Origin of the sequence: Bradyrhizobium sp. CCGE-LA001 (assembly GCF_000296215.2) — a bacterium.
GTDB lineage: Bacteria > Pseudomonadota > Alphaproteobacteria > Rhizobiales > Xanthobacteraceae > Bradyrhizobium.
In genome coordinates this window covers 3,409,700-3,464,590 of sequence record NZ_CP013949.1, presented here as the reverse complement: position 1 = coordinate 3,464,590, position 54,891 = coordinate 3,409,700, and the positions used below count along the sequence as shown (strand labels likewise).

General features: G+C 63.9%; 56 protein-coding genes (2 of these 56 only partly in view). 22 read left to right on the top strand and 34 right to left on the bottom strand.

What is annotated here, in order from left to right; translation table 11 throughout:
• The 7 genes from BCCGELA001_RS15865 to BCCGELA001_RS15835 all read right to left on the bottom strand — a co-directional run.
• A protein-coding gene (locus BCCGELA001_RS15865; RefSeq protein ID WP_060735753.1) for a polyamine ABC transporter substrate-binding protein crosses the window boundary here: on the bottom strand, positions 1–198 show its beginning. Its footprint begins 930 nt before the window's first position; the window shows 198 of its 1,128 coding nt (coding positions 1–198); it begins with the start codon at positions 196–198; its stop codon lies off the left edge, out of view.
• 7 nt (positions 199–205) lie between these two features.
• Positions 206–1,384 (bottom strand): aminotransferase, encoded by a 1,179-nt coding sequence (locus BCCGELA001_RS15860; RefSeq protein WP_060735752.1) that lies wholly within the window; start codon positions 1,382–1,384, stop codon positions 206–208.
• A gap of 8 nt (positions 1,385–1,392) precedes the next feature.
• A complete protein-coding gene (locus tag BCCGELA001_RS15855; protein ID WP_060737677.1) occupies positions 1,393–1,719 on the bottom strand; it encodes a rhodanese-like domain-containing protein in 327 nt (108 codons plus the stop codon).
• Positions 1,720–2,027: 308 nt separating this feature from the next.
• Positions 2,028–3,956 (bottom strand): potassium transporter Kup, encoded by a 1,929-nt coding sequence (locus BCCGELA001_RS15850; protein WP_060735751.1) that lies wholly within the window; start codon positions 3,954–3,956, stop codon positions 2,028–2,030.
• A gap of 139 nt (positions 3,957–4,095) precedes the next feature.
• Positions 4,096–5,997 carry a potassium transporter Kup gene (locus tag BCCGELA001_RS15845; RefSeq protein ID WP_060737676.1) on the bottom strand — a complete coding sequence of 634 codons (1,902 nt, stop codon included), beginning with the start codon at positions 5,995–5,997 and terminating at the stop codon, positions 4,096–4,098.
• A gap of 173 nt (positions 5,998–6,170) precedes the next feature.
• A complete protein-coding gene (locus BCCGELA001_RS15840; RefSeq protein WP_008552764.1) occupies positions 6,171–6,998 on the bottom strand; it encodes an OmpA/MotB family protein in 828 nt (275 codons plus the stop codon).
• A 33-nt stretch (positions 6,999–7,031) separates the two neighbouring features.
• On the bottom strand, positions 7,032–7,805 hold the full coding sequence (locus BCCGELA001_RS15835; RefSeq protein ID WP_008552766.1) for a motility protein A: 774 nt from the start codon (positions 7,803–7,805) through the stop codon (positions 7,032–7,034).
• 312 nt (positions 7,806–8,117) lie between these two features.
• On the opposite strand from BCCGELA001_RS15835, the gene BCCGELA001_RS15830 reads away from it, so the two are divergent.
• The gene (locus BCCGELA001_RS15830) at positions 8,118–8,405 is read left to right on the top strand and encodes a hypothetical protein (RefSeq protein ID WP_008552768.1); all 288 of its coding nucleotides are present in this window, start codon (positions 8,118–8,120) and stop codon (positions 8,403–8,405) included.
• Positions 8,406–8,422: 17 nt separating this feature from the next.
• Here the strand turns inward: BCCGELA001_RS15830 and BCCGELA001_RS15825 are convergent, their stop codons facing one another.
• From BCCGELA001_RS15825 to BCCGELA001_RS15810, 4 genes are all read right to left on the bottom strand, one after another.
• Positions 8,423–9,142: an RraA family protein gene (locus BCCGELA001_RS15825; RefSeq protein ID WP_060737675.1), complete on the bottom strand. Its 720-nt coding sequence runs from the start codon at positions 9,140–9,142 to the stop codon at positions 8,423–8,425.
• Positions 9,143–9,256: 114 nt separating this feature from the next.
• A complete protein-coding gene (locus BCCGELA001_RS15820; protein WP_060735750.1) occupies positions 9,257–10,138 on the bottom strand; it encodes a CDP-alcohol phosphatidyltransferase family protein in 882 nt (293 codons plus the stop codon).
• 86 nt (positions 10,139–10,224) lie between these two features.
• On the bottom strand, positions 10,225–10,923 hold the full coding sequence (locus BCCGELA001_RS15815; RefSeq protein WP_060735749.1) for a phosphatidylserine decarboxylase: 699 nt from the start codon (positions 10,921–10,923) through the stop codon (positions 10,225–10,227).
• Positions 10,924–11,005: 82 nt separating this feature from the next.
• Positions 11,006–12,964, bottom strand: a complete 1,959-nt coding sequence (locus BCCGELA001_RS15810; RefSeq protein WP_060735748.1) for an ABCB family ABC transporter ATP-binding protein/permease — start codon at positions 12,962–12,964, stop codon at positions 11,006–11,008.
• Positions 12,965–13,166: 202 nt separating this feature from the next.
• Between BCCGELA001_RS15810 and BCCGELA001_RS15805 the strand changes: the two genes are divergently transcribed.
• Positions 13,167–13,772: a TIGR00730 family Rossman fold protein gene (locus tag BCCGELA001_RS15805; RefSeq protein WP_060735747.1), complete on the top strand. Its 606-nt coding sequence runs from the start codon at positions 13,167–13,169 to the stop codon at positions 13,770–13,772.
• A gap of 3 nt (positions 13,773–13,775) precedes the next feature.
• Here BCCGELA001_RS15805 and BCCGELA001_RS15800 read toward each other — a convergent pair whose 3' ends face one another.
• The 4 genes from BCCGELA001_RS15800 to cysS all read right to left on the bottom strand — a co-directional run bounded on the left by BCCGELA001_RS15800 (position 13,776) and on the right by cysS (position 17,874).
• Complete coding sequence (locus tag BCCGELA001_RS15800) at positions 13,776–14,153, bottom strand: VOC family protein (protein ID WP_008552800.1); 378 nt, start codon at positions 14,151–14,153, stop codon at positions 13,776–13,778.
• 136 nt (positions 14,154–14,289) lie between these two features.
• On the bottom strand, positions 14,290–15,888 hold the full coding sequence (gene cimA / locus BCCGELA001_RS15795; RefSeq protein ID WP_060735746.1) for a citramalate synthase: 1,599 nt from the start codon (positions 15,886–15,888) through the stop codon (positions 14,290–14,292).
• Positions 15,885–16,376 carry a GNAT family N-acetyltransferase gene (locus tag BCCGELA001_RS15790; protein WP_060737674.1) on the bottom strand — a complete coding sequence of 164 codons (492 nt, stop codon included), beginning with the start codon at positions 16,374–16,376 and terminating at the stop codon, positions 15,885–15,887. Before BCCGELA001_RS15790 ends, cimA begins: the two co-directional genes overlap by 4 nt.
• A 115-nt stretch (positions 16,377–16,491) precedes the next feature.
• A complete protein-coding gene (gene cysS, locus BCCGELA001_RS15785) occupies positions 16,492–17,874 on the bottom strand; it encodes a cysteine--tRNA ligase (RefSeq protein ID WP_060735745.1) in 1,383 nt (460 codons plus the stop codon).
• 287 nt (positions 17,875–18,161) lie between these two features.
• Here cysS and BCCGELA001_RS15780 point away from each other — a divergent pair, with 287 nt between their 5' ends.
• Together BCCGELA001_RS15780 and BCCGELA001_RS15775 are read left to right on the top strand one after the other, a co-directional pair.
• Positions 18,162–18,467 (top strand): hypothetical protein, encoded by a 306-nt coding sequence (locus tag BCCGELA001_RS15780; RefSeq protein WP_060735744.1) that lies wholly within the window; start codon positions 18,162–18,164, stop codon positions 18,465–18,467.
• Between the two features lie 130 nt (positions 18,468–18,597).
• Positions 18,598–19,779 carry a DUF2865 domain-containing protein gene (locus BCCGELA001_RS15775; RefSeq protein ID WP_060735743.1) on the top strand — a complete coding sequence of 394 codons (1,182 nt, stop codon included), beginning with the start codon at positions 18,598–18,600 and terminating at the stop codon, positions 19,777–19,779.
• Positions 19,780–19,836: 57 nt separating this feature from the next.
• Here the strand turns inward: BCCGELA001_RS15775 and BCCGELA001_RS15770 are convergent, their stop codons facing one another.
• Positions 19,837–20,745, bottom strand: coding sequence for a DUF2189 domain-containing protein (locus BCCGELA001_RS15770; protein WP_060735742.1), 909 nt, complete (start codon positions 20,743–20,745; stop codon positions 19,837–19,839).
• Between the two features lie 551 nt (positions 20,746–21,296).
• On the opposite strand from BCCGELA001_RS15770, the gene BCCGELA001_RS15765 reads away from it, so the two are divergent.
• The 5 genes from BCCGELA001_RS15765 to BCCGELA001_RS15745 all read left to right on the top strand — a co-directional run bounded on the left by BCCGELA001_RS15765 (position 21,297) and on the right by BCCGELA001_RS15745 (position 25,826).
• Positions 21,297–22,130: a cytochrome c oxidase subunit II gene (locus BCCGELA001_RS15765; RefSeq protein ID WP_060735741.1), complete on the top strand. Its 834-nt coding sequence runs from the start codon at positions 21,297–21,299 to the stop codon at positions 22,128–22,130.
• 77 nt (positions 22,131–22,207) lie between these two features.
• Positions 22,208–23,986 carry a cbb3-type cytochrome c oxidase subunit I gene (locus tag BCCGELA001_RS15760; protein WP_008552826.1) on the top strand — a complete coding sequence of 593 codons (1,779 nt, stop codon included), beginning with the start codon at positions 22,208–22,210 and terminating at the stop codon, positions 23,984–23,986.
• Complete coding sequence (locus tag BCCGELA001_RS15755) at positions 23,983–24,687, top strand: cytochrome c oxidase subunit 3 (RefSeq protein ID WP_008552828.1); 705 nt, start codon at positions 23,983–23,985, stop codon at positions 24,685–24,687. Before BCCGELA001_RS15760 ends, BCCGELA001_RS15755 begins: the two co-directional genes overlap by 4 nt.
• A gap of 14 nt (positions 24,688–24,701) precedes the next feature.
• The gene (locus BCCGELA001_RS15750; RefSeq protein ID WP_008552830.1) at positions 24,702–25,424 is read left to right on the top strand and encodes a heme-copper oxidase subunit III family protein; all 723 of its coding nucleotides are present in this window, start codon (positions 24,702–24,704) and stop codon (positions 25,422–25,424) included.
• 9 nt (positions 25,425–25,433) lie between these two features.
• Positions 25,434–25,826 carry a cytochrome C oxidase subunit IV family protein gene (locus BCCGELA001_RS15745; RefSeq protein ID WP_008552831.1) on the top strand — a complete coding sequence of 131 codons (393 nt, stop codon included), beginning with the start codon at positions 25,434–25,436 and terminating at the stop codon, positions 25,824–25,826.
• 26 nt (positions 25,827–25,852) lie between these two features.
• On the opposite strand, the gene BCCGELA001_RS15740 is transcribed toward BCCGELA001_RS15745, so the two are convergent.
• Genes BCCGELA001_RS15740 through BCCGELA001_RS15730 form a run of 3 tightly spaced genes read right to left on the bottom strand, consistent with a single transcriptional unit; the run spans position 25,853 to position 29,377 of the window.
• Complete coding sequence (locus tag BCCGELA001_RS15740; RefSeq protein ID WP_060735740.1) at positions 25,853–27,610, bottom strand: NAD+ synthase; 1,758 nt, start codon at positions 27,608–27,610, stop codon at positions 25,853–25,855.
• Positions 27,611–27,630: 20 nt separating this feature from the next.
• Positions 27,631–27,984, bottom strand: coding sequence for a diacylglycerol kinase (locus BCCGELA001_RS15735; protein WP_008552842.1), 354 nt, complete (start codon positions 27,982–27,984; stop codon positions 27,631–27,633).
• Positions 27,985–27,988: 4 nt separating this feature from the next.
• Positions 27,989–29,377, bottom strand: coding sequence for a class II 3-deoxy-7-phosphoheptulonate synthase (locus BCCGELA001_RS15730; RefSeq protein WP_060735739.1), 1,389 nt, complete (start codon positions 29,375–29,377; stop codon positions 27,989–27,991).
• Between the two features lie 180 nt (positions 29,378–29,557).
• Between BCCGELA001_RS15730 and BCCGELA001_RS15725 the strand changes: the two genes are divergently transcribed.
• Entirely contained in the window at positions 29,558–30,454 is an 897-nt protein-coding gene (locus BCCGELA001_RS15725; protein ID WP_008552847.1) for an alpha/beta hydrolase family protein, read from the top strand.
• Between the two features lie 7 nt (positions 30,455–30,461).
• On the opposite strand, the gene BCCGELA001_RS15720 is transcribed toward BCCGELA001_RS15725, so the two are convergent.
• Together BCCGELA001_RS15720 and BCCGELA001_RS15715 are read right to left on the bottom strand one after the other, a co-directional pair.
• The gene (locus tag BCCGELA001_RS15720; protein ID WP_060737673.1) at positions 30,462–30,725 is read right to left on the bottom strand and encodes a hypothetical protein; all 264 of its coding nucleotides are present in this window, start codon (positions 30,723–30,725) and stop codon (positions 30,462–30,464) included.
• 182 nt (positions 30,726–30,907) lie between these two features.
• A complete protein-coding gene (locus BCCGELA001_RS15715; RefSeq protein ID WP_060737672.1) occupies positions 30,908–32,392 on the bottom strand; it encodes an aldehyde dehydrogenase family protein in 1,485 nt (494 codons plus the stop codon).
• Between the two features lie 114 nt (positions 32,393–32,506).
• Here BCCGELA001_RS15715 and BCCGELA001_RS15710 point away from each other — a divergent pair, with 114 nt between their 5' ends.
• Positions 32,507–33,589 (top strand): substrate-binding domain-containing protein, encoded by a 1,083-nt coding sequence (locus BCCGELA001_RS15710; RefSeq protein WP_060735738.1) that lies wholly within the window; start codon positions 32,507–32,509, stop codon positions 33,587–33,589.
• A 60-nt stretch (positions 33,590–33,649) separates the two neighbouring features.
• Here the strand turns inward: BCCGELA001_RS15710 and BCCGELA001_RS15705 are convergent, their stop codons facing one another.
• From BCCGELA001_RS15705 to BCCGELA001_RS15690, 4 genes are read right to left on the bottom strand one after another with little or no spacing between them, the layout of a single operon-like run.
• Positions 33,650–34,240, bottom strand: coding sequence for a TIGR00645 family protein (locus BCCGELA001_RS15705; protein ID WP_008552864.1), 591 nt, complete (start codon positions 34,238–34,240; stop codon positions 33,650–33,652).
• A gap of 27 nt (positions 34,241–34,267) precedes the next feature.
• Positions 34,268–34,909: a TerC family protein gene (locus tag BCCGELA001_RS15700; protein WP_008552866.1), complete on the bottom strand. Its 642-nt coding sequence runs from the start codon at positions 34,907–34,909 to the stop codon at positions 34,268–34,270.
• On the bottom strand, positions 34,906–35,268 hold the full coding sequence (locus BCCGELA001_RS15695) for a hypothetical protein (RefSeq protein WP_060735737.1): 363 nt from the start codon (positions 35,266–35,268) through the stop codon (positions 34,906–34,908). The genes BCCGELA001_RS15700 and BCCGELA001_RS15695 overlap by 4 nt, the downstream gene beginning before the upstream one ends.
• A gap of 2 nt (positions 35,269–35,270) precedes the next feature.
• Entirely contained in the window at positions 35,271–35,738 is a 468-nt protein-coding gene (locus BCCGELA001_RS15690) for a TerB family tellurite resistance protein (RefSeq protein WP_008552869.1), read from the bottom strand.
• A gap of 476 nt (positions 35,739–36,214) precedes the next feature.
• On the opposite strand from BCCGELA001_RS15690, the gene BCCGELA001_RS15685 reads away from it, so the two are divergent.
• From BCCGELA001_RS15685 to BCCGELA001_RS35975, 3 genes are read left to right on the top strand one after another with little or no spacing between them, the layout of a single operon-like run.
• On the top strand, positions 36,215–37,042 hold the full coding sequence (locus tag BCCGELA001_RS15685; protein ID WP_060737671.1) for a class II glutamine amidotransferase: 828 nt from the start codon (positions 36,215–36,217) through the stop codon (positions 37,040–37,042).
• A gap of 19 nt (positions 37,043–37,061) precedes the next feature.
• A complete protein-coding gene (locus tag BCCGELA001_RS15680; RefSeq protein WP_060735736.1) occupies positions 37,062–38,288 on the top strand; it encodes a carboxylate-amine ligase in 1,227 nt (408 codons plus the stop codon).
• 60 nt (positions 38,289–38,348) lie between these two features.
• Entirely contained in the window at positions 38,349–38,534 is a 186-nt protein-coding gene (locus tag BCCGELA001_RS35975) for a hypothetical protein (protein WP_008552885.1), read from the top strand.
• Positions 38,535–38,553: 19 nt separating this feature from the next.
• Here BCCGELA001_RS35975 and BCCGELA001_RS15675 read toward each other — a convergent pair whose 3' ends face one another.
• Positions 38,554–38,862: a hypothetical protein gene (locus tag BCCGELA001_RS15675; RefSeq protein ID WP_060737670.1), complete on the bottom strand. Its 309-nt coding sequence runs from the start codon at positions 38,860–38,862 to the stop codon at positions 38,554–38,556.
• A gap of 374 nt (positions 38,863–39,236) precedes the next feature.
• Here BCCGELA001_RS15675 and BCCGELA001_RS15670 point away from each other — a divergent pair, with 374 nt between their 5' ends.
• Entirely contained in the window at positions 39,237–40,376 is a 1,140-nt protein-coding gene (locus tag BCCGELA001_RS15670; RefSeq protein WP_060735735.1) for a hypothetical protein, read from the top strand.
• Between the two features lie 9 nt (positions 40,377–40,385).
• Here the strand turns inward: BCCGELA001_RS15670 and gor are convergent, their stop codons facing one another.
• Genes gor through rpiA form a run of 3 tightly spaced genes read right to left on the bottom strand, consistent with a single transcriptional unit; the run spans position 40,386 to position 43,091 of the window.
• Positions 40,386–41,774 carry a glutathione-disulfide reductase gene (gene gor, locus BCCGELA001_RS15665; RefSeq protein WP_008552898.1) on the bottom strand — a complete coding sequence of 463 codons (1,389 nt, stop codon included), beginning with the start codon at positions 41,772–41,774 and terminating at the stop codon, positions 40,386–40,388.
• A gap of 46 nt (positions 41,775–41,820) precedes the next feature.
• Positions 41,821–42,363 carry a DUF2059 domain-containing protein gene (locus BCCGELA001_RS15660; RefSeq protein WP_008552900.1) on the bottom strand — a complete coding sequence of 181 codons (543 nt, stop codon included), beginning with the start codon at positions 42,361–42,363 and terminating at the stop codon, positions 41,821–41,823.
• The gene (rpiA, locus tag BCCGELA001_RS15655) at positions 42,360–43,091 is read right to left on the bottom strand and encodes a ribose-5-phosphate isomerase RpiA (RefSeq protein ID WP_060735734.1); all 732 of its coding nucleotides are present in this window, start codon (positions 43,089–43,091) and stop codon (positions 42,360–42,362) included. The genes BCCGELA001_RS15660 and rpiA overlap by 4 nt, the downstream gene beginning before the upstream one ends.
• A 170-nt stretch (positions 43,092–43,261) precedes the next feature.
• Here rpiA and BCCGELA001_RS15650 point away from each other — a divergent pair, with 170 nt between their 5' ends.
• The 6 genes from BCCGELA001_RS15650 to BCCGELA001_RS15625 all read left to right on the top strand — a co-directional run bounded on the left by BCCGELA001_RS15650 (position 43,262) and on the right by BCCGELA001_RS15625 (position 50,142).
• A complete protein-coding gene (locus BCCGELA001_RS15650) occupies positions 43,262–43,954 on the top strand; it encodes an HAD-IA family hydrolase (protein WP_008552903.1) in 693 nt (230 codons plus the stop codon).
• 401 nt (positions 43,955–44,355) lie between these two features.
• The gene (moaA, locus tag BCCGELA001_RS15645) at positions 44,356–45,390 is read left to right on the top strand and encodes a GTP 3',8-cyclase MoaA (protein ID WP_060735733.1); all 1,035 of its coding nucleotides are present in this window, start codon (positions 44,356–44,358) and stop codon (positions 45,388–45,390) included.
• Positions 45,391–45,572: 182 nt separating this feature from the next.
• Positions 45,573–46,154 (top strand): TRAP transporter small permease subunit, encoded by a 582-nt coding sequence (locus BCCGELA001_RS15640; protein ID WP_060735732.1) that lies wholly within the window; start codon positions 45,573–45,575, stop codon positions 46,152–46,154.
• A gap of 27 nt (positions 46,155–46,181) precedes the next feature.
• Positions 46,182–47,837, top strand: coding sequence for a TRAP transporter large permease (locus BCCGELA001_RS15635; RefSeq protein ID WP_060735731.1), 1,656 nt, complete (start codon positions 46,182–46,184; stop codon positions 47,835–47,837).
• A gap of 167 nt (positions 47,838–48,004) precedes the next feature.
• Positions 48,005–48,544, top strand: coding sequence for a TRAP transporter small permease subunit (locus BCCGELA001_RS15630; protein WP_060735730.1), 540 nt, complete (start codon positions 48,005–48,007; stop codon positions 48,542–48,544).
• Positions 48,541–50,142, top strand: coding sequence for a TRAP transporter large permease (locus BCCGELA001_RS15625; RefSeq protein WP_060735729.1), 1,602 nt, complete (start codon positions 48,541–48,543; stop codon positions 50,140–50,142). Before BCCGELA001_RS15630 ends, BCCGELA001_RS15625 begins: the two co-directional genes overlap by 4 nt.
• Before the next feature lie 46 nt (positions 50,143–50,188).
• Here BCCGELA001_RS15625 and BCCGELA001_RS15620 read toward each other — a convergent pair whose 3' ends face one another.
• A complete protein-coding gene (locus BCCGELA001_RS15620; RefSeq protein ID WP_060735728.1) occupies positions 50,189–51,535 on the bottom strand; it encodes a sensor histidine kinase in 1,347 nt (448 codons plus the stop codon).
• Between the two features lies 1 nt (position 51,536).
• Entirely contained in the window at positions 51,537–52,211 is a 675-nt protein-coding gene (locus tag BCCGELA001_RS15615; protein ID WP_008552941.1) for a response regulator transcription factor, read from the bottom strand.
• A gap of 351 nt (positions 52,212–52,562) precedes the next feature.
• On the opposite strand from BCCGELA001_RS15615, the gene BCCGELA001_RS15610 reads away from it, so the two are divergent.
• Positions 52,563–52,799: a hypothetical protein gene (locus BCCGELA001_RS15610; RefSeq protein WP_060735727.1), complete on the top strand. Its 237-nt coding sequence runs from the start codon at positions 52,563–52,565 to the stop codon at positions 52,797–52,799.
• A gap of 55 nt (positions 52,800–52,854) precedes the next feature.
• On the opposite strand, the gene BCCGELA001_RS15605 is transcribed toward BCCGELA001_RS15610, so the two are convergent.
• The 3 genes from BCCGELA001_RS15605 to BCCGELA001_RS15595 all read right to left on the bottom strand — a co-directional run.
• Positions 52,855–53,286, bottom strand: a complete 432-nt coding sequence (locus BCCGELA001_RS15605) for a DUF2721 domain-containing protein (protein WP_008552946.1) — start codon at positions 53,284–53,286, stop codon at positions 52,855–52,857.
• Between the two features lie 27 nt (positions 53,287–53,313).
• Entirely contained in the window at positions 53,314–54,312 is a 999-nt protein-coding gene (locus BCCGELA001_RS15600) for a SphA family protein (protein ID WP_083543510.1), read from the bottom strand.
• 184 nt (positions 54,313–54,496) lie between these two features.
• On the bottom strand, positions 54,497–54,891 hold the 3' end of the coding sequence (locus BCCGELA001_RS15595) for an HlyD family secretion protein (RefSeq protein WP_008552950.1). The gene runs 715 nt beyond the window's last position; 395 of the gene's 1,110 nt are visible here — the last part of the coding sequence; the start codon falls outside the window, past its right edge — the gene reads right to left on this strand; it ends in the stop codon at positions 54,497–54,499.

The window sequence follows — 54,891 nt, the reverse complement described above, 5'->3', positions numbered from 1 at the left end:
GTCGTAGACGACCTTGATGCTGGTCTCCTTGGTGAAGGCCTCGAGGACCTCAGGCGCCACGTAGTTGGACCAGTTGTAGAAGTTGACGACCCGCTCCTGGGCACCGGCGGGCGGCGAAAGCAATGTCAGCGCTGCTGCGATCGCAAAACCAAGGCAAAGCCAGGAAAAGCAACGCCTCAATCGGCCGACATTCGTCATCTCAAATCTACCTCTTGCGCCCGCGCACTGCGTCCGACAGCCGCTCGAGGGCGGTGTCGAGAGTCTCGTCCTTCTTGGCAAAGCAGAAGCGCACCACCGAGGTCACGGGATCCTGCTCGTAAAAGGCGGACACCGGGATCGCCGCGACCTTGTACTCTTTCACGATCCGCCAGCAGAACTCGGTGTCGCTCTCGTTCAGCCCGAGCGGCGACAGGTCGACGGTGAGGAAGTAGGTGCCCTGCGACTTCAGGACGGGGAAGCCGAGGCTTTCGAGGCCCTTGGTGAGGCGGTCCCTGCTCCGAGTCAGGTCCTTGCGCATCGACAGGAAGTAATCGTCGGACTTGCCGAGGCCGTAGGCGACGGCGGCCTGCAAGTTCGGCGCCGTGGTGAAGGTCAGGAACTGGTGCACCTTGGCGGCGACGCGCAGGAGCGGCGGCGCGGCGCAGACGAAGCCGATCTTCCAGCCCGTCAGCGAGAAGATCTTGCCGGCCGAGCCGACCTTGATGGTGCGCTCGCGCATGCCGGGGATGGTAATCAGCGGGATGTGCTTATGCTCATCGAAGGTGACGTGCTCCCAGACCTCGTCGCAGATTGCGATGACGTCGAACTCCTGGCAGTAGCGCGCGAGCAGTTCGAGGTCCTCGCGCGGATAGACCACCGCGGAGGGATTCAGAGGATTGTTGAAGAGCACCGCTTTGGTCTTTGAATTGAACACGCTTTTCAGCATGTCCTCATTCAGCCGCCAGTGCGGCGGCTCGAGCCGGACGAGGCGCGGAATGCCGCCGGCCTGGCGGATGATCGGGAGGTAGGAATCATAGACGGGTTGGAAGCAGACCACTTCGTCGCCCGGCTGCACCACCGCGAGGATCGCCGAGGTCAGCGCCTCGGTACCGCCGGAGGTCACCATCACCTCGCTCATCGGATCGAGCTTGAGACCGTGCCAATGGCCGTAATGGGTCGCGATCGCCTGGCGCAGCTCCGGCAGGCCCATCATGGATGGGTACTGATTGTAGCCGTTCAGCGAGGCGTCGGCCGCGGCGCGGCGGATGTCTTCCGGGCCGGGATCGTCAGGGAAGCCCTGGCCGAGATTGATGGCGGCGTTGTCGCGCGCGGCCTGCGACATCGCCTCGAAGATGGTGACGGGAAGGTCGGCGAAGACCTTGTTCAGAGACGAGCTTTTGGACATCGGGCCGATCAGCCACCGACCTTGCTCGGAAGGCCCGCCGCCTTCCAGCCGAGCATGCCACCCGCGAGGTGCTTGTCGTAGGGCAAGCCGGCCGCCTGTGCCGCGAGCGAGGCGGTCACGGAACGCTTGCCCGAGCGGCAGGCGAACACGATCTCCTTGCCGCCGGGATCCGGGATCGCCTTGGGATTGAAGGTCGAGAGCGGCACCACGACGCCGTAGGGATAGGCCTCGGCCTCGACCTCGTTCGGCTCGCGCACGTCGACCAAGAGATAGCGGCCTTCGGCGACCCCCTTGGAGACCTCGTCCGGGGTCAGATCCTGTACCTGGTTTGCCACTTCATCCTCCACGTCGCGCCTGTGGGCCTGGGCGATCCCGGCCGGCGCGCAACCTCGCCTCTCGGGACGCGAAAATCAAGCGCTACAAAGGCTTGAGCCGCACGGCGCAAGTTAAAGCTAAATCGCAGCGAGTTGAAGCGCGGCTTTCAAGATGCCTGAAGCTCCTGCTTCACATCTCACCACCCCGCTCGGTGTCATTCCCCGCGCAGGCGGGGAATCCAGTACGCCGCGGCCTGTCGATTCAACCCGCAACTGTCTCGGAGTACTGGATCGCCCGCCTTCGCGGGCGATGACAGCGGTGAAGCTAGCTAGATCGTCACCTGCGTTCCGACCTCGACCACACGGCCGGACGGGATCTGGAAATAGTCGGTGGCGTCGTTGGCCGAGCGGCTCAGCGAGATGAACAGCCGGTCCTGCCAGCGCGGCATGCCGGAATGCACCGCGGGCTTCAGCGCCCGCCGCGACAGGAAGAACGAGGTCGACATGATGTCGAACTGCCAGCCGAGCTTGCGCGCGATCGCCAGCGCCTTCGGCACATTGGGCGATTCCATGAAGCCGAACTTCAGCGTGACCTTGGAGAAGGTCGGCGAGATCTGCTCCAGCCTGACCCGCTCGGCCGGATCGATCCGCGGGGTCTGCGCCGTCTCGATGGTGAGAATGACGTTCTTCTCGTGCAGAACCTTGTAGTGTTTCAGACTATGCATCAGCGCGGTCGGCGCACTGAGCGGGTCCGAGGTCAGGAACACGGCGGTGCCGGGCACGCGCTGGGGCGGCCGCTTCTCCAGCATGGCCACGAGGTCGGCGAGCGGGAACTCGAGCTTGCGCGACTTCTCGAACAGCAGCCGGCTGCCGCGCCGCCACGTGTACATCAGGATGATCATGAGCGCGCCGAGCGCCAGCGGCACCCAGCCGCCCTCGACCACCTTGAGCAGGTTCGCGGCGAGGAAAGTCATGTCGAGGAACAGGAACGGCGCAATCAGCGCGCCGGCGGCGATCGGCGACCACCGCCACACCTTCCAGACCACGACGAAGCCCATCAGCGCCGTGACGACCATGGTGCCGGTGACCGAGATGCCGTAGGCGGACGCCAGCGCGCTGGAGGAGCGGAACAGCAGCACCAGCAGCACCACGGCGAGCAGCAGCAGCTGGTTGATGCGCGGGATGAAGATCTGGCCCGAATGGGCTTCGGAGGTATGACGAATTTCGAAGCGCGGCAGCAGCCCGAGCTGGATCGCCTGACGCGTCAGCGAATAGGCGCCGGTGATCACTGCCTGGCTCGCGATGACGGTCGCCATGGTGGCGAGCACGACCATGCAGCCGCGGAAGAATCCTTGCGGGAAGAGCTGGAAGAACGGGCTCACGATCGCCCCGGGATCGCCGAGCACGAGCGCCCCCTGCCCCAGATAGTTCAGCGCCAGCGACGGCAGCACGATGACCAGCCAGGCAGTCTGGATCGGCCGCTTGCCGAAATGGCCGAGATCAGCATAGAGCGCTTCGGCGCCAGTGACCGCCAGGAACACCGCACCTAGCGTCACAAAGCCGATGATGCCGTGGGAGAGCATGAAGGACACCGCGTAGAGCGGATTCAGCGCGAGCAGCACCTGCGGCTGCTCGATGATCGGGTGGATCGCGGCGGCCGCGAGCACCGCGAACCAGACGCACATGATCGGGCCGAAGAAGGCGGCAACGCGGGCGGTGCCGCGGGATTGCACCGCGAACAGCGCGACCAGGATCACCACGGTCAGCGGGACGATATAAGGTTCGAACCGCAGCGTGACGTCCTTCATGCCTTCGATCGCCGACAGCACCGAGAGCGCCGGCGTGATCACGGCATCGCCATAGAATAGCGCACCGGAGATGATTCCGAGCAGGACGACGGTGGCACCGCCGGTGCCGACAGCGCGCTGGGCCAAGGCCATCAGCGCGAGCGTGCCGCCCTCGCCGTTGTTGTCGGCGCGCAGCAGGATGACGACATATTTCAGCGTCACCACGACGATGAGGGCCCACAGGATCAGGGAGACGACGCCGAGAACGGCTGCCGGCGTCGGCACCCCTTCGGCGCCCGAGGCCGCCAGCACCGCCTCGCGGAAGGCGTAGAGTGGGCTGGTGCCGATATCGCCATAGACGACGCCGATGCTGCCAAGCGCGAGCGCGCCGAAGCCGGCGGTGGTGTGGGCCTCGCCATGCCCGTTGGCCGCCGCCGTTTCCAGGGCGGGAATCACTGCGTCGCTTGTCATGGGAGAGCCCGGGTGGCCTCTAAAATGCTTCACTGCACAATGGCGGAAGAGCGCGCGGCTTATAGGCCTGCGCTGCCGGCATGGCCTAGCCCGATTCTGGGGCTTAGCCATGCAAATTGGCATGGCAGAGGCGTAGCGGTTAGATCGTGACCTGGGTTCCGACTTCCACCACCCGACCCGTGGGGATTTGGAAATAGTCCGTGGCGTCGTTGGCGGACCGGCTGAGCGCAATGAACAAATGATCCTGCCAGAGCGGCATGCCCGATTGCGCCGAAGCTTTCAGCGAGCGCCGCGACACGAAGAACGACGTCGACATGATGTCGAACTGCCAGCCCTGCTTGCGGGCGATCGCAAGCGCCTTGGGCACGTTCGGCTGCTCCATGTAGCCGAAGCGCAGGCGAACCTTGGAGAACTTGTCGCTGATCTTCTCCATGCGGAACCGCTCCGACAGATCGACCCGTGGCGTCTGCGCGGTTTCAATGGTCAGGACCACGTTGTGCTCGTGCAGCACCTTGTTGTGCTTCAGATTATGCAGCAACGCGGTCGGCACGAAAGCGGGATCGCTGGTGAGGAACACCGCGGTGCCTTTGACGATGTGCGGCGGCCGCTTTTCCAGGCTCCGGATCAGATCGTCCAGCGGCACCTCGATCCGGCGCGTTTTCTGAATCAGGATTCCCGAACCCTTACGCCAGGTCCAGATCGTCCCCACCATGACGATGCCAAACAACAGCGGCACCCAGGCACCATCGAGCAGCTTCAACAGATTGGCACTGAAGAAGCTCAAATCGACGATGACGAAGGGCACGATGACAGCCGCAGCCGTGGCGGCGCGCCAGTTCCACAATTTCCAGATCACGACGAAGCCCATGATGCCGTCGGCGACCATGGTCGTGGAGACCGCGATGCCATAGGCCGAGGCTAGATTGCTGGGGGTGTGGAACAGCAAGACCAGCAGCATCACGCCGATCAGCAGCAGCCGGTTCACGCGCGGCAGATAGATCTGGCCGGCGTGAGTCTCGGAGGTGTAGCGCACCTCGAAGCGCGGAAGCAGGCCGAGCTGCACCGCCTGATAGACCAGCGAATAGGCGCCGGTGATCACGGCCTGGCTCGCGATCACAGTCGCGGCGGTCGCAAGGCCGACCAGCGGCAGCACCAGACTGTCAGGCACCATGCGATAGAAGGAATGCTCGATCGCGCTGGGATCGGACAGCACCAGCGCGCCCTGCCCGAAATAGTTGATCAGGAGCGCGGGCAGCACGAAGAACATCCAGGCCGACTGGATCGGCTTGCGCCCGAAATGACCGAGATCGGCATAGAGCGCTTCGCCTCCGGTCACCGCCAGGAACACGGCGCCAAGAGTCACGAGGCCGATCACACCGTGCGACAGCACGAACTGCACCGCATAATAGGGATTGATCGCCGCCAGCACCGTGGGGTCGTCGGCGATATGGACGGCCCCCATCACTGCAATGACGGCGAACCATATCACCATCACCGGCCCGAAGGCCGAGGCCACCAGTGCGGTCCCCTTGCTCTGGACGGCGAACAGCAGCGCCAGGATGAGGACAGTGAGCGGCACGACGTAGTGCTCGAACGCCGGAGTAGCGAGCTTCAGGCCTTGGACCGCCGACAGCACCGAGATCGCCGGCGTAATCATGGAATCGCCGATGAACATGGAGGCCCCGACCACGCCGAGCGCGAGCAGAACCCAGCTTCGCCGTCCGAGCGCGCGCTGGCCGAGCGCCATCAACGACAGCGTGCCGCCCTCCCCGTTATTGTCGGCGCGCAGCAGCAGCAGGACATATTTGGCGGTGACGACGATCAGCAGCGCCCACAGGATCAGCGAGAGCACGCCCAGCACGATAGCCCGCGAGACTGGCTCGCCATGGGCCGCGCCCTTCACCGCCTCGTGGAATGCATAGAGAGGCGAGGTGCCGATGTCGCCGAAGACGACGCCGATGCTCCCGAGCGTAAGGGCCCAAAAACCTGATGTGACCGGCTTCCCGTCGTGGGTCTCGGTCGATGAGGTGCTCGCCGTCATGGGGGTGAAAAACGCTTCGTCCCTGAATTCGATCCGGCGCCTTTCGACGGTTCCGACGCGCCTGTCAATCGGCCCGCCACCATAGCAGTCGCCGAGATAGAAGCTGTGACACCGCAGCAACGTTGATCGCCTGCGCGACGACATGCCTCAGGTAAAATGGTAATGCAAGACCGTTAGGGCTTCAGGTTTGGCGGCAGTGGCGGGTCTTCGCGCATCAAGGTGATAGTCACCCGCCGATTGGCGGCGAGCGAAGGATCGTCCGGAAACAGCGGCTGGGTGTCCGCCTTGCCCGAGACGGCGAAGATGTGCGACGACGGCAAGCCTTCGCGCTCGAGGATCTGGCGCACGGCATTGGCGCGATCGGCCGAAAGGTCGAAGGCGCCGTAGTCGCTGCGGGTCGGCACGAAGCCCGCCGCGGTGTGGCCGGCGATCGAAACGCGCAGCGGTGTCGCCTTGAGCGGAATCGCAAGCTTCTCGACCAGGCGGCGGGTGCGGTCGTAAGGCACCTTGGAGCCGTCGGCGAACATCGAGCGGCCGTCCTGATCGACGATCTCGAGGTTGAGGCCCTGCTTGGTCTCCTCGAACATGATGTGCTTGGACATCTCCGTCAGTTCCGGCATGTCCTGCAAGGCTTGGCGCAGCGAGGCGGCGGCGAGCGCGAAATTGCGATCGACCTTGATCTTCGCGCCTGAGGTCTTCTCGCGATCCTCCTGGTCCGGCGTCGGCGTGTTGGAAGCATCCTCGGGCTGGATGTGGTCGACGTTCTTGAGCCGCGGACGGGTCGGCAGGCCATCGGACTCGACGATGCCGGAATAGCGCGCTTCGGTCTGCACGCCGAACGCCTCGCGCATCGAGCCGGCGACGATCTTCAGCTTGTTGGCATCCTGGGTGGAGAACGCGACCAGCATCACGAAGAACGCCAGGAGCAGCGCCATCAGATCGGCAAAGGTCACGAACCAGCCGTGACCACCATGTGCCTCTTCGCGTTTCTTCTTTGCCATTGGCTGCTTTCTGCGACCGCCCTACCCGACCGATCAGGCCGGCACCGGCTCGCCTTCAGCGTGGCGATGCTTCTCCGGCAGATAGGCCAGCAGCATCTCGCGCACGAGCGTCGGGCTCTTGGAATCGCGGATCATCAAAATCCCGTCGATGATCAGCGTCCGGTTGGTCTCTTCATCGAGCAGCTTGCCATGCAGCTTGTCGGCGATCGGCAGGCAGATCAGGTTCGCGACGACGGCGCCGTAGAGCGTCGCCAGCAACGCGGTCGCCATGAACGGACCGAGCTTCGAGGGATCCTGCATGTTGGAGAACATTTGCACCATACCGAGCAGCGTACCGATCATGCCGAATGCCGGCGCGCAGTCGCCGACCGCGCGATAGATCTTGCTGCCTTCGTTGAGGTGCATCAGAAAGTTGTCGCGGTCGCGCTCCAGATTGTCACGGATGAAGTCGAGGTCGTAGCCGTCGGCGACGTAGCGGATGCCCTTGGCGAGGAACGGCTCGTCGGTCTCGACCTTTTCGAGCCCGACCGGTCCCTGTTTGCGGGCGATCTCGGCAATGCGGGCGAGTTCGTCGACGAGGTCGTGCGCCGAAAGGCTGCTCAGGGTAAAGGCGAACTTTGCGCCCAGCGGCAAGCCGTGGATCATTGCCGACAATGGAAAGCGGATCATCGTTGCGGCGAATGAGCCGCCGAAGATGACGATGACGGCGTGGATGTCGTAGAACATCCCGAAGCTGCCGCCCATCAGGATCAGCGACGACACGACAATGGCGCCTGCGACCAGGCCAACAAGTGTTGCGATATCCATTATCGACTCCAACGCCTACGCAACAACGGCCGTCCTGGCCGCTGGTGCGGCTCAACCCCGAACCGCATCGCAGACCCTAGAGCGGCGCCATTAAAGACGCGTAAAGGTTAAGTCTGGACAGTCTGGTTCGCCGGACCGCAGACGACCGCGATGGCCGCCCGGCGGCGGGATTCTCAATACTTCGCTAACCACGATCGACCGCAGGAGAGCGGCAGCCCCCTCCGACTGCGGCCCTGCGTCACATCCGTGCCGAGGGATCCAGGGGGTAGTTTGTCCTGTACGGCACGCTCCATCGCGGGGGAGCCATTCGCCATGGTGATCTTGTTCAGTCTTCTCACCGCGCTTCCGGCGGTGCTTTCGGTCCATCTGCTCGAGCCGGCGCTGGTTCTGCCTGCTTTCAGCGTGCTGCTCTTCATCGAGGCCGGGTTCGCGGTGATCGCCGCGCGCTGGATTCAACTCCCCGACAATGCAGGCGCGATCACCCTGTGGGACCTAGCGGGCGGCTTCACCCTGATCGGATGCGCCGCCGCCGTGTTCAGCGAGCCGGATCAGGCCGCCCTGCTCCTGACGGAACATGGACGGCTGCCGTCGCGACCTTAGATCGTCCAATCGGGTCGTCAGTGGATCTCCGCCGAGCGTTTCAGCGCGGCCTTCAGCTTCTCCAGCGAGAAGTCGGGGCTGCGCGCGATCTCCAGGATCGGCGTCTCGCGCCGGCCACAGAGCTCGGCAGCCTCGGGCAGCTTCGCCGCGACGTCGAGCGGGATCACGATGGCGCCGTGCTGGTCGGCATGAATGAGATCATCCGACTTCACGGTCATGCCGGCGACGCGCACCTCACCGCCGAAGCTCTCCGCATGCACCCAGGCATGGGACGGGCCGATCGAGCCGGCCAGCGCCTGGAAACCCGGGGCCCATTGCGGGATGTCGCGGATCGAGCCGTCGGTGATGACGCCGAGGCAGCCGAGCGCCTTGTGCACGTTGCTCTGCACCTCGCCCCAGAACGCGCCATAGCCGACATCGGGGCCGTCGATGTCCTGGATCACCGAGATGCGCGGACCGTGGCCGGTGCCGACATATTCGTAATATTCGATGCGGCGCTTGGACTGCTCCTCCGCAGGGAGCGAGGATTTCAGCACCGAGCGGATCGCGACCGTGCGGGCATAGCCGACGATCGGGGGCAGATCGGGAAACGGGCAGACTAGCTGCTTGGTGGTGTAGCCGATCAGCCGCCGCTCGGGCGCCACGATCTCCATGGCGTTGCAGATGGTCGGCGTGTCATAGCGGCCCAGCGCTTCGAGGACGGAAGCGGGCAGCGGCCCGGTCGCTTTATCGGTCACGGCGTTCTCTCCCAGATTGGCGGCTGATTGACGCGATGCCGCCGGCACTGGGCGATATAGCCGAGATCGGGACTCAACCCAACTCGGCATGCCTTCATGGCAGATATCTGTTACTCAGTGCAGCCGTCCGGGCCGGTCGTCATCCTGCGGCGGCTCCGACAGGTTCGCCATCGTCGGCGCCGAGGGCGGTGACGAGATTTCGCCATCCGCCGGCGCAGCGGTTTCCAGCGCCCGTGCCTGGTCGCGGTAGGATTTGTAGCCGAGCGGCAGGCAGAGCAGATAGAGCACCGTGCCGATCGAGAGCACATGCCAGGGATAGGCGATCAGGAGCGCGATGAAGACGACGACGGCGACGAACGCCGGCAGCACCAGCTCGGGTGGCACGCGCATGCGCTTGGTCTTGCCGGAGAACACCGGCAGGCGCGACACCATCAGGAAGGCGATCAGCAGCGTGTAGGCGGCCGTCATCGCCACGGGCCAGCGCCCGAGACCGAGGAACGCGACATAGATCGGCAGCAGCACGGTGATCGCGCCGGCCGGCGCCGGCACGCCGGTGAAGAAATTGGCGGCGAAGGCCGGCTTGTTTGGATCGTCCATGGTGGCGTTGAAACGCGCCAGACGCAGGCCGCCGGAGATCGCGAACACCATCGCGGCGATCCAGCCGGCATTGCCGAGCTCGTGCAGTTGCCAGAAGTACAGCATCAGACCGGGCGCCACGCCGAAATTGACGAAGTCCGCGAGGCTGTCGAGCTCGGCGCCGAACTTGGACTGGCCCTTGATCATGCGCGCGATGCGCCCGTCGATGCCGTCGAGCGCGGCCGCGAACACGATTGCGTAGACGGCCAGCGAAATGTGTCCCTCGATCGACAGCCGGATCGAGGTCAGGCCGGCGCAGATCGCCAGCAGCGTGATGACGTTCGGCACCAGCATCCGCACCGGAATCGGGCGGAACCGCCGGCGGCGCGTATCGGGGTCCTTGAAATCATAGGGCGTCATGGCTCGTCCTCACCTCACGGCGAGATATAGCAAGCCACATCCCCCTCCGCCATTGCCGCGGAACGCCCGAAAGGACCGACTATTGGTTAATTGTTGCGGTAAGTGCGCCCGGAATCGTCTCCGGCGAGGTCAGCCAGAATCGTCTCGCCGGCGATTGCAGTCTGCCCTTCCGACACCAGCGCCTTGGTGCCCAACGGCAGATAGACGTCGAGGCGCGAGCCGAAGCGGATCAGGCCGAAGCGCTCGCCGGCGCCGATCGCCTGCCCTTCCTTGACGAAACAGACGATGCGCTTGGCGACGAGGCCGGCGATCTGGATCACGCCGATCCGCGCGGTCGGCGTCGTGATCACGAGCGAGTTGCGCTCGTTGTCCTCGCTCGCCTTGTCGAGCTCGGCATTGATGAACAGGCCGGGCCGGTATGCGATACGGTCCACCCTGCCCGCGATCGGGCTGCGGTTCACATGGCAATTGAACACGCTCATGAACACCGAGATGCGCGGCAGCGGCCGGTCGCCGAGGCCGAGTTCGGCCGGCGGCAGCGCCATGGTGATCATCGAGACGCGGCCGTCGGCCGGCGACACCACGAGCCCCTCGCGCACGGGCGTCACCCGGACGGGATCGCGGAAGAACAGCGCGCACCATACGGTCAGGATCGTGCCGATCCACCCCAGCGGCGACCACAGCCAGAACAGGACCAGGCTTGCCAGCGCAAAGCCGCCGATGAAGGGATAGCCCTCCTTGTGGATCGGCGGGATCTGACGCTGGATCGAATCGAGAATGGACATCGTTATCTGCCGGTCTGGGTTAATGGCACGCACGGGTCGTCGCGCGCGCTTGTTTAGGCCAGAGTTGGGACCGGAGACAAGGTCACTCCGCCGCCGCAGGTGTCGTCAGGGCGTCGCTGACCGGTGGCGGCTCCCGGTTGGGCGCCTCGCCAGAGTCGGCCATCTTGGCCAGTTTCTCCCGAGCCGCCTCGGCCTCGCGCTGCCTGTTCCACATGCTGGCATAGAGGCCGCCTTGCGCGAGCAGTTTTGCGTGGGTGCCGCGCTCGGCGATGCGGCCCTGGTCCAGCACGATGATCTCGTCGGCACCGACGATGGTCGAGAGCCGGTGCGCGATCACCAGCGAGGTGCGGTTTTTCGCCACGCGATCGAGCGCGCCCTGGATCTCGTGCTCGGTGTGGGTGTCGAGCGCCGAGGTCGCCTCGTCCAGCACCAGGATCGGCGGCGCCTTCAGGACGGTGCGCGCGATCGCGACGCGCTGCTTCTCGCCGCCCGAGAGCTTCAGGCCGCGCTCGCCGACCTGGGTCTCGTAGCCCATCGGCGCCATGCGGATGAAATGGTCGATCTGCGCGAGCCGCGCCGCCTCTTCGACCTCGGCATCGCTGGCGTCCCAGCGGCCGTAGCGGATGTTGTAGCGGATGGTGTCGTTGAACAGCACGGTGTCCTGCGGCACCATGCCGATGGATGCGCGCAGTGAATCCTGCGTGACCGCGCGAATGTCCTGACCGTCGATCATGATCTTCCCGCCGGAGACGTCGTAGAGGCGGAACAGCAGACGCGAGATCGTCGACTTGCCGGCGCCGGACGGGCCGACGATCGCGACCGTCTTGCCGGCCGGCACCTCGAAGCTGATGCCTTTCAGGATCGGGCGCGTCGGCTCATAGGCAAAGCGCACGTCCTCGAAGCGCACGGTGCCGGCAGAAATGACCAGCGGCTGCGCATCGGGCGCGTCGTTGATCTCGGCCTCGCGACCCAGCACGTTGAACATCTTCTCGATGTCGATGATCGCCTGCTTGATCTCGCGATAGACCATGCCCATGAAATTCAGCGGCTGGTAGAGCTGGATCATCATGGCGTTGACCAGCACGAAATCACCGACCGTGTTGGTGCCGTTGCGCACGCCGATCGCGCACATCAGCATGGTCGCGGTCAGCCCGAGCGTGAAGATCACGGCCTGCCCGGTGTTGAGCACCGCGAGCGAGGTATAGGTGCGGACGCTCGCCTCTTCGTAACGCTCGACCGATTTGTCGTAGCGCTGCGCCTCGCGCGCCTCGGCGCCGAAATACTTCACCGTCTCGTAATTGAGCAGCGAGTCGATCGCCTTGGTGTTCGCCTCGGTGTCGGAATCGTTCATCTTGCGGCGGATGCCGATTCGCCACTCGGTCGCGATGTAGGTGTAGTACATGTAGAGCGTGACCGTGATCAGGGTCGCGACCACGTAGCGCCAGTCGAACTGCCAGAGCAGCACAGCCATCAGCAGCGTGACCTCGACAATGGTCGGGATCAGCTGGAGGATCACCATGCGCACGATCACCTCGATGCCCTCGCGGCCGCGCTCGAGCACGCGCGTCAGGCCACCGGTCTTGCGTTCGAGATGAAAGCGCAGCGACAGCTCGTGCATGTGGATGAAAGTGAGGGTCGCAAGCTTGCGCACCGCGTGCATGGCGACGCGGGCAAAGATGCCGTCGCGCCATTGCGTCAGCACCGCCATCAGGATGCGCATCAGGCCATAGCTTGCGGTCAGCAGCAGCGGCGAAGCGATCACCCAGAGGTGCCAATTGCCGGCCGCGACCGGCGCGGTATTGGCGCCGGTCAGCGCGTCCGTCGCCCATTTGAAGCTGAACGGCACGGTGAGCGTGATCAGCTTGGCCGCGAGCAGCAGCACCAGCGACCAGACCACCCGCATCTTCAGATCGAAGCGGTCGCCCGGCCAGATATAGGGCCACAGATGCGCCAGCGTGCCCATCAGCGTGGCCCGCTCCAGTGGTCCTTGTACGGGAGGATCAGGAACGTCGGCGCCGTCGAACGATTGAGGTTGGTCCATCAAGAAGCCTGAAAGCCCGCCGGATGCAGGCGAAACTGCAATTTACGATTTTCAGCCCGTCATATAGAGCCTTGCCGATGCCAGCGCACCCCGCCAAATGGCGAATCTTCGATTGTTTGTCGCCATTTACCGGTAGATTTCCGGGAGTATCGAATCACCTGAAGGGCTTGACGCCTCTTCGCTGCAATGCATCATGGCACCAATGAGCACGATCAAAACCGTCTGTGTCTATTGCGGCTCCGGCCCTGGAACCAATCCCCGCTTCGTTGAAGGTGCCGAGGCATTCGGCAAGGCCCTCGCCGAGAACAACATCCGTCTGGTCTATGGCGGCGGCTCGCTCGGCCTGATGGGCGCGGTCGCCACCTCCGTGCTCGATCACGGCGGTACCGTCACCGGCATCATCCCCGACTTCCTGAGGGCGCGCGAGAACGCGCTGACGCGCGTGCAGGAAATGATCGTCACTCCCGACATGCACGAGCGCAAGCGGCTGATGTTCGAGCGCTCCGACGCCTTCGTGGCGCTGCCGGGCGGCGTCGGCACCCTGGAAGAGCTGGTCGAGCAGATGACCTGGAAGCAGCTCGGCCGCCACGCCAAGCCGGTGCTGCTCGCCAATATCGACAATTTCTGGGAGCCGCTGTTCTCGCTGCTGTCGCATATGCGACAAACGGAGTTCATCCGCGCCGGCCTTTCAATCGACATCCTCAAGGCCGATCGCGTCGAGGACATTTTGCCGAAGCTGAAGGCGGCCGCGGCGCAGGTCGCCGAGGCGGAAAAGCAGATGGCCCCGGACGTCGCGCGCAAGCTCTGACGGCTATTCGCTCGGAAACGTCACCGCCTCGATCCGGTTGCCGTCGGGATCGGTGACGAAGGCGGCGTAATAGCGCACGCGATCGTGCGGACGGATGCCGGGCGCGCCGTCGGAGCCACCACCGGCGGACAGCGCGGCGACGTGAAACGCATCGACCTCATCGGTCGTCTTCGCGCGCAGGCAGATGTGCACGCCGCTTTCCGGCGGGACGCGTGGCATGCCCTCGCGCAGATTGATCCAGAATTCCGGATAAGCCTTGCCGAAGCCGACCGTCCGCGGCCGCGTCACGAGACGCGTCAGGCCGAGCGCGGCAAGTGTCGCCTCGTAGAATTTCGCGGCGCGATCGAGATCGCTGACGCCGACCGAGATGTGGTCGATCATGGCCCGCCCTCTCCTCACCCCAACTGTCATCGCCCGGCTTGACGGCGATCCAGTACTCCAAGACATCGCGGCGTTACGGAAAGGCCGCAGCGTACTGGATACCCCGCTTTCGCGGGGTATGACAGTTGTCGTGGGCCTACGCCGGCGCGCCCGACTTCACGAGCTTGTAGATCACCGAATCCATCAGCGCCTGGAACGAGGCGTCGATGATGTTCGGGGACACGCCGACCGTGGTCCAGCGGTCGCCGTTCTCGTCCTCGCTCTCGATCAGCACGCGCGTCACCGCGCCGGTGCCGCCATTGAGGATACGCACGCGATAGTCGATCAGCCTCAGGCCCTCGATGTATTTCTGGTACTTGCCGAGATCCTTGCGCAGGGCGACGTCGAGCGCGTTGACGGGACCGTTGCCTTCGGCCGCCGAGATCAGGCGCTCGCCGGCAACATCGACCTTGACGACCGCCAGCGCCACGGTGACGCGCTCGCCGTGCGAATTATAGCGCTGCTCGACATTGACGTCGAATTGCTCGACCTCGAAATAATGCGGCACCTTGCCGAGCGTCCGCCGCGCCAGAAGCTCGAACGAGGCATTAGCGGATTCATAGGCGTAGCCTTGCGCCTCGCGATCCTTCAATTCCTCGACGAGGCGCGTCAGCTTCGGATCACTCTTCTCATAAGGGATGCCGGCGCGGTCGAGCTCGGCGATGACGTTGGAACGCCCGGCCTGGTCGGACACCAGCACCTTGCGGTGGTTGCCGACCAGCTCCGGCAACACATGCTCATAGGTCTGCGGGTCCTTGAGCACGGCGGAGGCATGAATGCCGGTCTTGGTGACGAAGGCACTCTCGCCGACATAGGCCGCATGCCGGTTTGGCACCCGGTTGAGCATGTCGTCGAGGGTGCGCGAGACCTTGACGAGCGTCGCCAGCTTGTCCGTGGTGACGCCGATCTCGAAGGCGTCGGCAAAACCCTTCTTCAATTTCAGCGTCGGGATCAGCGAGCACAGATTGGCATTGCCGCAACGCTCGCCGAGGCCGTTCAGCGTGCCCTGGATCTGCCGGGCGCCGGCGCGCACGGCCGCGAGCGAATTGGCGACCGCCTGCTCGGTGTCGTTATGGGCGTGGATGCCGACATGATCGCCGGGGATGTGCTTGGTCACCTCTCTGACGATGGCCTCGACCTCGTCAGGCATGGTGCCGCCATTGGTGTCGCACAGCACCACCCAGCGCGCGCCCGCCTCATAGGCGGCCTTGGCGCAGGCCAGCGCAAAACCCGCATCCTCCTTGTAGCCGTCGAAGAAATGCTCGCAGTCCAGCATCACTTCGCGTCCGGCGGCCTTTGCCGCTGCGACGCTGTCGCGGATCGAGGCGAGGTTCTCCTCCTTCGTCGTCTCCAGCGCAACGCGCACCTGATAGGCCGAGGATTTTGCGACGAAGCAGATCGCATCCGCCTTCGCCTCCAGCAGCCCGGCTACACCGGGGTCGTTGGAGACCGAGCGCCCCGCCCGCCGCGTCATGCCGAAGGCGGTGAAGCGCGCATGATTGAGCTTGGGCTTGGTCGCGAAGAACTCGCTGTCGAGCGGATTGGCGCCGGGATAGCCGCCCTCGACATAGTCGATGCCGAGATCATCGAGCATCGCGGCGATGACCTGCTTGTCGGTCAGGGTGAAATCGACGCCATTGGTCTGCGCGCCGTCGCGCAGCGTGGTGTCGAACAGATAAAGACGCTCCTTGCTCATTGCGCCGCTCCGAGCGTCTTCTTCATGGTGGTGTTGGCGAGCCACTCGTCATTCATGGTGACGCTGTTGCGCTGCTGGGCGGTGTAGCCGCGCTTGGCGAAGAAGCCCTGGGCGGTGTCGCTGGCGTCCACCGAAAGGCTGGCGGCGCCGCGGCCGCCGGCGAGCTTCTCCAGCGCGTCGACCAGCATGGTCGCGATCCCCTGCCCGGCGACCGCCGGATGCACATAGAGCATGCGGATGTGATCGTTGCCGCGCAGTGAGGCGAAGCCCACGGGTGAGCCCTCCAGCGTCGCGATCAGCGTCAGGTCGGCGGCGAGCCGCTTGCCGAACTCCTCGTCCTCGGCGGCGGCCATCCAGGCTTCCTGCTGCGCCTCGCTATAATCGTCGCCGGTCAGCTCCTCGATGCTGGCCGCGAAGATCGCCGCGAGGACCGGCACGTCCGCCGGCAGGAAGGGCCGCAAGCCGGGCTTGGGGTGAGCTTGTGCCATCGTCTTCACCACATCCCGTAGAGTTTCGTCACGATCGCCACGGCCGCGCCGAGCAGCAGGATCTTCAGCGCGATGTAATAGAGCCAATGCCGCGGGAAAGGCGTGTCGGGCCGCTTCATCGGGCGATCTCCCAGGTCGTGCCTTCCTTGGAGTCCTTGATGGCAACGCCCATCGCGGCGAGCAGATCGCGGATGCGGTCGGATTCCCCAAAATCCTTGCGGCTGCGGGCAGCCGTTCGCTCTGCGATCAGGCGCTCGACCTCCTTCGCATCGACGCCGCTCGCCTGCTGCTTGCGACCCTCCCATTGCGCAGCGCTCTCCGAGAGGAAGCCGAGCAGCCGCAACGATCCCGCCAGGGCATTCACGTCGCTGCTGCGCAAGCCATGCAGCGCCGCGATCGCCAGCGACGTGTTGAGGTCGTCGAGCAGCGGCTCAAGAACGGACGCGGCCGGCTTGCCGGGCTCGACGTCGGCCGCAACGCGGTACCAATCGTCGAGCGTCTTGGCGCTCTCCTCCAGCGACTTCATGGTCCAGTCGATCGGCGAACGGTAATGCGTCTTCAGCATGTTCAAACGCAGCACCTCGCCCGGCCAGTCCTTCAAGAGTTCGTGGATCGTGATGAAGTTGCCGAGGCTCTTCGACATCTTCTCGCTCTCGACCTGCAGGAAGCCGTTATGCATCCAATAGTTCGCCATGCGCTGCTGGTGGAAGGCGCAGCAGGTCTGCGCAACCTCGTTCTCGTGGTGCGGAAACACGAGATCGATGCCGCCGCCATGGATGTCGAAATGCTCGCCGAGATGCTTCCAGGCCATGGCCGAGCACTCGATGTGCCAGCCCGGACGGCCCTCGGCCTTGATGCCGGCCGGCGACGGCCATGACGGCTCGCCGGGCTTCGACGGCTTCCACAGCACGAAGTCGGTCGAATCCTTCTTGTAGGGCGCGACATCTACACGGGCGCCGGCGATCATCTCGTCCAGCGAACGCTTCGACAGCGCACCATAGCGCGGCAGCGCGGAATTAGCCGCGTTCATCGCCTGCGGCGAGAACAGCACATGGTCCTCGGCGACATAGGCAAAGCCGCCGGCGATGAGCTTCTCGATGATCTCGCGCATTTCGCCGATATGCTCGGTCGCGCGCGGCTCGACGCTCGGCCGAAGCGCGCCAAGCGCGTCGACGTCGGCGTGAAACTGCCTGCCCGTCTGCTCCGTGACCTTGCGAATGGCCTCGTTCAGCGGCAGGCCGGGGAAATCCCGCGCGGCGCGATCGTTGATCTTGTCGTCGACGTCGGTGATGTTGCGAACATATTTGACATGCGCCTCGCCATAGAGATGGCGCAGCAGCCGAAACAGCACGTCGAACACGATCACCGGCCGCGCATTGCCGATATGGGCGAAGTCATAGACGGTCGGTCCGCAGACATACATGCGGACGTTCTTCGCATCGAGCGGCGCGAAGGGGCGCTTTTCCCGGCTCAGCGTATCGTAGAGGCGCAATTCCATGACAACCCATCCCTTGCGGCCGGGCGTCCAGGGCTCTCAATATTTTTGAGAAAAGACGGCTCCAGCCAGCGAATCGCTAGCTCGTAATCTCGCGGCAAATGGCGCAAATGGCGAGGAGACCGTTCATGCGGCGACATATGGGCTATGAGGCGGCCCCGCGTCAAGAGAGCCGCGAAAACGGCGCTTTATCTCCGCAAAGGCGCGTTGCCTGCCCCGATGGTTCATCATCCTTAACCATTTGAGCCCATTCTGAAACCGGCAGTTCCCTTTTTGCCCCCGGTGATTTCATGCGATCCTTGTGCGCGCTCATTTTCGGCGCCTCCCTCCTTGCGGCCTCCGGCTCCCACGCCGAGACCCGCGTCTTCATCATCGCCAACCAGGCGGACGGCTACGGGGTCGACCAGTGCCTCGCCAAGGGCGACAGATGCGGTGCCTCCGCCGCGCGCACCTATTGCCAATCACGAGATTTTGCCCAGGCCTCAGCCTATCGCCGGGTCGATCCCGACGAAATTACCGGCTCTGTCCCCAAATCCGGCGCAAACTGCTCCCATGGCCGTTGCGACGAATATGTCGCAATCACCTGCCAGCGCTGAATTCGCTCGGAACTGGCGGACCTTAGGCCCAATCCTGGTCCCTGAAACGACGTGACGGTGCCGCAGGAAGCGGCTATGGGAGGGCGCGCTTCGGCCCACCAAAGTCGTGCCGGGCCGTGACCTCGCTAGAATGGCGGATATGCCTGAATTTTTGTCCCTGCCCCGTGCCCGCTTCCTGTCCGCCTGCACCGCGCTCCTCGGCACCGTCGTGCTCGCCACTGGCGCTTTGGCGCAGGCCGGCCCGCCCGGACCGCCGCCTCAGCCCGGCCAGAACGGGCTCGGCCCCAATCCGATGTGCGTGCGGCTGGAAGGCCAGCTAGCCGCGCTCGATCGCGGCGGCGGCGATCCCGCGCGCGAAGAGCAGATCCGCCGCTACCAGGATTCCCAGGCGCGTCAGCAGGCCGAGCTTGACCGCGTCACCATGCAGGCCAAGCGGATGGGCTGCGAGTCCTCCGGCTTCTTCTCGCTGTTCAACGGCCAGTCGGCGCAATGCGGTCCGGTCAACACCCAGATCCAGCAGATGCGCGCCAATCTGGACCAGATCACCGGCAATCTCGAGCGGCTGCGCAGCGGCGGCCCCGGCGCCAGCCCGGAGCGCGACAGCCAGCGCCGCTCGGTGCTGATGGCGCTCGCGCAGAACAATTGCGGCCCGCAATATGCCGCCGCTGCGCAGCCGCAAGGCGGCGGCAACTTCCTGAGCAATCTGTTCGGCGGCAACAATGCGGGTAATCCGCAAGCCATGCCGCCCTCCGATCTCGGCCCCCCATCCGGCACCTTCCGCACCGTCTGCGTGCGCACATGCGACGGCGCCTATTTCCCGATCTCGTTCGCCACCGTGCCGGCGCGCTTCCCTGACGACGAGAAGACCTGCAAGGCGCTGTGCCCGGCCGCGGAGGCCGTGCTCTACACCCATCGCAATCCCGGCGAGGACATGAACTCGGCGGTGTCCACCAACGGCCAGCCCTACACGGCGCTGCCGACCGCGTTCAAATTCCGCAGCGAGTTCAACCCGTCTTGCTCCTGCAAGGCCGCGGGCCAGACCTGGGCGGACGCGCTCAAATCCGCCGATGACAAGGCGGCCGCCGAACAGCAGGGCGACATCATCGTCACCGAGGAGAGCGCCAAGAGGATGCAGCAGCAGCGGCTCAACAAGGGCACGCCTGCGAATGCGAAGAAGGGCGCAGCGCCGGCGCCGACGACGGCCAATGCGCCGGCCGCAGCGCCGCCCGCGGAAACGGGTCCCGCTGCCAGCTCCGAGAACAAGCCGATCCGCTCGGTCGGCCCGACCTTCCTGCCGCAGCAGCAGAAATAGGTCGTCATTCCCTGTCATGTCCGGCGAAGGCGGCCGCTGCGCGCGGCCGCTTCGCTGTTACTGCTCGCCCTCGCGGCTCCACGGGAAGAGATTTGCCGGGAAGTCCGCTGCGTAGCGCCTTCCCTTCGGCCTCGGTGGAAGCTCGTCCGGTGGATTTGGATTCGGCTCGACCACCCGCCGATAGAGGTGCCAGCTGGCATGACCGAGCACCGGCAGAACGACGGCGAGACCCACGAAGAACGGTAGCGAGCCGATCGCGAGGAGCGCCGCCACGATGAGACCCCATCCGGCCATCGCAACCGGATTTGCGGCCACCGCTCGCAGCGACGTACGGATCGCATCGATCGCAGTCGCATGTCGGTCGAGCATCAACGGAAACGACACCACGCTGATGCACAGGGCCAAGACCGCGAACAGGAAGCCGACACCACAACCGATGATGATGAGAGACCAGCCTTCCCGGGTCGTCAGCACGCGCGTTGCGAAGTCGGGAATGCTTGCAGCCGGCGCGTGACCAAAGATGGTGACGTAGATTGCATTCGCGACACCGATCCAAGCCCCGAACAGCACGAGCAGGAGTACGCCGAGCTCGAGCATGGCGCCGAATGACGGTGCGCGCATCACCTTGATCGCGTCCCATGCATCGACGTCCTCGCCACGCTCGCGACGGCGACTGAGTTCGTAGAGACCAATCGCGGCAAAGGGACCGATCAAGGCAAACCCGGCGGCCAGCGGAAACAACAGCGGCAGCACCGAATAGCCGAGCACCGCCCTGAACAGGACGAGGCCGAGGACAGGATAAATCACGCACACGACGAGCGCGTGACTTGGCATTGCCTGGAAATCCTCCCAGCCCAGGCGTAGCGCCTGGGTCAGGTCGGACAAGCTGACCTTACGAACGGGATAAGAGGCCGCTTCGCCGAAGACGTGCCGCCTTATCATGTCGTGGGAGTACAGAGTGGCCATGAACGCAACCTCCCGTGCTGAAAATCGCGGTGGTGACAACACGCGCTTTTCAGCCACGCGTGTCCGCTTCACGAGCGAGAACGCGATGGGCCGAGTGCGGCACTCAGGTTCAGCGAAAGAGCCTAGCCCGACGGAACCCGCCGCGACCTGCCTGACTAGCTTAGCGCGCACTGAGCCCGGTTGCACTCAAGCTTAGGTGAATTGTGCATCTGCACAAATCTTGATGCATTGCGCCACCTGAGACGCCGCCCGCCCGGCGCGCAGGCCGACGCTTCTTCCGAGCGAGAGCAGCTCCGACACTGCATCCGCACGCCGATATGCACTATTGACGCCGGGTTCGGCTGGTATCATTTTAGAATTAGAAGCAGACGCCCTCAGCTCCGATGAGATTGGTGGTCGCGACCACTCTCTTGACTTCGCGATCGCAGGAATGGGCGAGGCAACAGGCCGGCGATGGCATAGACGCCAACAAAAAAAGCCAGCTATCGCGACAGACGTGAGCTCCGCCCTGGATTCGTATCCGCAGCCTTTGATGGCAAGGATGGATCAGGATGGTTGTCGCATTGATACTGCTGCTGGTCGCGATCGGCTCGGTGCTGTTTCACATCTACAGCCCTTGGTGGTGGACGCCGATCGCCACGAACTGGGCTTATATCGACCACACCATCAACATTACGTTCTGGATCACGGGCTTCGTGTTCGTCGCGGTCATCGCCTTCATGGCGTATTGCATCTTCCGCTTCCACCACAAGGAGGGAAGACGCGCCGACTACAATCCGGAAAACAAGAGGCTCGAATGGTGGCTGAGCGTCGCGACAGGCGTCGGCGTTGCATCCATGCTGGCGCCCGGCCTTGTGGTCTGGCACCAGTTCGTCACGGTGCCTGCGGATGCCACCGAGGTCGAGGTCATGGGGCAACAATGGCAATGGAGCTTCCGCCTGCCAGGCAAGGATGGGCGATTGGGCACATCCGATGTCCGCAACATCGCTTCCGACAATCCGATGGGGCTAAATCGCGACGACTCGCACGCGCAGGACGACGTCGTGATCGAGAACGGCGACCTGCACCTTCAAATCGGAAAGCCGGTTAAGGTTCTCCTCCGCTCCGTTGATGTCCTGCACGATTTCTATGTGCCCGAATTCCGCGCCAAGATGGACATGGTTCCAGGCATGGTGACCTATTTCTGGATAACGCCGATCCGAACCGGAACGTTCGATGTTCTCTGCGCAGAGCTTTGTGGCGCTGCTCACTATCAGATGCGGGCCAAGGTCATCGTCGACGAAGAGCGTGAATATCACGCCTGGCTGGAGCAACAGAAAACATTTGCAGAACTGTCGCCGGCGAAAGCCGTCCTGAAGGCGACGTACCGATCCGGCGACAAGTAGCGAGCTGCCGCCGCAAGGATAGATCGGGTGCATGAGGCCATCGCCTCACTCCCGATGGAAATGACCAGGAGATTTCTATGGTCGATATTCCATATGAAGGGACCCCCGGCGTACCGCCTGCCGAAGTACCTGATGTCGAGCTCTATCATCCGCGGAGCTGGTGGACACGATACGTCTTCTCGCAGGACGCCAAGGTGATCGCCATTCAGTATTCGCTGACGGCCGCGGCCATCGGGCTGGTGGCCCTGGTGCTGTCGTGGCTGATGCGGCTGCAGCTGGGATTTCCTGGCACCTTCTCCTTCATCGATGCCAACCAGTACCTCCAGTTCATCACCATGCACGGCATGATCATGGTGATCTATCTGCTCACCGCGTTGTTCCTCGGCGGCTTTGGCAACTACCTGATCCCGCTGATGGTCGGCGCCCGAGACATGGTCTTTCCTTATGCGAACATGCTGAGCTACTGGATCTACCTGCTCGCGGTCCTTGTGCTGGCCTCGACATTCTTCGTGCCCGGCGGCCCCAGCGGCGCCGGCTGGACGCTCTACCCGCCGCAAGCAATCCTCACCGGAACGCCCGGGCAGGATTGGGGCATCATTTTGATGATGTCATCCCTGATCCTGTTCATCATCGGCTTCACCATGGGCGGGCTGAACTATGTGGTCACGGTGCTCCAGGCGCGCACCCGCGGCATGACATTGATGCGCCTGCCCCTGACGGTGTGGGGCATCTTCACGGCGACGGTCATGGCGTTGCTGGCATTCCCTGCATTGTTCGTTGCCTCGGTCATGCTGCTGTTCGACCGCCTCTTGGGAACCAGCTTCTTCATGCCCTCCCTCCTCGAGATGGGGCAACTGTCGAAATATGGCGGCGGCAGCCCACTGTTGTTCCAGCACCTGTTCTGGTTCTTCGGCCATCCCGAAGTGTACATCGTCGCCCTGCCCGCCTTCGGCATCGTCTCCGATCTGATCAGCACGCATGCGCGCAAGAACATCTTTGGTTACCGCATGATGGTCTGGGCGATCGTGGCCATCGGCGCGCTCAGCTTCATCGTATGGGCGCACCACATGTATGTGAGCGGCATGTTCCCGCAATTCGGGTACTTCTTCGCCACAACGACGCTCATCATCGCAATCCCCACCGCGATCAAGGTCTACAACTGGGTGCTGACCCTGTGGCGCGGCGACATTCATCTCACGGTGCCGATGCTCTTCGCACTCGGCTTCATCGTCACCTTCGTGAACGGCGGGCTCACCGGCCTCTTCCTCGGCAACGTCGTCGTGGACGTGCCCCTCTCGGATACCATGTTCGTGGTGGCGCATTTCCACATGGTGATGGGCGTCGCGCCAATCATGGTCGTGCTCGGAGCGATCTACCATTGGTACCCCAAGGTTACGGGTCGGATGCTCAACGAGGCCCTGGGGAAGTTTCACTTCTGGGTCACCTTTCTCGGCGCCTATCTGATCTTCTTCCCCATGCACTATCTTGGACTGCTCGGGGTTCCGCGCCGGTATTTCGAAATCGGCGATGCGACGTTCATCCCGTCCTCGACCCACTCACTGAACGTCTTCATCTCCGTGGTGGCCTTGATCGTCGGCTTCAGCCAGCTGGTGTTCCTGTTCAATCTGGCCTGGAGCCTGTTCAAAGGTGAAGCCTCAGGAGGCAATCCCTGGCGCGCGACGACCCTGGAGTGGCAGACGCCGGAGACGCCCCCAAGACACGGTAACTGGGGCAAGGATCTCCCCGTCGTATACCGCTGGGCCTATGACTACAGCGTGCCCGGCGCTGCGGAGGACTTCATTCCGCAGAACCAGCCGCCGCGCCCGACGCAGCTCGCCGAGGGAGCTGCTTCGTGAGCGCCATCATCCTGTTCCTGGCTGTGCTTGCGGTAATCGCCGGATGGTGGCTGTCGCAGCAGCGGTTGACCGCCAAGCCCTGGCTGGAGGAAGGCCCGGCCGGTGACTTCCCGGGCGGCGACGCCATGACCTGGCCGGCAGCGAAGATCGGGCTTGGCGTGTTTATCGCCGTCGCGAGCGCATTGTTCATCCTCTTCATCAGCGCCTACTCGATGCGCATGAGCGTGGTGGACTGGCGGCCGCTGCCGGTACCGCGGCTGCTGTGGGTCAACACGGGCGTACTGGTCCTGAGCAGTGTCGCGCTGCACTGGTCGTACGTGGCCGCGCGCCGACACGATGCCGAAGGCGTCATGATCGGTCTGCTCGCCGGCGGAGTGTCTGCCGTGATCTTCCTCGCCGGACAGCTCCTGGCCTGGCAACGGCTCGGAGCTGCCGGGTATTTCGTGGCGTCCAATCCGGCGAATTCCTTCTTCTACCTGTTGACCGCAGTGCACGGGCTGCACCTGGCGGGCGGCCTGGTGGCCCTGGGCCGAACCTCAGCCAGGATGTGGCGCGGCGCCGAGATCGCCGACATGAGCTTGAGCGTGGAGCTGTGCGCCATCTACTGGCACTTCCTGCTGCTCGTCTGGCTTGTCCTGCTCGGGCTCCTCACGGGCTGGACCGACGATTTCGTCGACATCTGCCGCCAATTGCTGAGCTAGGGAGGCGAGACCAGATGGCTGAGACCGTGCTAACAGATCCGGGCCAATCGCCTGCGCGGCTTGAAGGCTGGCGCGGCATCGCCGCCGACTGGGCGTCCGATCAGCGCGCCTTCAAGGACGTGTCCTGGGGCAAGGCCATGATGTGGATCTTCCTCCTCAGCGACACTTTCATCTTCAGCTGCTTCCTGCTCTCCTACATGACGGCGCGCATGTCGACGACCGTACCCTGGCCCAACCCCAGCGAAGTCTTCGCTCTCGAAATAGCGGGCCAGCACATCCCGCTTATCCTGATCGCCATCATGACGTTTGTCCTGATCAGCAGCAGCGGCACGATGGCGATGGCCGTCAATTTCGGCTACCGCCGCGATCGATTCAGAACTGCGGCCTTGATGCTGGTCACGGCAGCCTTCGGCGCGGCATTCGTAGGGATGCAGGCCTTCGAGTGGACCAAGCTGATCATGGAGGGCGTCCGGCCCTGGGGCAATCCATGGGGAGCCCCCCAATTTGGCGCGAGCTTCTTCATGATTACCGGCTTCCACGGCACCCATGTGACGTTCGGTGTGATCTTCCTGATCGCCATTGCGCGGAAGGTGCTTCGCGGCGACTTCGACGTCGAGAGGCGCGGCTTCTTCACAAGCCGCAAGGGCCATTACGAGATCGTCGAGATCACGGGCCTGTACTGGCACTTCGTCGACCTCGTGTGGGTGTTCATCTTTGCATTCTTCTATCTTTGGTGAGGTCGGCGCATGACAAACGCGGCGGTACACATGGAAGGACAGCTCCACGGTTCGGCGCATGACGCAGTCGCAACGGGGGCCCGTGACGCCAAAGGTCAACAGCACCCGATCAAACTCTACCTCGTGGTCTGGGGCTGGTTGTTCGTCCTCAGCACGTTTTCCTACCTAGTCGACTACTTCGGCCTACATGGCTATCTGAGGTGGTCGCTGATCCTGCTCTTCATGATGTTGAAGGCCGGCTTGATCGTTGCCGTCTTCATGCACATGGCCTGGGAGCGGCTGGCCTTGACCTATGCCATCCTGCTGCCGCCGATCGCGGTACTTGTCTTTGTGGCGATCATGGCGCTCGAATCCGAGTACACGCACTTCCTTCGGGTGCTGTTCTTCGCAGCCCCGTCATAGGGCCCGCCGTTGCTCGAGTCTGGGAGTTAGCCCTCGAACGCGTCGATCGATGCCGTGCTCCCGCGCGACACCAGCGTCTCGTCCGCCGGCGGCAGCCTCTCGCCCTTGTCGCGAAAGCGGTTGGTGATGGGATAGCGACGGTCGCGGCCGAAATTCCTCGCCGTCACCTTCACGCCGGGCGCGGCCTGGCGGCGCTTGTATTCGGCGACGTTGAGCAAATGGTCGATGCGGGTGACCGTCTCGCGATCGAAGCCGGCGGCGATGATCTGATCCAGCGGCTCCTCGCATTCGACGAGACGTTCGAGAATGGCATCGAGCACGTCGTAGGGCGGCAGCGAGTCGTCATCACGCTGGTTCTCGCGGAGCTCCGCGCTCGGCGGCCGCGTGATGATATCTGGGGGAATGACCTCGCCGGCCGGGCCAAGCGCACCTTCCGGCTTCCAGGAATTGCGCAGGGCCGCCAGCCGAAACACCTGCGTCTTGTAGATGTCCTTGATCGGGTTGAAGCCGCCGTTCATGTCGCCGTAGAGCGTGGCATAGCCGACCGACATTTCCGACTTGTTGCCCGTCGTCACCACCATCAGACCAGTTTTGTTGGAGATCGCCATCAACAGCGTGCCGCGGGTGCGGGCCTGCAGGTTCTCCTCGGTGATGTCAGGTGGCAAGTTCTTGAAGATGCCGGACAGAATCGTCTCGAATCCGGTCACGGCTTCCGCGATCGGCAAGACCTCGTAGCGGATGCCGAGATGGCCGGCGAGCTCACCGGCGTCCGCAATCGAGTGCGGGGCGGTGTAGCGATAAGGCAGCATCACGCCATGGACCTGGTCGGCGCCGAGCGCATCGACTGCAATCGCCGCGCACAGCGCGGAATCGATGCCGCCGGAAATGCCGAGCAGCACGCCGGGAAAGCCGTTCTTGGCGACGTAGTCGCGCAGGCCCAGCACGCAGGCGGCATAGTCGGCCTTGTCGCCCTCGACCTGTTCGGCGACCGGACCGGTGCAGCGCCAGTCGTCGCCGTTCCTGGTGAAGCGCAGCGTGACGATGGCCTCCTCGAACGCCGGCAGTTGCGCGGCGAGCGAGAGGTCGCCATTCAGCGCGAAGGACGCACCGTCGAATACCAGCTCGTCCTGGCCGCAGACCTGGTTCAGATAGACCAGCGGCAAGCCGCTCTCGGTGACGCGCGCCACCGCCACCGACAGGCGCACGTCATTCTTGTCGCGGGCATAAGGCGAGCCGTTCGGCACTAGGATGATCTCGGCGCCGGTCTCGGCCAGCGTCTCGACCACGTTCTCGTAATCCTCGGACTCTTCCAGCCAGATGTCCTCGCAGATCGGCACGCCCACGCGTACGCCGCGCACCGTCACGGGGCCGGCAGCGGGTCCGCGCGCAAACAGCCGCTTCTCGTCGAACACGCCGTAGTTCGGCAGATTGCATTTGAAGCGAAGCGCGGCGATGCGGCCGCCGTCGAGCAGCGCACAGGCATTGTAAAGCCTGTCCTCCTCGACCCAGGGCGTGCCGACCAGCATGGCCGGACCACCGTCGGCGGTCTCGCGCGCAAGGCTTTCGATCGCGGCGCGGCAGGCGGCCTGGAACGCCGGCTTCTGCACCAGATCTTCCGGCGGGTAGCCGGCGATGAACAATTCCGGAAACAGCACGAGATCGGCGCCGTCGGCGATGGCACGCGCGCGCGCCGCACGCGCCTTTGCGGCATTGCCCTCGATGTCGCCCATGGTCGGATTGAGCTGTGCGAGCGTGACCGCGAATGCGTTGTGACGTTCGGCCATGATGCGCTCTCGACCTTTGACTAGACGAAACCCAATCGCTCGACGATGGCAAAGATCCAGAACACGCCGGCCATGAGCAACGCGACGCCGACGGCGGCCGAGCCCATGTCCTTGACCCGGCCGATCTGCTTGTCGTGGTCCATGGTCAGGCGGTCGGCGAGCTTCTCGATCGCGGTGTTGAGCAGCTCGACCGTCAGCACGAACGCGACCGAACACACCAGCTCGACCGCGCGCATTGCGGTCGCGCCGATGAACCAAGCCAGCGGCAGCGACAGCAGGAGCGCAAGAATCTCCTCGCGGACGGCCTGCTCCGACCGGAACGCAAAGGCCAGACCGTTACGGGAATTGATCGTGGCCTTCCAGATCCGCAGCAAGGTCTTAGAGCCCCGCGGCGGCCGGCATCGGCTTGGCCTTGCCGGCGCGTTCTTGCTTGAGCAGCTCGGCGATCAGGAAGGCCATGTCGATGGATTGCTCGGCATTGAGGCGGGGATCGCAGACCGTGTGGTAACGGTCGTTGAGATCCTCGTCCGTGATGGCGCGGGCGCCGCCGATGCATTCGGTGACGTCCTGGCCGGTCATCTCCAGATGCACGCCGCCGGCATGGGTGCCTTCGGCGGCATGGATGGCGAAGAACGATTTCACCTCGGACAGGACGCGGTCGAACGGCCGCGTCTTGTAGCCCGACGTCGAGGTGATGGTGTTGCCGTGCATGGGGTCGCAGGACCAGACGACCGCCCTGCCCTCGCGCTGCACGGCGCGGACCATGTTCGGCAGGTGCTCGCCGACCTTGTCCGAGCCGAAGCGGCCGATCAGCGTCAGCCGGCCCGGCTCGTTGTCGGGATCGAGCACGTCGATCAACTTCAAGAGCTCGTCGGCTTTCAGCGACGGGCCGCATTTGAGCCCGATCGGATTCTTGATGCCGCGGAAATATTCGATGTGGCCGTGATCGAGCTGGCGGGTGCGGTCACCGATCCAGATCATATGGCCCGAGGTCGCGTACCAGTCGCCGGTGGTGGAATCGACGCGGGTCATGGCCTGCTCGTAGCCGAGCAGCAAAGCCTCGTGGCTTGTATAGAAATCGGTGGCGCGCAACTCGGGATGGGCTTCGAGATCGAGGCCGCAGGCGCGCATGAAGTTGAGCGCATCCGAGATGCGGTCGGCCAATTCCTTGTAGCGGCGGGACTGCGGCGAGTCCTTCAGGAAGCCGAGCATCCATTGATGCACGCTGCCGAGATTGGCGTAACCGCCGGTGGCGAAGGCGCGCAGCAGGTTCAGCGTCGCGGCCGATTGGCGATAGGCCATCAGCTGGCGCTGCGGGTCCGGCATGCGCGCTTCCCTGGTGAAGGCGATGTCGTTGACGATGTCGCCGCGATAGCTCGGCAGCTCGACGCCGTTCACCTTCTCGGTCGGCGACGACCGCGGCTTTGCGAACTGGCCGGCGATACGGCCGACCTTCACCACCGGGACGGCGCCGGCATAGGTCAGCACCACCGCCATCTGCAGCAGCACGCGGAAGAAGTCGCGGATGTTGTTGGCGCCGTGCTCGGCAAAGCTCTCGGCGCAGTCGCCGCCCTGGAGCAGGAAGGCATCGCCGGCTGCAACCCGCGCCAGCGACTTCTTCAGGTTGCGCGCTTCGCCGGCGAACACCAGCGGCGGAAAGGTCGCAAGCTGCGCCTCGACGTCGGCCAGGGCCTTGGCGTCGGGATAGTCGGGCACCTGTAGCACCGGCTTGCTGCGCCAGGACTCGGGCGTCCACCGCTCGGACATCGCAATCTCTCCGTGAAGCAAAAAAGTGCAACCTGATCTGTGGGTTGCGAGGGCCGCCTTATACACAGGCTGGCCGCGGCCCGCCAGTTGTAAATCCATTCGGCACTGCAAACCCTTGCGGCGAAAGCCAAATTCGCATTTGTTGGAAGGGCGAGGCAACTGGCAGGATCCCTTGCGCCCATGGACGCGGCACTGGACGACGTTTTCATCGACGAGATCAGCTTCCCGGCGATCGACGGGTATGCGCTGATCGGCACCCTATTCCTGCCGCGCGGCACCAAGCGTCATGCCGTGCTGATCAACTCGGCCACCGCCGTCCCGCGCAAGATCTACCGCGGCTTTGCCTCCTACCTCGCCCATCGCGGCTGCGCCGTGCTGACCTACGACTATCGCGGCATCGGCGATTCCCGGCTGCCGGCGATGGTCGGCTACAACAAGCCGAAATCGCTGGTGGGCTTCGAGGCGTCGATGTCGGATTGGGCCGCGCTCGACGTCACCGCCGCAGTGCGCTGGATGCGCGAGCGCTACCACGGCCTGCCCCTGGCCTATGTCGGCCATTCCTTCGGCGGCCAGGCGCTGGGACTGATCGAGAACAACACCGACATCTCGCGTGCCGCCTTCGTGGCCTCGCAGGCCGCGACGTGGCGGCTGATGAGTTCGCCGGAAAAATATCGCGTCTTTGCCTTCATGAATTTTGTCGGCGTGCCGCTGGTTCACGCCCTCGGCTACGCGCCCGGCTGGGCCGGCATCGGCGAGGATCTGCCCAAGGGCGTCTTCCTGCAATGGGCGGAGTGGGTTTCGAGCCCACGCTATCTGTTCGATTCGAAGCTGCCGGCGCTGCAAAATTTCGCGAACTTCAAGGGCGAGCTGCGCGCGCTGTGCTTCCAAGACGATCCCTGGGCGACGCTATCAGCGGTCGAGCTGCTCACGGGCGGCTTCACGGCGATCAAGCCGGAAGTGCTCACCGTCAAGCCGTCCGACGTCGGTGCCAAGGCAATCGGCCATTTTGGCTTCTTCCGCCCCGATCACCGCGACACGCTCTGGCGCAGCGTCGCGGAATGGATTCAGGGCGAGTGAGCCGTCGTCAGCGGATGACCACCGTCAGCGACGAGTAACGCTTGTTTGGCCTGGCTTCGCCCGCCGAGAACTGCGCGAAGGCATCGCTGACCCGCGCGGCCGGCGTCGTCCCGTCTGCAAACCGAAACTCCTTCGGTCGCGGCGCGTAGAAGCTGGCACGGTAATAGGAATCGTCGAAGCGCGTCTCGCCGACGCCGAACAACGCGTCGCAGACGAACAGGAGCGCATAGACTCCCGCGACTGCTGCGACGATCTCCTTGAGAATTGACATGATGATGCCCTGCCCTTTGCCGGCAGGATGCACATCGGTTCCAAAGCGGACGTTTAAGGCAGCAGGCTTCTTGTCCGCAGGGTTTGCCGCGCCTGAGCGGAATGCAGACGATTTTATCGATTCCTAAAAGAGAGCCCGCCTGACAGATCAGGCGGGCTCCAGGATTGGCCGCTCAGGAGGTATCAGACGGCCAGGTTCATCCAGACGGTTTTGGGCTCGGTGAAATTGTCGATGGCGGCGGTACCGTGCTCGCGGCCGAGGCCGGAGTCGCGCTCGCCGCCCCAAGGCAGCCGCACGTCGGTATAGCCATAAGTGTTCATCCAGACCGTGCCCGCGCGCGCCCGCTTGGCAAAACGCTGCAGCTTGCCGATGTCGCGGCTCCAGACGCCGGCAGCGAGGCTGTAGGCCGTGCCGTTGGCGATCCCAAGCGCGTCGGCCTCGTCCTTGAACTTGATGACGCTGACGACTGGCCCGAAGATCTCCTCCTGCGAGATCCGCATCTCGTGCGCGACGCCGGCGAACACCGCCGGGCTGATGAAATAGCCGCGCTCCCCGACGCGCGTCCCGCCGGTGACGAGGCTCGCCCCCTCCTTCCGGCCGATGTCGACATAATCAAGGATCGACTTCATCTGCTTCTCGGAGATCACAGGGCCGAGCGCGGTCTTGCGGTCGAGCGGATCGCCGATCCGAAGCGATTTCGCACGTGCTGCGAGCCGCTCGACGACCTCGTCATAGGCCTTCTCCTGCACGAGCACGCGGGAGCCGGCCGAGCAGACCTGGCCGGCGTTGAAGAAGATGCCGGAAGCCGCCGCCTTGCTTGCGGCTTCAAGATCGGCATCGTCGAAAATGACATTGGCCGACTTGCCGCCGAGCTCGAGCGAGACGCGTTTGAAATTGCCGGCTGCGCCCTTCATGATTCCACGCCCCACCCCGGGCGAGCCGGTGAAGGTGACCTTGTCGACGTCGGGATGATTGACCAGCGCATCGCCGACGACGCGGCCCGGACCGGTGACGACGTTGAAGACGCCCGCCGGCAGGCCGGCCTCCAAAGCCAGCTCCGCGATGCGCAGTGCCGACAGCGAGGTCAGCTCGGCCGGCTTCATCACCACGGTGCAGCCGCAGGCCAGCGCCGGTGCCAGCTTCCACATCCCGATCATCAGTGGGAAATTCCACGGCACGATCGCCGCGACCACGCCGACCGGCTCGCGCACGGTATAGGTCAGGGCATCGTCGCGCACCGGCACGACGTCGCCGCTGATCTTGTCGGCCCAGCCGGCGTAGTAGATCAGAGTGTCCACCGCGGCGGGAAAGTCCTGGCGCATCGTCGCCGAGATCGGCTTGCCCGCATCGATCGATTCGAGCTCGATGATTTCGTCGGCATGTGCCTTCAGCAGCTCGGCCCAGCGCAGCAGGATCTGGCCGCGCTCGGACGCTCGCATCGTGCGCCAGGGGCCTTCGAACGCCCGGCGCGCGGCCGCGACCGCATGCTCGACGTCGGCCTCGCCGCCCTCCGCGATGGTGGCGATGATCTGTCCGGTGGCGGGATTGAGGGATTTGAAGGTGCGGCCGGAGCTGGCGGGGACGCGACGGCCGTCGATGAGCAGATGCTGCGGCCGGGCCATGAACTCGGTCGCCGGCGACTGCGCGAAGTCATATGCAACAGACATCATATTTCTCCTGTTCTGGTATGCCAGACTAGGCGCTCAGTGACCGGAGTAAATATGATATGGTTTGCAAATGGACACCCCCACATATGAAGTGGAATTCATAAAGGCAGGCCAATGCTTCAGATCGAGATCGAAGCCGTCTGGCGGTTTCGCCGCGAGGGCAGCCCGCGCACCGCCGTCATCATGCTCGGCGTGCTCAACGAGATCCGGAAGACCGGGAAGATCACGAGCGCCGCGAGCGATGCCCATCTCTCCTATCGCCACGTCTGGAATCTGATCGAGCAATGGTCGGAGTTCTTCGGCGCGGCGCTGGTCGAGACCCAGCGCGGCAGGGGCTCCAAGCTCACGCCATTCGGCGAACGGCTGGTGTGGGCCGGCGAGCGCATGCAGGCACGGCTCGGGCCGCAGCTCGAAAACCTCGCGCAGGAGCTGGCCAGCGAGATCAAGCCGTTCCTCGAACAACGTCCGTCCGTGATCCGCGTGCATGCGAGCCACGGCTTTGCGGTGGCCAAGCTGCGCGAATTCCTCGACCGTGAGTCCGGCATCGGCGTCGACCTGCGCTATGTCAGCAACCAGCATTCCCTGGTCTCGCTGGCGCAGGGCGCATGCGACCTCTCCGGCCTGCATCTGCCGCACGGCGCGCTGCGGGCCCAGGGCATCAAGGCCGCGCGCGAATGGCTCGATCCGCGCGAGGATCGCATCATCAGCTTTGTGACGCGCGAGATGGGCCTGATGGTCGCGCGCGGCAACCCGCTGCGGATCGCCTCGCTGAACGACCTTACAAATCCCAAGGTCCGCTTCGTCAACCGCGACCATGATTCCGGCACGCGGCTTCTGTTCGATCAATTGCTCGCCGCGCACGGCATCGACGAGAGCAGGATCAACGGCGCACAGCAGATCGAGTTCACCCACGCGGCGGTCGCCGCCTATGTCGCCAGCGGGATGGCGGATGCGAGCTTCGGCGTCGAGGCCGCGGCGCGGCATTTCGGCCTCGACTTCATCCGCATCCTGACCGAGGATTATTTCTTCGTCTGCAAGCGCGCGTTCCTGGATACCGAGCCGATGCAGCGCATCCTCGAGATCATCCGCAGCGCCGATTTCCGCGCGGCGATCGCGACACTCCCCGGTTATGTGCCCTCCGACACCGGCAGCGTGACCGGCGTGAAGGCGTTTCTGGAGATGCACGCCGTGCGGTGACGCCGCGTAATGCGCTCACCTTGGGCGCAATACCGTCAACCAACCGCCATGGAGAAGAACTCAGCCGTGGGTGGCGCCCTTGCGATGGCCGCCGCCATCGCTGCTGAGACGGTCGACCCAGGCAATGCCGATCGCCGAGACGATGAAGGCGAGGTGGATCAGCACCTGCCACATCACGCCGCTCTCGGTGAAATTGCTGCGCGTCGTGCCGAGATTGCCCGCCTCGATGAAGGTCCTGAGCAGCGAGATCGAGGAGATGCCGATGATTGCCATCGCCAGCTTGATCTTGAGCACGCTGGCATTGACGTGGCTCAGCCATTCCGGCTCGTCGGGATGGCCGGTCAGGTTCAGCCTGGAAACGAAGGTCTCATAGCCGCCGACGATCACCATCACCAAGAGGTTCGAGATCATGACGACGTCGATCAGCCCGAGCACGACCAGCATGATCTGCTGCTCGGTGGCGTCGAACGAGTGCAGGACCAGGTGCCAGAGCTCCTTGAGGAACAGCAGCACGTAAACGCCCTGCGCGATGATCAGGCCGACATAGAGCGGCACCTGCAGCCATCGCGAGCCGAAGATGAGCTGGGCGAACGGACCGATCTGCGGCCGAGGTGCGGCGTCCGCCGAAGGCGCTTTGGTTTCAGACCTCATCGATCACTCCGGATTGCGGTAGACGCCTCAGAGACTCGCAATGACCGGTGCAAGTTCCAGCGTGCCCCGATAGATCATCTCACACGCGACGTAAAGGATGATGGCGAGGCCGACATAGGCAACCCAGCGCTGCTTCTGCAGCAAGCGGCCAAGCAGGTCCGCGGCGACTCCCATCAGGCCAACCGACAAGAGCAGGCCGAAGGCCAGGATGTAAGGATGCTCCCGCGCGGCGCCCGCGACGGCGAGCACGTTGTCGAGCGACATCGACACGTCGGCGGCGACGATCTGCACCGCGGCCTGAGCGAAGGTCTTTTGTTGCACCGGCGCGGCACCGCCGTTGCCAGTTTCGAGTGCAAGTTCGTTCGCATGAGCATGCGCGGACTGCTCGCGCAGCTCTCGCCACATCTTCCAGCACACCCAGAGCAGCAACACACCGCCGGCAAGCAGGAGGCCGATCACTTGCAAAAGCTGCGTTGCGACGCCGGCGAAGGCGATGCGGAGTACGGTGGCCGCAGCGATGCCGACGATGATGGCGCGGCGGCGCTGCTCGGGCGGTAGACCAGCAGCAGCAAGGCCGATGACGACGGCATTGTCGCCGGCGAGCACGAGATCGATAAGGATGACCTGAAGCAGCGCGCTCAGCGCCTCGGCGGTGATGAATTCAGTCATGATTGACCATCTTTAGATGTGGACGGATCGAGCCAGTGCGGCTTCTTCCGCTCGACCCAATCCAGGACCTTTGAACGTGAGGAACGCAGCGCAGGCACGTCCTCGGCAAGCAGCGCGAGGCCGAGCGGCAGCATCCAGACGCCAAGAATGGGCAGGAAGGAAAGCACGCCGCCGGCGATGAGCAATGTGCCCGAGGGAATCCGCACCCAGCGGTTCGATGGCTTCAGCAGATAAGTGACGGTGTCGGCCACACGCGGCGGCAACCGGTCGACAAGCTTTTCGAGGCGCGGGTCGCCGCCGGCCATCTGACCGAGACCGCCCTCCGCTCCCGTCTTGCGCTCGTCCGAAGTTGTCACCATGCTCATTCCTTGACCCCGGTATAATGTGCCACGGGCTTTTCACTCGGCGCGACCGGCTTTGCGCGGGGCAGCGCAAGCGTCAGCAGCCGCAAAAGCTTGATGGCCTGGACCTCATGGGGATGCACGTCCTCGTCTGCCGCGGCGACGCGCTCCGACAATTCCATCAAATGGGCTGACAGGGGCATGTTCGAGACCGGCCGGAGCGTGTCGATCACGACGTTGGCAAAATCCGGCTCCTCGAGTCGTTCGGCGAGTGCATCGAACATCGCAAGCAGCCGATCGTCCTCGATATGAGGCGCCAAGTCGCGGTCCCGAATGAAGCGCATCACCTCGTCGCGCTCGACCGGTGAAACGCGTCGGTCGGCCACGGCGACCAGCGCGCCGGCAATGACCAGCGCCGCCGCAGCCTGCTCGTTCAGGGTGGACGGATCAGCGATTTCGATCGGACTGGAATGCTTGGTGTCGTGCATCGTTGCTCCCTAACTTTGCGAAATGACCGCACGGGGCAGCGATGGAGCGACTGGTCGGAGAGAACGAAGAGGGCCCGACGGTCGGCCGATCCATCGCATTCGCGCGGGACTGGTCATCCGACATCACGAGGTTTACCGAAATTGTCGGTGTCCTCGCCAGAGGGGCCCGGATTCTTGTTCCGCCCAGAAATAAAGATCACCCTGTCGGAATCAAGTCGATATGACTGCGACCAGCCGCCGCATCGGTTCCCCCTCGTTGCAGTAAGCAGCCGGATTCGCACGTCACGGTTCCAAACCTTACCTCGGTAACGGAACGCCCCATGCAGCCCGGCCGTTCCACCGCCGTCAGTTCGCGCTTGCGGTCGTCGCCCTGGCAGTTGACGCAGATGGCCGAAGGTGTCGAAGAGCTGCGTGCGGGAACCATCGAACAGGCCGATCAGTTACTGCACGTCACGGCATCTCCCACAGGATTCCTCATGTGCCGCTGGATCGCATATCGGGGCGAGACCACGTCCTTTGAGCCTTACGTCACCGAGCCCGAGCATTCGCTGATCGCGCAGAGCATCCGCTCGCTTCAGTCGACGGCCGGATCGAACGGCGACGGCTTCGGTCTCGGCTGGTACGGCGAGCATCCGGAACCTGGCCTGTATCGCGAGACGCGCCCGGCGTGGTCGGATGAGAATCTGCGCTACCTTTGCCGGCATCTGCGCTCGCATCTGTTCTTCGCGCATGTGCGCGCGGCCACCGGCACGGCGGTGACGCGGCAGAATTGCCATCCCTTCGCCTGCGGCCAGTGGATGTTCATGCACAATGGATTCGTCGGCAGCTGGAATCGGCTGCGTCGCAAGGTCGAGGCGCTGATTCCGGATGCCTATTACCCGTCGCGGCTCGGCACGACCGACTCGGAGGCGGTGTTTCTCGCCATGATGGGCGCGGGCCTGGACAAGGATCCGCTCGGCGCGACGCAGCGCGTGCTGCAGGCCCTTGTCGGTCTCGTCAACGAAGGCCAGCTCCGCGAACGGCTGCGCTTCACCAGCGCGATCGCCAACGGACATGACCTCTACGCCTTCCGGGTTGCGGTCAACGACGCCGCGAACACGCTGTATTTCCGCGAGGACGGCGACCAAGTCGTGGTGGTGTCCGAGCCGTTCGACAAGGAGGAAGACTGGGCAGAGGTGCCGCCCAATCACGCCTTGATCGCGCGCGCGTCCGAAAGCGTGAAGATTGTTCCGTTCGACGTGACAATTTGCAGTAGCGCCGGGACGGAACCCGCTCCGGCCAGACGGATTAGTGCCCGCAGGTAACCTTTTGCCGGGTGGGGCCATGACATTTGCTTCAGACGTTTTGAAACTGCTGCGGCTGGATTCGTCCGACGACAGGCAGCACCTCGTGATCCGCTCCGCCGGCGGCCGCGGCAAGGCCGCGGAATATTCCTTCGGCATCGAGGAGGAGTACTTCCTCGCCGATCGCCGCAGCCTGGAAGTCGCGATCAAGACCCCCGACGAGCTGTTCGAATCGGCGAACTGGTCGACCGGCGGCCAGGCGATGCGGGAGATGCTGCAATCCCAGCTCGAGGTCGCCACCAACATCCACGTCGACGTCAACGACGCACGCGAAGAGCTCCGTTTTCTTCGCCGCGAGGTCGCGAACGTCGCCGCGCAATACGGCTTCGTCATCATGGCCTGCGGCACGCATCCGACCGCGGTCTGGCGCATGTCGCAGCCGAGCCCGAAGCCGCGCTACGAGGAGATGATCGAGGATCTGCGCAGCATCGGCCACCGCAACATGATGTGCGGCATGCATGTGCACGTCCAGCTGCCCGATCCCGAGAAGCGCATGGCGGTGATGCGGGCGATGCTGCCGCACCTGCCGCTGTTCATCGCGCTCTCCGCCTCCTCCCCGTTCTGGAATTCGCACAAGACCGGGCTGAAAGGCTACCGGCTCGCCGCCTATTCCGAGCTGCCCCGCACCGGTCTGCCCGAACTGTTCGAAGGCAGGCAGGATTACGACGAATATGTCGGCGCGTTGCAGCGCTCCGGCGTGATACCGGACGAAAGCCACATCTGGTGGGCGATGCGGCCCTCGATGCGGCACCCGACCCTCGAGCTTCGTGCGCCCGATACCTGCACATTCGTCGATGACGCCGTGGCAATTGCCTCGCTCTACCGCTGCCTGACACGGCATCTTTACCTCCGACCTCATCTGTCGAAGGAGGTCACCGCGGTCGAACGCGCGATTGCGGTGGAGAACAAATGGCGCGCGCAGCGCTACGGCACCGACTGCATCTTCGCCTCGAAGGACGGCCCGGTCACGATCTCGGAGCTGCTGTCCCGCGTGATCGGCGACATCGCCGAAGACGCAACCGCGCTGAATTGCGCCAAGGAGATCGAACACTGCCGGACCATCGTGGAACGCGGCAGCTCCGCCGAATTCCAGCTTCGCGCCTATCGCGACAACGGCGACGACATCGCGGCCGTATCACGCTGGATTGCGACGTCGACGACGTCAGGAACGAGCGCTCCGGTCGCAAGCGTCGCTGCCCCGTCATAACGCTCAGGCAAGCTCTGGGAGCGACATGTCGTTCCGGATTCGGCTCTCGCGGAGAAACACATGAATCACGTCACGTCCTGCTCCGGCTGCGGCCACGGACTTGTCCCGATCCTCTCGGCCAAAGGCAACACGGAGCCAAGCTGCCTCTGGTGCGAAGGCATCGACGCGCGAACGATGGACATGGCGAAGTGGGCCGACAGCCCGGTCGGCAAGCCTGAACGGGCTGCTCGCCAATTGTTTGAATAAAGCGGTCGCCCTGCTCCGGTCAGGCCGTCGCCGCCACGCGTTGCGCCAAGACATTGCCGGACTGCAGGAGACGATCGACCGTTGGCTTTCGCGGCGGCCGGCGCCGGGGAACATAGAGACAGGTGACGAGGATCGGCTCGTCATCGCCGAGCTCTATCCGTTCCCTGGCGAGCAGGCTCATGACCGAGCGCATCTTGAGGATTTCCTTGGCGACAAAGGTGCAATCCTCGTCCCGGTTGACCTGCTCGCGCATGATGGCTTCGGCCTCGAGCATGCTGACGCGAAGCGCTCTGATGGTTCTGCGAATTTCGTTGATGCGGTTGTCCATGGCTGCCTCCATCTCGGTTGCAACATAAGAACAAAACATGAACAATCTGTCAATCGCCCTACCCGGGTCACGATATTATTGCCGGGCCCAAGAGGGGCCATCGCGCCACCCCAGCAACACCGCTGCACGCGGCCTGATGAGACTTGCTGACAAATTAGACAGGTCTCGTCGCTGCCTTGAAAGGAGGAGCCCTCGCGCGGCGTCTCACGATCAGAACGAGACGTCGATCTAACGTCCCGTGCAACCACCGGATTTCTTCCCGCACCGGTGCGTCCGCATCACGATGCCGGGGCCACTTGCAGCTTCGCAAAGCAACTGGCCCAATATTCGCAATGACGTTGTCAGCGAAGCAACGGGGCAGAGCGGAGAACGTCATGAACGTGCATGCTGCGGGCGATCTCAAGACGACCGGCCTAACCCATCCGAACGGCGCACCGCTCCGCCTCAACACGCAGGACTTCGTCGCCATCGACCGCGATCGGAATGCGAAGTTCGAGGCGACCTATCGTCCGCAAGCGCTCTACAATCGCGCCAACGAAGGCTTTCACGCCAACAATGAGACCTTCCTCCTGCACGAAGTCGCGACCAATCTGCCGATTTACCGCCCCGACACCGGACCCACCGACTTCCATCTGCATCTTCCGCCCGGCGGCTTCCAGCTCGTGCTGGTCACCTCCGGCGCCTTCACCTTCGATTATGACGGGCGCTTCTACAATGTCGGCCCGGGCGCGGTGATGCTGCAGAGCGCGATCGTTCACCGCCAGCTGTTCTACACCTGGTCTGGCCTGTCGACCGAAGAGAATTTGAGGACGCCGCAGACCGTGGTGCCTGATCCGATCTCAATGGGCTATTCCGGCAAATTTCTCGAGGCCTTCATCACCGACCCCACCACCTTTCCGAATCCGACCATCGTCGGTCCTGACCAGATCAACGAAGCCGAAACGCCGCGTGTGGCCTGGAGTCACAAGCTGCATGACCGGCCGGCCGATGCCGGCTTCTGGCTGCAGGACCCACTGGCGCTGGACGCCTTGTTCAGACCGCTCACAGACGGTTCAGTTAAGTCCGCCACGCCGGTGTACTTGCGCGATATCGGCATCGAGGTGCCAAGTGGTCATCTCGTCACCGGCCATATCATCGCGACCGATCCGCGCGGCCAGTCGCTGCTGCCGAAGAGCATGTCGGTCGCCGCGGACGCGAGCTGCTTTGCCAAGGGCGAGGTCGTGATCTACCGCGTCATCCGCGGCACGGCCGAGTTCAGGAAAAAGGCCGGCGAGAGCTTTGAACTCTCCGCCGGCGATGTGGTGACTGCGGGCAAGGATGCGATCAGCCTCGTCGGCATCAGCGAAAACACCCAGGTTCTCCGGCTCGGCCTGCTCAAGGGCATGAACGAGCTTCGCAGCTGGACGCCGACGCAGCGTGACGAGATCGACGGCCTCGCCGGTCAGATCATCACGCAAAAGGATATCCGCCCGCTGCGCACCGAAGGCAGGCCGGTTGGATATCTCTATGGCTAGACGCTGAGCCTACTCCGCCGCCTGCCGCACGTGGCGTGCGGTCGGCGTGCGCATGGTGACGAGCTCTTCGGCCGCGGTCGGGTGCAGCGCGATCGTGGCGTCGAAATCGGCCTTGGTCGCCTTCATCTTCACCGCGATCGCCACGGCTTGCGTGATCTCGGCGGCGGCATCGCCGACGATGTGGCAGCCGAGCACGCGATCGGTCGCCCCGTCGACGACGAGCTTCATCAGCACGCGGGTGTCGCGGCCGGACATCGTCGCCTTGATGGGGCGGAAGGTCGTCTTGTAGATGTCGACGTGGCTGAACTGCGCGCGCGCCTCGGTCTCGGTGAGACCGACGGTGCCGACCTCCGGCTGCGAGAACACTGCGGTCGGAATGTTGGCGTGATCGACCGTGACCTCGCGCTTGCCGAACACGGTGTCGGCGAAGGCATGGCCCTCGCGGATCGCAACCGGCGTCAGGTTGAAACGATGGGTGACGTCGCCGATCGCATAGATGCTGTCGACCGAGCTCTTCGAGAAATGGTCGACCGCGATGCCGCCATTCTTCGGGTTGATGGCGACGCCGGCCTTCTCGAGGCCGAGATTGGCCACCGCCGGATGGCGGCCGATCGCGAACATCACCTGGTCGGAGGCGAGGCTCGATCCGTTCGACAGATGCGTGGTGAAGTCCTCGCCGTGGCGATCGACCTTCGTCACCGTGCAGCCGGTGAGGATGGTGATGCCCTGCTTCTCCATCTCGGCGCGGACGTGAGCGCGAACGTCCTCGTCGAAACCGCGCAGGATGTTGTCGCCGCGATAGATCACGGTGACGTCGGAGCCGAAGCCGGCAAAGATGCCGGCAAATTCCAGCGCGATATAGCCGCCGCCCTGAATCACGATCCGCCTCGGCAGCTTCTTGAGATGAAACGCCTCGTTGGAGGAGATCACGTGCTCGATGCCGGGAATCGAAGCGCCGTGGTTCGGCGCGCCGCCGGTGGCGATCAGGATGTATTTCGCGGTGATCTTCCGGTCGTTCTCGAGCAGGCGGACGGTGTGCTTGTCCTCGATCACCGCCCGACTCTTGACGATCTCTGCGCCCGACTTCTCGACATTGGCGGTGTAGGCCGCCTCCAGCCGCGCGATCTCCTTGTCCTTGTTGGCGATCAGTGTCGCCCAGTCGAAGCTCATGGAGGGGATGGTCCAGCCGAAGCCGGCGGCGTCCTCGATCTCGTGACGGACATGAGAGCCGATCACGAACAGCTTCTTCGGCACGCAGCCGCGGATCACGCAGGTGCCGCCCATGCGGTACTCTTCCGCGATCATCACGCGCGCGCCATGGCCGGCCGCGATGCGAGCGGCCCGCACGCCGCCCGAGCCGCCACCGATGACGAAGAGGTCGACGTCGAATTCAGCCATTGTCCACTCCGACCTCTTTCAAGAACGACCTTTCAGATAGGTGCGCTCAGATCTCCTTGCCACGCTTGCGCATCTCGGCGCGGAAGGCCCCCATCACGGTCTCGGAGAAGTTCTGGGCCCAGGAGTTCATGAAAGCCATGCTGAGCCCGATGGCGCGGGGCTCGGCGTCGATCAGCTTCTTGCCGAGCGGCGACTTGTAGAAGGTGACGAGGTCCTTCAGCTCCTGCTCGGTGAACTCGCTGGCATAGATCTGCGCCATGCCCTCGCCGATCTCGTTCTGGCGGCCGTTGAGCTGCTGCGCCACGACCTGCGCGACCTCGTTGAGGTCCTTCTGGTAGTTGAGATTTTGCTGGATCAGCGCGATCTTGGTCTTCTCGACGAGGCCGGGCACGGCGCCGGTATACATCGCGGTCGCGTTCTTGATCTGCAAGATCTCCCTGGCCGCTGCAATCGCCGCGGGCGAGGCCTTCGGCTGGGCCGGTGCTGCAGGGGCCTTGGCGGCCGGCTGTTGCGCCATGGCCGTACCGGCCGAAAGCGCCAGCCCCACAGCGAGGGCCGTCACCGGCAAGAATCTCAACACGCTCTTCATTCCTGGTCTCCTTTCGGCTTGCGCCGTTCAATCACGCGAATTCCCTCGCCGCCCGCCAGAACGGCCGAGCTGGCCAAGCCGATGAACAAGCCATGCTCGACCACGCCGGGGATGGCGCTCAACGCCTTGGCGAGAGCGGGTGGATCGACAATACGACCGAGCTGGGCATCGACGATCCAGTGGCCGCCATCGGTGACGAAAACGTGGCCGTCCTTGTCCCCGCCCTTGGCCTTGCGGACCGCCATTTGCCCGGAAACGCCGCATGCGGCAAATGCCTTCTCGATCGCGCGGCGCGTCGCGCCCAGCCCGAACGGGATGACCTCGACCGGCAGCGGAAACTTGCCGAGCGTCGGCACCCATTTGCTGTCGTCGGCAATCACGATCATGCGATCCGAGGCTGCCGCCACGATCTTCTCGCGCAGCAGCGCGCCGCCGCCGCCCTTGATCAGATTGAGATCCGGATCGATCTCGTCGGCACCGTCCACGGTGATGTCGAGATGGTCGATATCGTCCAGCGTGGTCAGCGGCACGCCGCAGCGCTCCGCATCCGCGCGCGTCGCTTCGGAGGTCGGCACGCCGATCACCTTGAGTCCGGCGGCGACGCGCTCGCCGAGCAGCTCGACGAAATGTTTCGCGGTCGAGCCGGTGCCGAGCCCGAGCTGCATGCCGTCACGCACCTCCTCGAGCGCGCGCGCCGCAGCCTGCCGCTTCAACTGGTCCATGTTCAAATCTGCGCCCGCCTCTGCCTCTGGATCGAGAGTGCCGCCGATATAGCCGCTTGCGGCGGCCTATGTAGCCTCGTTTTTCCCGCGGGAACAGGCCTTTGGGCCGATCTTATAAGGTGAACTTATGGCGTCGGCCCTTGCGCCGGTCCGGCCGGCCCGATAGCGCTTGGATCATGACCTCCCCCTACACCCTCGTCTTCGATCTCGACGGCACGCTTGTGGATACGGCGCCCGACCTGATCACCGCGCTCAACTATGTGCTCGACCGCGAAGGGCTGCCGCCCGTCCCCATGGCCTCGGCCCGCAACATGATCGGCGCCGGCGCCCGCAAGCTGATCGAGCGGGGATTGGAGGCTGAGGGCCGCTCGGTGACCCCCGCCGACATGGACCGGATGACGGCGGATTTCATCGCCTATTATGCCGACCACATCGCGGTCGAATCCCGCCCCTTCGAGGGTCTCGAGACCGCGCTCGACCAGTTTGCCGCCCAGGGCCATCGCCTTGCGGTCTGCACCAACAAGCTGGAATGGCTGTCAAAGCGGCTGCTGGACCGGCTCGGCCTCAGCCCCCGCTTCGCCGCGATCTGCGGCGCTGACACTTTTGGCGTCCAGAAGCCCGATCCCACCATCTTTCGCGAGACCGTGGCGCGCGCCGGCGGAGAGGTTAAAGCCAGCATCATGGTTGGCGATGCCGGAACCGATGTCGGCGTCGCCCGGCGCGCCGGGGTGCCCGTGATCGGGGTCAGCTTCGGCTACACGGACGTCCCTATCGCCGAGCTGAAGCCGGACCGGCTGATCCATCACATGCGCGACCTGCCGGCCGCGGCACATAGCCTGATGGCGAACCGCACCTCCGCAAGCCATTGAAAAACCTAACATTCTCAGGAAGCCTGCGCTAACCATCTTACTACCCATTCGCGGCGCGCCGGTTGCCTGCTCCAGGTGCCATCCCTGGGGGTGTGGCGGTTCGTCGCAGTCATGCGTCGTGTCATCGCGATTGCGTTTGCGGGGGTGAGCCTGGCCGGCAGCCGGCCGCCCCGCCCAAGCCGATCCGCAGGCCGCACCAGCCGAAGACGCCGAACCCGCGGTCGCCGCAGCGTCGGCGGAGGCTGCTCCGACCGCGGCTTCGCCTTTTCCCGATCCGAACGCTGGCAAGCAGTGACTACGTATACCACCCAATTGTCCTCGGCCCGTCCGATGCTTAGATTGCTTCCAGAGCACTGCTGAACGGCAGCGCGCCCGTTGCCCGCAGGGACAAGGCATTTGGTATGAACGGATCTTCTGCAAATCCCCGCGCCGCGCTGTCGAGCGCGATGACCGATCCGTTCGGGCGGACCATCTCGTACCTGCGCGTGTCCGTCACCGACCGCTGCGATCTGCGCTGCTTCTACTGCATGTCGGAAGACATGACCTTCCTGCCCAAGGCGGATCTGCTGACGCTGGAGGAGCTGGACCGGCTCTGCTCGGCCTTCATCGCCAAGGGCGTGAAGAAGCTGCGGCTCACCGGCGGCGAGCCTCTGGTCCGTCGCAACGTGATGTCGCTGGTGCGCTCGCTGTCGCGGCATCTGTCGAGCGGCGCCTTGAACGAGCTGACGCTGACCACCAACGGCACCCAGCTTGCAAAGCATGCGCGCGAGCTCGCCGATTGCGGCGTGCGCCGCATCAACGTCTCGCTCGACACGCTCGATCCCAAGAAGTTTCGCGAGATCACCCGCTGGGGCGAGATCGACAAGGTGCTGGAAGGCATCGAGGCCGCGCGTGCCGCCGGCCTCGGCGTCAAGATCAACGCGGTGGCGCTGAAGAACCTCAACGAGGACGAGCTCCCCGAATTAATGCGCTGGGCCCACGGCAAGGGCATGGGCCTGACGCTGATCGAGGTCATGCCAATGGGCGAGATCGGATCGGGCAGGATCGACCAATATCTGCCGCTGTCGCTGGTGCGCGCCCGCCTGGCCCAGCAGTTCACGCTGACGGACCTCGCCGAGACCACGGGGGGACCGGCGCGCTATGTCAGCGTCGCGGAGACCGGCGGCAAGCTCGGCTTCATCACGCCGATGACTCATAATTTCTGTGAATCCTGCAACCGGGTGCGCATCACCTGCACCGGAACGCTGCACACCTGCCTCGGTCACGAGGATGCCTCCGATTTGCGCAAACCTCTGCGTGCATCAGCCGAGGATATGCTGCTTGCGGATGCGATCGACCGTGCCATCGGGCTGAAGCCTAAGGGCCATGATTTCATCATCGACCGCCGCCACGACCGTCCCAGCGTCTCCAGGCATATGAGCGTCACCGGCGGCTGACGATCGTCCCGCGCCTCGCAAACCTAAGCTTTTGACGGCGCGTCAATTTGCCCATTTTCCGATTGACGGCACGCTAAGCCGCTGGTTTGGTGCGACCGCCTCATGCCTGCGCGGCGAGATAAGCCACGCGCCAGCTCGGCGCAGTCAAGACGGCCGGGGCACAATCGGGGGAGGACCTATCGTTGCACGCGCTCCTAAGGCTGAGCAGCAGGATCGACGCATTCACACGCTGGACGGGCAAACGTATTGCGTGGCTGATCGTCGTCGCGGTCGTCATCTCGTCGGTCAACGCAATCGTCCGCAAGGCGTTCGATACGTCGTCCAATTCGTGGCTTGAGCTGCAATGGGTGCTTTTCAGCATCGTCTTCCTGCTTTGCGCGCCCTGGACATTGCTCGACAACGAGCACATCCGCATCGACATCGTGAACAACACGCTGCCGAAGAAGGTGCGCAACGTGATCGACGTGGTCGGTCATCTGTTCTTCCTCATCCCGCTGTGCGTCATCATGATCATTACCGGCGTGCCATTCTTCCTGCGCTCGTTCGAGATCAATGAGCAATCCGGCAATGCCGGCGGTCTGCCGCAATGGCCCGCCAAGGCCTTGATCATGGTCGGGTTCGCATTTCTGCTCGTCCAGGCCATCTCCGAGCTCATCAAGCGAATTGCGGTCATGCGCGGACTGATTCCGGACCCCCATGAATCGCAGGTGTCGGCACTGGAGGCCGAAGTCGAGCACCTCGTCGAAGTGATCGAGAAGAAGTAGCCGTTGGCGACGGTTTAGGGGGGAATCATGACCGCATTCATCATCGCCAACATGGCGCCCATTATGTTCGCGTCGCTGGTCGTCATGCTGCTGCTTGGCTATCCGGCGGCATTCTCGCTGGGCGCCGTCGGCCTGTTCTACGCCATCATCGGCGTCGAGCTCGGCCAGTTTCATCCCGACTTCCTCCAGGCTCTTCCGGAGCGGGTCTACGGCGTGATGAACAACGACACGCTGCTCGCTATCCCGTTCTTCACCTTTATGGGATTGGTCCTGGAGCGGTCGGGCATGGCAGAGGACCTGCTCGACACCATTGGGCAATTGTTTGGCACCATTCGCGGCGGTCTTGCCTATGCCGTGATCTTCGTCGGCGCGCTGCTCGCCGCGACGACGGGCGTCGTCGCCGCCTCCGTGATCTCGATGGGCCTGATCTCGCTGCCGATCATGTTGCGCTATGGCTATGACCGCCGCGTGGCATCCGGCGTCATCGCAGCATCCGGCACGCTCGCGCAGATCATTCCACCCTCGCTCGTCCTGATCGTGATGGCCGACCAGCTCGGCAAGTCCGTCGGCGACATGTACGAGGGCGCCTTCATCCCAGGCCTCGTGCTCGCGGGGCTCTATGCCGGCTATGCCTTCCTCGTCAGTATGATCTTCCCCAAGGCCACGCCCGGCTTGCCGCCGGAGGCCATCGGCTTCCGAGAGGACAATGGTGATCGCGGCCTCGTGTCGCTCGGTGTGCTCTTCCTCGCGAGCTGCGTGTTCGGTTGGTTCATGATGCGCAATTCGAGCGTGCACGGCGCCGATTACGTCGTGCTCAGCATGTTCTACGGCATCATCTTCGCCTTCGCCGTTGCGGTGCTGAACTGGGTCATCGATAAGCTGACCGGCTTCCGCTTCCTCTCGAAGATGGCGCAGCAGACCACCTTCGTCATGGTCCCGCCACTGTTTCTGATCTTCCTGGTGCTGGGCACGATCTTCATCGGCATCGCGACCCCGACCGAAGGCGGCGCGATGGGTGCCGCCGGTGCCCTCCTCCTCGGTGCCGCGAAGCGGCGGTTGAGCTGGGACCTGATCCGGCAGGCCACGGAATCGACTGCCAAGCTGTCGGCTTTCGTCGTGTTCATCTTGGTCGGCGCCCGCGTGTTCTCGCTGACCTTCTACGGCGTCAACGGCCACGTCTGGGTCGAGCATCTCCTGACCTCCCTGCCCGGCGGCCAGGTCGGCTTCCTGATCTTCGTCAACGTGTTCGTGTTCATACTGGCCTTCTTCCTCGACTTCTTCGAGCTGGCATTCATCGTGATTCCGCTGCTGGGCCCGGCCGCGGAGAAACTCGGCATCGACCTGATCTGGTTCGGCGTCATTCTCGGCGTCAACATGCAAACATCGTTCATGCATCCGCCGTTCGGCTTTGCGTTGTTCTATCTCCGGTCGGTCGCCCCCAAGGAGCGATACACCGATCGCGTCACCGGCAAGAGGATGGACCCTGTCACCACGGGCCAGATCTATTGGGGCGCAGTGCCGTTCGTCGTCATCCAGATCATCATGGTAGCCCTGGTGATCGCATTCCCTTCAATGGTCATGCACTATAAAGGTAGCCTGCCGAACATTGATCCAAGCACCATCAAGATTGAGGTGCCGCAGATCGAGCTGCCGCCGCTCGATTTCGGTCAACCCAAGCAATAGCGACTGAACCCGCGCTCCGCCACGGGTCCTTCGCGATCACAGGACTTAGACGCATGAGGAGAGAGATCGACGGCGCTCTTCATGCGAAGAATGACTCGTGCAGTCCCGTCCATTTCGCATGCGTGCTGATGCTATTGCCATGAAGACCGCGACGGAGACAAAGTAAGATGCGTCCATTGCTGGCGCTGAGCAACGCCATCGACACTCTCAATGAAAAGATCGGGTACGTCTGTAACGTGCTCGTGCTGCTGGCGTGCCTCGTCAGTGCCGTCAACGCCATGATCCGTTACGCCTTCAACGACTCCTCGAACGGCTGGCTGGAGCTGCAATGGTACATGTTCGCCATTCTCGTGATGTTCGGCTCCGCCTACACCTTCAAGCGCAATGAGCATGTGCGGGTCGAGATCTTCTACCTGACCCTGTCCGAGCGCGGCCAGCTCTGGCTCGACATGCTCGGCACCCTGCTCTTCCTGATCCCCTCCTGTCTCCTGCTCGCCTACCTGTCCTGGCCGTTCTTCATGCAGGCCTACAGCGTCGGCGAGATGTCGGCCAATGCCGGCGGCCTGATCCGCTGGCCGATCAAGTTCGTGATTCCCGCCGGCTTCGTGATGCTGGCTGTTCAGGGTGTTTCCGAAGTCATCAAGCGTATCGCGGCTCTCCAGGGCTATGTGACGATCGACGCCAAGTACGAGAGGCCGACCCAATGATTACGCTGGAGATGATGCCGCCGTTGATGTTCGGCGGCCTGGTTCTGGCGATGCTGATCGGCTTCCCCGTGGCGTTCACGCTTGCCGCGGTCGGCCTCTCCTTCGGCTTCCTCGCCATCCATCTCGGTTTCTTCGATCTCAACTTCCTCCAGGCGATTCCCGGCCGTGTGTTCGGCAGCGTGCTCTCCAACGAGCTCCTGCTCGCGATCCCGTTCTTCACCTTCATGGGCGCCATATTGGAGAGATGCGGCCTCGCCGAGGACATGCTGGATTCGATGGGCCAGCTGTTCGGCCCGGTCCGCGGCGGCCTCGGCTATTCCGTCATCATCGTCGGCTTCATCCTCGGCGCCATCACCGGCACGGTGGCGGCGCAGGTCATCGCCATGGCGCTGATCTCGATGCCGGTGATGATCCGCTACGGCTACAACATGCGCTACATCACCGGCGTGCTCGCGGCCTCCGGCACGATCACGCAACTGGTGCCGCCCTCGCTGGTGCTGATCGTGCTCGCGGACCAGCTCGGCAAGTCGGTCGGCGACATGTATCTCGGCGCCTGGGGCCCCTCGGTGTTCCAGATCATCCTGTTCGCCGGCTACACCTTCGTCCTCGGCCTGATCAAGCCGGACCATGTGCCGCCGGTGCCGCTGGAGGCGCGGACGCTGACCGGCTGGGCGCTGTGGAAGAAATGCCTGATGGGCATCATCCCCTCGGCCGTGCTGATCTTCGTCGTGCTCGGCACCATGATGATGGGTCTGGCCACGCCGACCGAGGCCGGCGCGATGGGTGCCGTCGGCGCCATCGTGCTCGCCGCGATCCACCACAAGGACTTCTCCTCGACCGACAACAAGATCCTGATCCTCGGCGTGATCGCAGCCGGCATCGGCACCATCGTGGCGATCCTGTTCAGCGAGAATTTGATCTTCAAGATCGCCTTCGCGGTGACCTATCTGGCGATCGCGTGGATCTGCATTCGGGCCGCGCGCATCCCGGACCTGCGCGACCTGATCACGCAGGGCTACCAGTCCACCATGCGCCTCACCTGCATGGTCACGTTCATCCTGATCGGATCGACCTGCTTCTCCGTCGTGTTCCTCGGCGTCAACGGCGGCGTCTGGCTCGAGCATCTCCTGACCTCGCTGCCCGGCGGCGTCTGGGGCTTCCTCATCTTCATCAATCTCTTCATCTTCTTCCTGGCCTTCTTCCTCGACTTCTTCGAGATCGCCTTCATCATCCTGCCGATGATCGCGCCGATCGCGCAGAAGCTCCTCACTCCCGTGGTGGGCGCGGACGCCGCCCTGATCTGGTTCGGCGTGATGCTCTGCGTGAACATGCAGACCTCGTTCCTGCATCCGCCGTTCGGCTTCGCGCTGTTCTATCTGCGCGGCGTCGCGCCGAGGGAGGTCAAGAGCTCCGACATCTATTGGGGCGCGGTGCCATGGATCGGCCTGCAACTCATCATGGTGTTGCTCGTGATCATCTTCCCGGTCTTTGTCACGGGCCTGCTCGACAAGCCGCTCAATGTCGATCTCGACAAGGTCAAGATCGAGGTGCCGCAAATCGAGCTGCCGCCGCTGGATCTGGGGCCACCGCAGAAGTAGCGGCGGCGGAGCCAGCCGCCCTCTTATCTTTCCGTGGGAAGGGCCATCAAGTGCCCTTCTCCGCCAGCCTGAACCGCAGCGTGAACTCCGCGCCGCCGCCGGGAAGGTTCTCCACCGCCACCGTTGCCGCATGATCGTCGGCGACGCCGCGCACGATCGAGAGCCCCAGCCCGGCGCCGTCGCTGCGATGGCGGTCGCGGCGCCAGAAGCGCTGGAAGATCAGCTCGCGCTCGGCCTCGGCGATTCCAGGACCGCAATCGCGCACCCGCACCGACCCGTCCCCGCCCACATCGACCTCGACGGCGGTGTCCCTGGCCGTGAACTTGATGGCGTTTTCGGCAAGGTTGAAGATCGCGCGCTGGAGCATCTCCGAATTGCCGTGGATCATCACCGGCGCGTCGCTGCCTTTCAATGCGATGTCCTTGTGCTGCGCGATCGCGAGCGGCGCGATCGCACCGACCACCTCGGCACAGACCGCGCGCAAGTCAGCAGTCTCGCCGGGATCGAGCACCAGCGTGTCGAGCTCGGCGATCTCCAGCAACTGGGCGACGATGCGGCTCATGGCTTCGATGTCGGCCAGCAGCGCCTGCCGGGCGGCGCCGTCGCCGAGCGTCTCGATCCGGGTGCGCAGGATCGTGAGCGGCGTGCGCAGCTGATGCGCTGCGTCGGCCGTGAACTGCCGCTGCACCCGAAAGCCGTCCTCGAGCCGGTCGAGCGCCTCGTTCACCGCGGTGACGAGCGGCATGATCTCGCGCGGGATCTGCTTCGTCGGCAGGCGGATGTGGGTGCGCGCCGGGCCGATATTGCTGGCCTCCTCGGAGGCCTTCCACAGCGGCGCGATCGCGCGGCGGAAGATGATGATGTCGGTGGCGAGCAGGACCAGCAGGATCGGGATGGTGATCCACCCGACCCGCCTGAAGAAGTTCGAGACGATATCGTCGATGATGACGTCGCGATGCGCGAGATCCTCCGCCACCTGGACGCGGACCGGCTTGCCGTCGATGATCCGGGTGACGCTGGCGCCGGAGATCGTCTCGGACGGCCGACGCACAGCGGCGCCGGCCCTTCGGTGCGAGGAAAACAGCAGCCGGCCTTCGTCATCGCGGATGTCGTATTGATAGCGGCCGTAAGCGTCCGAATAGAGTCCGCGCAGGCTGTCGGGCAGATTGAACGTCAGCGAGCCGTCAGGCTGGGCGACTATGCGCTCCGCCAGCACCTCGGCCTGGGCGCGCATGCCGTCGCGGTGCAATTGGTCGATCTCGGAATTGAGCAGCCAGAACAGCACCAGGGGCAGGACGATCGCGACCATCGCAACCGCCAGGATGTGCAGGAAGACGATGCGCCAGATCAGCGATTTGAACGCGAACGATCCGGCGCGGCCGCTGGCAGCCACGCTATTTTTCCTCGGCCATGAGATAGCCGACGCCACGGATGGTATGGATCACCACTCGGGCGCGGTGCTCGGCGAGCTGCTTGCGCAGGCGCGAGACGTAGACCTCGACCGCATTGGAGGCGACCTCTCCTTCGAGTCCGAAGATGTGGTCCTCGACGTTCTTCTTCGGCACCACCCGCCCCTGCCGGCGCAACAGGATCTCGAGCACCGAGGTCTCACGTGCAGACATCACCCGCGGCTGGTCGTCGACGAAGACCTGGCGGCTCTCGGTGTCGTAGACGAGGTTGGCGAGACTGAGCGAGCGTCCGAGCAGCTGACCCGGCCGGCGCAGGATGGCCTCCAGCCTTGCCACCAGCTCCTCCATGGCGAACGGCTTTGCCAGATAGTCGTCGGCGCCGCTGCGCAGGCCGGTGACACGGTCCTGCAGGCCGCCGCGGGCCGTGAGCACCAGCACCGGCAGCGGCTCCATCTGGTGGCGCAACTCGCGCAGCACCGACAGGCCGTCGGCATCAGGCAGGCCGAGGTCGAGGATCATCGCGGCATAGCTGACGCTGTTCACCGCCTCGCGCGCCTCGGCCGCACTGCCCACGATGTCGCTCTCATAGCCGGCCGCGGCCAGCCCGCCGGCCACGAGCCGTGACAGCTCCGCATTGTCCTCGACGATCAGAAGGCGCATCCTAGTCCCGCCGGATGTTCCGGTTCACTCCACGGCTCGCGCCGCATCTGGCTGTTCTCCAGCATTCCGAGCGCCGGGGCCAGCGAAAAAAGCTTGGCAGTCCGGCGCACTGCCGTTGTCAGATTCGCGTAAGGCAGGCCTGCCGGCGCACAGCCGCGACTTGGAATGCGACCATAAGGCCTTACCGATTCCGCAACAAAGCGGATATATCTGGCTCAATTGGGATGGCCTCCCCCAAGCTACCACCATCACTGCCTCGTCGAGATGATATGCCCCAGATACCGTCGCGAGGATCTGTTCGTTGGTTCTAGATGTAGATGAATCTCCAGCCGGGACGAAAGGACGAAGTGAATGAGCAAACCTGTCAAATCCGAAAGCGAACTGATCGCGATGGCGCGGGCGGAGTTGAAGGTTCATGCTGATTGCCCTGGTGGAATGTCGATCTCCATCGTCCGGGACGGCAATTCCTGGGAGTTTCGGGCCAGTGCAGATCAGGCCACTTCAGACCGGCCGGGTTACCCCGAATGTGTCGCGATGCTGGTCCAGATCGGCGATCACCTCAGCAAACAATACGACGTCGAGGGCTAAGGTTACTAACGGATCACACGCTTAATCTGGGCTCGATATGTCTGAGGCAAGTCTATCAGCCATGGTGATCGAATTCGCTGAGCGCAATACGGACCTCACGCGCGAAATCCACCAACGACACGATGAAGGCGGCGATGGAAATGATGAAAAGGATGGCGACGCCTCGCTCGTGCTGAATCTGAAAAAACGCACTCACAAAACCGACGATGATCATGACGCCTATCGAGATACTTCCCATGATGGACCAGAAGATCGCGCGATTGATCATCGCGGCGCGTCGGACGAGACGTGGAAGGTCCGCCTTGAGCCGGCATCTCGCCTGATCGTCATCGGGAATATGGTTCAGGTAGATTGACCGGTCGATGGTCCTGTTCAGGCGGGATATCAACACCGCAATGAAGGCCGCCAGAGCGCCAAGAAGAAACGCGGGTGCGGCCGCCTGGGAAATGTGGGAGAGCTGACTGACCGACGGCGTGTCTGGCAACATTCTGCATCGCTTCCAAGTGCTGCGCGGCTATTTCGTCATGCGCCGGGTTGACGCTACGGTGCCGGCGGGCGCCATCGGCGAGATCGAGAACGTCAGCCACGTGTTCCAGCCGGCCGGGCGATTCTCGGCGGCGAACTCGCCGTATCCCTTGAGATTCAGGTAGCCCTGCATGTCGCCGACGGGAAACAGAAAGCCGATCTGCGGACCGACCCCTAACACCCGGGAGCGGAAGCCACCGAGGGCAGGATGCTGGCCGAAGTCGTCGGTAATCTGCTGATAGGCGTATCCCACAAGGCCGACGAAGAGCTGCTTGGATAGAAACTGGGAGGCACCCCAATCCACGTGGAAGTCGATGCCGTTCTGGTACTGCGTGTCCGGATTCTTGAAATTGTAAGTGAAGCCCGCGACCGCCGAAAACTCATGGCCGGCCTGCGGGTTGAAATAGGTGTAGCCTCCGCCGGCATCGATGGCGGCGTGACCGATGCCGAGATTGGCGAGGCGGGTCGGACTGTAGGCCCCGACGGGAATGTCTCCCGTCACGTAGGTCATGAAATTGTGCACGCCGGCATTCCACTTGAGTGTCGCCTGCGGGTAGAGGTCGCCGACCGAGGTGATGGAATCGCCGAAAGCGCCCGTGCGCGTCACCGCCAGCGGGCCGACGGCCGCTGTCAGCGTTCCGGCAAGATCGGCGCTCGACCGCCCGAACAGTCCGGTTACGCCGATGGCGAGTTGTCCGCCCAGCACCGGCGTTGCGAACGTATGGGTGGGATTGAGCAGCATGAGATCGGCCTGCGCATTCAGGCGCAGGTTCAGGTCGACGTTTACGTTGGCGGGGATTCGGCCAACATGGATCTCCCTGGCGGCAGCTGCCGTGCCAAAGGCGCTGACACTGGTGTGATAGTAAACCGCTGCCATCGACCAGCCGGGGACTTGAGGGGTCGCCGCAAGGCTGCTGAAGCGGCCAGGAAGCCAATAGGAAACGCCACCTTCGTCGGCGTAGGCGGTGCCAGGGAGGCATCCACACATCGCGAACGCTATGGTGGCCGTCGGCTTGATGAGCCGACGAGCGAATCTTCCTTCGAAGGTGTGCTTCATCTGATCGCCCTCCACGCGTTGGTCGCGAGCTGCAAGCTTGTCCGCCTTGTTACTCTTGAACTGCCCTGCTTTTCACATTGCTCGAACGCTCTTCATTCGCTGAAGATCAATCGGTTCAGAGATATGCAATGTACGAACTGACCCAGACCAGAATCGACTTAATCAGGCCGATGACGCCGGCGTTCTCAGCAAATATCGTGGCCGTCCCGGGCATCCCGAGTCTCAACTGACTGCGGTCGATGTCCTTCGGTACGGAAATAGCCGCCGGATAGGCTTTGACACCGCCGATCGAGCCGACCTTCGCCAGCGTGCCTGAAACCGCAATCTCTCCTTGTCCGACACCCTGCGGGATGCCGGTGACCGTCGCATGGTGAATGCGGCCAGGATCGTTGTCGAACACGAGCTTGACTGCGGCACCGGGCTTGATCGTCTGGAATCCGTTCGGCGAGAACATGCCCACTATGGTGATGTCGTTGCTGATGATGAAGGACATCACAGCCTTGTGCTGTC

What these genes read in the sequence shown, in the direction of transcription:
- BCCGELA001_RS15675 (WP_060737670.1), bottom strand. Translation starts at nt 38,862, where the DNA reads ATGGACAACCGCATCAACGAAATTCGCAGAACCATCAGAGCGCTTCGC.
- BCCGELA001_RS15705 (WP_008552864.1), bottom strand. Translation starts at nt 34,240, where the DNA reads ATGAGGTCTGAAACCAAAGCGCCTTCGGCGGACGCCGCACCTCGGCCG.
- BCCGELA001_RS15845 (WP_060737676.1), bottom strand. Translation starts at nt 5,997, where the DNA reads ATGACGGCGAGCACCTCATCGACCGAGACCCACGACGGGAAGCCGGTC.
- BCCGELA001_RS15650 (WP_008552903.1), top strand. Translation starts at nt 43,262, where the DNA reads ATGACCTCCCCCTACACCCTCGTCTTCGATCTCGACGGCACGCTTGTG.
- BCCGELA001_RS15765 (WP_060735741.1), top strand. Translation starts at nt 21,297, where the DNA reads ATGGTTGTCGCATTGATACTGCTGCTGGTCGCGATCGGCTCGGTGCTG.
- BCCGELA001_RS15850 (WP_060735751.1), bottom strand. Translation starts at nt 3,956, where the DNA reads ATGACAAGCGACGCAGTGATTCCCGCCCTGGAAACGGCGGCGGCCAAC.
- BCCGELA001_RS15670 (WP_060735735.1), top strand. Translation starts at nt 39,237, where the DNA reads ATGAACGTGCATGCTGCGGGCGATCTCAAGACGACCGGCCTAACCCAT.
- BCCGELA001_RS15715 (WP_060737672.1), bottom strand. Translation starts at nt 32,392, where the DNA reads ATGTCTGTTGCATATGACTTCGCGCAGTCGCCGGCGACCGAGTTCATG.
- BCCGELA001_RS15860 (WP_060735752.1), bottom strand. Translation starts at nt 1,384, where the DNA reads ATGTCCAAAAGCTCGTCTCTGAACAAGGTCTTCGCCGACCTTCCCGTC.
- BCCGELA001_RS15740 (WP_060735740.1), bottom strand. Translation starts at nt 27,610, where the DNA reads ATGGCCGAACGTCACAACGCATTCGCGGTCACGCTCGCACAGCTCAAT.
- BCCGELA001_RS15810 (WP_060735748.1), bottom strand. Translation starts at nt 12,964, where the DNA reads ATGGACCAACCTCAATCGTTCGACGGCGCCGACGTTCCTGATCCTCCC.
- BCCGELA001_RS15625 (WP_060735729.1), top strand. Translation starts at nt 48,541, where the DNA reads ATGATTACGCTGGAGATGATGCCGCCGTTGATGTTCGGCGGCCTGGTT.
- BCCGELA001_RS15730 (WP_060735739.1), bottom strand. Translation starts at nt 29,377, where the DNA reads ATGTCCGAGCGGTGGACGCCCGAGTCCTGGCGCAGCAAGCCGGTGCTA.
- BCCGELA001_RS15790 (WP_060737674.1), bottom strand. Translation starts at nt 16,376, where the DNA reads ATGGCACAAGCTCACCCCAAGCCCGGCTTGCGGCCCTTCCTGCCGGCG.
- cimA (WP_060735746.1), bottom strand. Translation starts at nt 15,888, where the DNA reads ATGAGCAAGGAGCGTCTTTATCTGTTCGACACCACGCTGCGCGACGGC.
- moaA (WP_060735733.1), top strand. Translation starts at nt 44,356, where the DNA reads ATGAACGGATCTTCTGCAAATCCCCGCGCCGCGCTGTCGAGCGCGATG.
- BCCGELA001_RS15610 (WP_060735727.1), top strand. Translation starts at nt 52,563, where the DNA reads ATGAGCAAACCTGTCAAATCCGAAAGCGAACTGATCGCGATGGCGCGG.
- BCCGELA001_RS15840 (WP_008552764.1), bottom strand. Translation starts at nt 6,998, where the DNA reads ATGGCAAAGAAGAAACGCGAAGAGGCACATGGTGGTCACGGCTGGTTC.
- BCCGELA001_RS15660 (WP_008552900.1), bottom strand. Translation starts at nt 42,363, where the DNA reads ATGAAGAGCGTGTTGAGATTCTTGCCGGTGACGGCCCTCGCTGTGGGG.
- BCCGELA001_RS15600 (WP_083543510.1), bottom strand. Translation starts at nt 54,312, where the DNA reads ATGTGTGGATGCCTCCCTGGCACCGCCTACGCCGACGAAGGTGGCGTT.
- BCCGELA001_RS35975 (WP_008552885.1), top strand. Translation starts at nt 38,349, where the DNA reads ATGAATCACGTCACGTCCTGCTCCGGCTGCGGCCACGGACTTGTCCCG.
- BCCGELA001_RS15710 (WP_060735738.1), top strand. Translation starts at nt 32,507, where the DNA reads ATGCTTCAGATCGAGATCGAAGCCGTCTGGCGGTTTCGCCGCGAGGGC.
- BCCGELA001_RS15800 (WP_008552800.1), bottom strand. Translation starts at nt 14,153, where the DNA reads ATGATCGACCACATCTCGGTCGGCGTCAGCGATCTCGATCGCGCCGCG.
- BCCGELA001_RS15780 (WP_060735744.1), top strand. Translation starts at nt 18,162, where the DNA reads ATGCGATCCTTGTGCGCGCTCATTTTCGGCGCCTCCCTCCTTGCGGCC.
- BCCGELA001_RS15830 (WP_008552768.1), top strand. Translation starts at nt 8,118, where the DNA reads ATGGTGATCTTGTTCAGTCTTCTCACCGCGCTTCCGGCGGTGCTTTCG.
- gor (WP_008552898.1), bottom strand. Translation starts at nt 41,774, where the DNA reads ATGGCTGAATTCGACGTCGACCTCTTCGTCATCGGTGGCGGCTCGGGC.
- BCCGELA001_RS15635 (WP_060735731.1), top strand. Translation starts at nt 46,182, where the DNA reads ATGACCGCATTCATCATCGCCAACATGGCGCCCATTATGTTCGCGTCG.
- BCCGELA001_RS15680 (WP_060735736.1), top strand. Translation starts at nt 37,062, where the DNA reads ATGACATTTGCTTCAGACGTTTTGAAACTGCTGCGGCTGGATTCGTCC.
- BCCGELA001_RS15760 (WP_008552826.1), top strand. Translation starts at nt 22,208, where the DNA reads ATGGTCGATATTCCATATGAAGGGACCCCCGGCGTACCGCCTGCCGAA.
- BCCGELA001_RS15700 (WP_008552866.1), bottom strand. Translation starts at nt 34,909, where the DNA reads ATGACTGAATTCATCACCGCCGAGGCGCTGAGCGCGCTGCTTCAGGTC.
- BCCGELA001_RS15690 (WP_008552869.1), bottom strand. Translation starts at nt 35,738, where the DNA reads ATGCACGACACCAAGCATTCCAGTCCGATCGAAATCGCTGATCCGTCC.
- BCCGELA001_RS15630 (WP_060735730.1), top strand. Translation starts at nt 48,005, where the DNA reads ATGCGTCCATTGCTGGCGCTGAGCAACGCCATCGACACTCTCAATGAA.
- BCCGELA001_RS15685 (WP_060737671.1), top strand. Translation starts at nt 36,215, where the DNA reads ATGTGCCGCTGGATCGCATATCGGGGCGAGACCACGTCCTTTGAGCCT.
- BCCGELA001_RS15745 (WP_008552831.1), top strand. Translation starts at nt 25,434, where the DNA reads ATGACAAACGCGGCGGTACACATGGAAGGACAGCTCCACGGTTCGGCG.
- BCCGELA001_RS15805 (WP_060735747.1), top strand. Translation starts at nt 13,167, where the DNA reads ATGAGCACGATCAAAACCGTCTGTGTCTATTGCGGCTCCGGCCCTGGA.
- BCCGELA001_RS15695 (WP_060735737.1), bottom strand. Translation starts at nt 35,268, where the DNA reads ATGGTGACAACTTCGGACGAGCGCAAGACGGGAGCGGAGGGCGGTCTC.
- BCCGELA001_RS15815 (WP_060735749.1), bottom strand. Translation starts at nt 10,923, where the DNA reads ATGTCCATTCTCGATTCGATCCAGCGTCAGATCCCGCCGATCCACAAG.
- BCCGELA001_RS15770 (WP_060735742.1), bottom strand. Translation starts at nt 20,745, where the DNA reads ATGGCCACTCTGTACTCCCACGACATGATAAGGCGGCACGTCTTCGGC.
- BCCGELA001_RS15720 (WP_060737673.1), bottom strand. Translation starts at nt 30,725, where the DNA reads ATGTCAATTCTCAAGGAGATCGTCGCAGCAGTCGCGGGAGTCTATGCG.
- BCCGELA001_RS15725 (WP_008552847.1), top strand. Translation starts at nt 29,558, where the DNA reads ATGGACGCGGCACTGGACGACGTTTTCATCGACGAGATCAGCTTCCCG.
- BCCGELA001_RS15820 (WP_060735750.1), bottom strand. Translation starts at nt 10,138, where the DNA reads ATGACGCCCTATGATTTCAAGGACCCCGATACGCGCCGCCGGCGGTTC.
- BCCGELA001_RS15750 (WP_008552830.1), top strand. Translation starts at nt 24,702, where the DNA reads ATGGCTGAGACCGTGCTAACAGATCCGGGCCAATCGCCTGCGCGGCTT.
- BCCGELA001_RS15605 (WP_008552946.1), bottom strand. Translation starts at nt 53,286, where the DNA reads ATGTTGCCAGACACGCCGTCGGTCAGTCAGCTCTCCCACATTTCCCAG.
- BCCGELA001_RS15835 (WP_008552766.1), bottom strand. Translation starts at nt 7,805, where the DNA reads ATGGATATCGCAACACTTGTTGGCCTGGTCGCAGGCGCCATTGTCGTG.
- BCCGELA001_RS15775 (WP_060735743.1), top strand. Translation starts at nt 18,598, where the DNA reads ATGGCGGATATGCCTGAATTTTTGTCCCTGCCCCGTGCCCGCTTCCTG.
- cysS (WP_060735745.1), bottom strand. Translation starts at nt 17,874, where the DNA reads ATGGAATTGCGCCTCTACGATACGCTGAGCCGGGAAAAGCGCCCCTTC.
- BCCGELA001_RS15615 (WP_008552941.1), bottom strand. Translation starts at nt 52,211, where the DNA reads ATGCGCCTTCTGATCGTCGAGGACAATGCGGAGCTGTCACGGCTCGTG.